Below are 56,832 nucleotides of genomic sequence, written 5' to 3'. Positions count from 1 at the left end.
CTGGCGCAACTCGCCGCGGGCGACGCACGACGCGCGCTGACTGCGCTGGAGGTCGCCGCGGAGACCGCGGGAGGAGCGGGCGGCACCGTGACCGTCGAGGTGGTGGAGCAGTCGGTGGACCGCGCTGCCGTGCGCTACGACCGCGACGGCGATCAGCATTACGACGTGGTGAGTGCCTTCATCAAATCCATCCGCGGGTCAGACGTGGATGCCGCGCTGCACTATCTGGCGCGGATGCTGATCGCGGGGGAGGACCCGCGCTTCATCGCCCGGCGACTGATGATCCTGGCCAGCGAGGACGTCGGGATGGCCGATCCCACCGCATTGCCGGTGGCGGTGGCGGCGGCCCAGACGGTCCAGCTGATCGGGATGCCGGAGGCGCAGCTGACGTTGACTCACGCCACCATTCACCTCGCAACCGCGCCCAAGTCGGGTGCGGTGCCCGCGGCGCTGGGGGCGGCGATGGGTGACATCCGCGCGGGCAAGGCCGGGCTGGTGCCGCCTCATCTGCGTGACGGCCATTACAGCGGGGCGGCCAAACTCGGCAACGCCGTCGGCTACGTGTACCCGCATAACGACCGCGACGGGGTGGTGGCACAGCAGTATCCGCCCGATGAGTTGGTCGGCACCGATTACTACCAGCCCACCGATCACGGCACCGAGCGTGACATCGGATCGCGGCTGGACAAGCTGCGCGCCATCATCCGGCGTGGGCTGAAAAGGCCCTGAGTTCTGATCGAGTGTGCGGATTCTGTCGGTTCTGGCCAGAAAACCGACACAAATCGCACACTCGGCATACTGAACGGCATGGCGTTACGTATGCGGGTGGCCGCGGGCGTACTACTGGCATCGCTCGCTGTGATGGCAGCGCCCGCCGTGGCGTGGGCAGACCCGGAACCCGAACCGGGCCCCGAGCCAATCCTCGAAGATCCAGGCCCGCCGCCACCCGCACCGGTTGATCCGTGGGTGGAGCAGTACGGCCGCGACGTGGGCGCGGGCGCCGCCGGTAATGCCGCCGAGGCAGGAGCCGGCATCCTGTTGAGCCCGTTCCTGGGACCGTTCACCGGGCTGGCAACCGCGCCGATCGGCGGAGCCGTCGACAGCTCGATCCGCGACGCTCCGTACGGCTAGAGCCGGACCGCGATTGCTGTGAGGCAAGCCGGAGCCCGTCTGTCCATGTGAAGGGACTGTTTGCGGTTAGCTCGGTGAATTGTGACGGAGCAGATACCTGGTGGCGGTCCCTGGTGACCTTGGCGTATACCGGCGGTAGGTGGACACACCGGTAGGGTGGTCCGGTCAGATTCCCCAGCTACACGCAAGGACGACATGCAGACACACGAGATCCGGAAGCGATTCCTGGACCACTTCGTGAAGGCCGGTCACACCGAGGTACCGAGCGCTTCGGTGATCCTCGACGACCCCAACCTGCTGTTCGTCAACGCCGGCATGGTCCAGTTCGTACCGTTCTTCCTGGGGCAGCGCACGCCGCCGTACAACACGGCCACCAGTGTCCAGAAGTGCATTCGCACCCCGGACATCGATGAGGTGGGCATCACCACCCGGCACAACACGTTCTTCCAGATGGCCGGGAACTTCTCCTTCGGCGACTACTTCAAGAGCGAGGCGATCCGGCTTGCCTGGACGCTGTTGACCAACCCACTGTCCGAAGGTGGTTACGGCTTCGACCCGGAGAGGCTGTGGGCCACCGTCTATCTCGACGACGACGAGGCCATCGGGCTGTGGCAGGACATCGCCGGGCTGCCGCTGGACCGGATCCAGCGCCGCGGCATGGCCGACAACTACTGGTCCATGGGCATTCCCGGCCCCTGCGGTCCGTGCTCGGAGATCTACTACGACCGCGGCCCCGAGTACGGCGTCGAAGGCGGCCCGGAGGCCAACGAGGACCGCTACATCGAGATCTGGAATCTCGTGTTCATGCAGAATGAGCGCGGCGAGGGGACCTCCAAGACCGACTTCGAGATACTCGGCCCGCTGCCGCGCCAGAACATCGACACCGGCATGGGTGTCGAGCGCATCGCGTGTCTGCTGCAGGGTGTCGACAACGTCTACGAGACCGACCTGGTGCGCCCGGTCATCGACTGTGTGGCAGCGGTTGCCCCGCGCGGCTACGGGCAGGGCAGTCATGAGGACGACGTGCGCTACCGCGTCATCGGCGACCACGCCCGCACGGCGGCGATCATCATCGGCGACGGGGTCAGCCCCGGCAATGAAGGCCGCGGCTATGTGCTGCGCCGCCTGCTGCGCCGGATCATCCGCTCCACCAAGTTGCTTGGCGTCGAAAAGCCCATGATGGGTGAGCTGATGGCCGTGGTGCGTGACGAGATGGGCCCCTCGTACCCCGAGCTGGTAACCGACTTCGAACGCATCAGCAGAATCGCCGTTGCCGAGGAGACCGCGTTCAACCGGACCCTGGCCTCCGGTTCGAAGCTGTTCGAGGAAGCCGCGGACAAGACGAAAACGGCAGGAAAAAGCACGCTTTCGGGTAGCGACGCGTTCACCCTGCACGACACCTACGGATTCCCCATCGAGCTCACCCTCGAAATGGCCGCCGAGGCCGGGCTTTCGGTGGACGAGAACGGCTTCCGTGAGCTGATGAACGAGCAGCGGCAGCGTGCCAAGGCCGATGCCGCCGCACGCAAGCATGCCCACGCGGACCTGACGGCATACCGCGAACTCGTGGACGCGGGCCCCACGGAATTCACCGGGTTCGACGAATTGGATTCGCAGGCCACGATTCTGGGCATCTTTGTCGACGGCGCCCGGGTGCCGGTCGCCTCGGCGGGCGCCGAGGCGGAAATCGTATTGGACCGCACCCCGCTCTACGCGGAATCGGGTGGCCAGATCGCCGACGTCGGATCCATTCGCGGCGACGGGACCAACGCAACATCGCAGGCGAAGGTCTCCGATGTTCAGAAGATCGCCAAAACCCTCTTCGTGCACAAGGTCACGGTGGAGTCCGGTGAGTTCGTCGAGGGTGACCAGGTGGTGGCCTCGGTGGATCCGCAGTGGCGCCACGGCGCCACTCAGGGTCACTCGGGCACGCACATGGTGCACGCCGCGCTGCGGCAAGTACTGGGGCCCAATGCCGTTCAGGCAGGCTCGCTGAACCGGCCCGGATACCTGCGTTTCGACTTCAGCTGGCAGGGAGCGCTCTCGGAGGCGCAGCGGCAAGAGGTCGAGGACGTCGCCAACAAGGCGGTCGAGGCCAACTACCCCGTCAACACCTTCATCACCGATCTGGACAAGGCCAAGGCCATGGGCGCGATGGCGCTGTTCGGTGAGAACTACGGGGACAACGTGCGCGTTGTCGACATCGGCGGCCCGTTCTCGCTCGAATTGTGCGGTGGCACGCACGTGGCCAGCTCCTCCCAGATCGGACCCGTGACGCTGCTGGGAGAGTCTTCGGTGGGCTCGGGTGTGCGCCGGGTGGAGGCCTATGTCGGCCTGGACGCGTTCCGGTACCTCTCGAAGGAACGTGCCTTGATGGCTGCGCTGTCCTCAAGCCTGAAGGTGCCCTCCGAGGAGGTTCCCGGCCGGGTCGCCACTTTGGTGGAGCGCCTGAAGGTGGCCGAAAAGGAGCTGGAGCAAACACGTTTGGCCTCGGTGAAGGCCTCCATCTCGACATTGGTGGACAACGCGGAACGCCTGAGCACTTCGGCCGGCACCGTCACCGTGGTGGCGCATCGGCTGCCCGACGGAACCGGCGCCGGTGACCTGCGCAGCCTGATCGGAGACATTCGGGGTCGGCTCGGCAGTGACCCCGCGGTGGTCGCGCTGATCGCGGCGGGCGAGGGCTCGGTGCCCTTCGTGGTGTCGGTCAACCAGGCCGCACAAGATGCGGGGCTGCGTGCCAACGACCTCGTGGGTGCCATCGGATCGGCCGTGGACGGTCGAGGCGGCGGTAAGTCCGACACGGCACAGGGTTCCGGTAAGGACCCCTCCGGCATTGACGCGGCACTGCGGTCGCTGCGTGAACAGATCCGCCAGGCCTGAACCGAGTGCCCGATAGCGAAGCTCCTGCCCCTGATCGTCCAGGCCCGGATGATCCGGGCCGAGGCCGTCGTCTCGGCGTGGATGTAGGCACCGTCAGAATCGGGGTCGCATCGTGCGACCCCGACGGAATTCTTGCCACCCCGGTCGAAACGGTCGCGCGGGATAACAAGGAAGACAGTGATTTTCGCCGAATCGTGGAATTGGTCGAGGAGCTGAGCGTGGTAGAGGTCGTTGTCGGCTTGCCACGTAACCTGCGCGAAGGTACGGGGGCCTCGGCGCTCGATGCCGCCGGGTTCGCCCGCGAGCTGAGTGAGCGAATCGCGCCCGTGCCGGTGCGCTTAGTAGACGAGCGTTTCACTACTACTACCGCCCAGCGTTCCCTGCGTGAGGCAGGAGTACGGTCTCGTCAGCAGCGCGGCATCATCGACCAGGCGGCAGCGGTGGCCATTCTGCAGGATTGGCTTGAGCAGCGTCGCCGGTGCGGCAGTGAAGGGGGCACGCGTTGAGCGACTGGCGCGATTGGGACGATCGCCAGGAGCCCGACGACGACTGGGGAGGCGGTCGCCGGGCCGTCCCGGTGGCGGTGGGTCCGCGTCCTCGCGAGACCCGTCGCGAACGGGCGCGCCGCAGGGCTGCGGCGCGGCGTCGCCGTAACGCCGGACTGGCGGGTCTCGCGCTGGTTGTCATCATCACCGTCGCCGCCGTTGTCGGCGGAGCCAAGCTGTGGGACAGCCTCTTCGGTGCCGACGCCCCCGTCACCGATTACTCGGGCTCCGGGGTCAAGGACTTCGTGTTCGAGGTGCATCGCGGCGACACCACCAAGGTCATCGGACAGCGGCTGAAGGACGAGGGAGTGGTGGCCACTCCGAGTGCGTTCACCGATGCCGCGCAAGGCAATCAGGCCATCGCCGCGATCCAGCCCGGCTTCTACAAGCTGCGCACCAAGATTCCCGGCAAGGACGCCGTCGCGCGTCTGGCCGAACAAGACAACCGCGTCGGTCTGCTCGTCATCCCGGAGGGCCGTCAGCTCGATGACGTCTCCGCGGTGGCCAATGGCGCGGTTACCGAAGGCATCTTCACCCTCATCGCGCGTGCTTCGTGTGTGGATCTGGACGGGGACAAGCATTGCGTGGCCGCTTCGGACTTGCGGCAGGCCGCCACGACGGCATCGCAGGCCGAGCTGTCGGTCCCGCAGTGGGCGTCCAACGGAGTCAACGCCGTGCGCGACGACCACCGCCGCATCGAGGGGCTGATCGCCGCCGGGCGGTGGGACTTCGACCCGATGGCCGAGCCGGAGCAGATTCTGGCCTCCCTCATCCGCGAGAGCAGCGACCAGTACCAGCAGCTGGGGTTGCTGCAGGCCGATGCGGCCGGATTGTCGCCCTACGAAGTGCTGGTGGTGGCCTCGCTGCTACAGCGGGAGGCCAAACCCCGCGACTTCGCGAAGGTGGCGCGGGTGGTCTACAACCGGCTGGCCAAGCATCAGAAGCTGGAATTCGACTCCACGGTGAACTACCCGTTGGACCGCCAGGAAGTCGCGACCACCGATGACGACCGCGAACGCAAGACACTCTGGAATACCTATGTGTCGCAGGGGCTTCCGGCTACCCCGATTTCTTCGCCGAGCCCCGAGGCGCTTCAGGCGGCCGAGCATCCGGAGCCGGGGGACTGGCTGTACTTCGTCACGATCGACGCCGAGGGCACCACGTTGTTCACCGCCGACTACAACGAGCATTTGGCCAACATCGAGCTGGCTAAGAAGAACGGCATTCTGGACAGTGCGCGATGAGCCTCCCGGGCGTAGAGCATGAGCGCGGCTGAGGTTCGCCGCGCCGCGGTGCTCGGCTCACCGATAGGGCATTCACGCTCACCCGATCTACACCTGGCCGCCTATCGCGCGCTGGGGCTCACCGGCTGGACGTACGAACGCATCGAGTGCACGGCTGAGCAGCTGCCCGATGTGGTGGGCGGTGCCGGGCCCGATTGGGTGGGTTTCTCGGTGACGATGCCCGGCAAGTTCGCCGCCTTGGAATCGGCGTCGAGCTGCACCGAACGTGCGCGGCTGATCGGTGCCGCCAACACCCTGGTGCGTACCGATGACGGTTGGCATGCCGACAACACCGACGTCGATGGCGTATCCGGAGCACTGCGCGGTGCGGGAATCGAACCCGCGGAGCGTGCGGCGGTGATCGTCGGCGCCGGCGGTACCGCGCGGCCGGCCATCGTGGCACTGGCGGCAATGGGTATCACGTCCCTGACGGTGGTGGCTCGGGATGCGACCCGGGCGCACGGAGCTCTGGAGCTGGCGCAGCGAGTGGGCCTGCCGGCCTCGGTGATTGGTTTCGGGGACGCCGCGCTGTCCTCGGTGTGCGCATCGTCCGGCGTGCTGGTGAGCACCGTGCCCGCGGAGGCGGCGGCACCCTATTCGGATTCCCTGGCGGCGGCTCCGGCGATTCTCGACGTTATCTATCACCCCTGGCCCACCGAGCTGGCGGCTAAGGCACACGATCGGGGGTCGGCGGTCGTCGGCGGTTTGGAGATGCTGCTCAACCAGGCGTTCACCCAGGTAGAGCTGTTCACCGGGCAGCCCGCACCACGTGCGGCGATGGCCTCCGCCCTGCGCTGAGCACCCGATAACCCGGCGTTGGCGGCCGCTGGCAGTCGGGCAAATTCAGCCTCACGAGTAGAGGCGACCTGCGGGAATCAAATTTATGGGACTTTTGGTCCCATCAGATGTTGCATGGGATGCCGCGTCCCAGTAAATTGGTAGGCAATTCGAGGAGGAAGCAATGCCGCTTTACACCGTCCCCGGGCCGAGCGATTTCGACGCGGAGTACCTGCAGACACTGCACACGCTGTCCGAAGGCTCGGTGCGTCTGCACTTCGATCCCTTCACGGACATCGACTGGGATGCGCCCGATTACCAGATCGACCGCAACGACCCCCGCTGGGTGCTGAACCCCGAGCTGGACACCCTCGGTGCCACCCAGTGGTACCGGGATCTGCCCCTCGACCGTCAAATCGAGATCGGCCGCTGGCGGCTGGCCAACAGCGTCAAGGTCGGACTCGCCTTCGAGAGCATCCTGATCCGCGGCATGATGCAGTACCTCATGAAGCTGCCGAACGGCTCGCCGGAGTTCCGCTACTGCCTCCACGAGATGACCGAGGAGTGCAACCACATCCAGATGTTCCAGGAACTCGTCAACCGCATCGGTGACGATGTCCCGGGCATGCGCAAGTGGTTCCGCAGACTGTCGCCGATTATCGGCGTAGCGGGCGGCTGGGCGCACGTGGTGCTCTTCATCGGCATTCTCGGCGGCGAAGAGCCCATCGACCACTACCAGAAATCGTTGATCCGCAAGGACGTCGACCTGCCGCCCGCCGTCCGGCGCACCATGGAAATCCACGTGGCCGAAGAGGCGCGGCACATCTCCTTCGCCGGTGAGTTCCTGCGCGTACATATGCCGCTGATGAGTGCGCGCAAGCGCGCACTGTGCACCCTGCTGTTCCCGGTCGTCATGAAGCTGCTGGCGAACGAGATCATGATTCCGCCACGGAGCTTCGCCGCCGAGTTCGGCATCCCGCGTGAGGTTTTCAAGCAGGCCTTCTGGCGCAGCGAGCACGCGCGTCACACGCTTGCCGAGTACTTCGGAGACATGCGCAAGCTGACTGAAGACATCGGAATGCGGCCGTGGTGGGTGCGCCCGCTGTGGAAGGTGCTGCACATCGACGGCCGTCCGTCGCGGTACCGCAGCGAGCCCGACCGCTCGCCCGCGGGCGCGCCGCTAGCGGTTGGCGCCTGACAATTCGGCGATAGCCGCCATCAGCTCGGTCTGCGGGTCCAGCGACACGCCCATCGAACGCCCGGCCCCGTCCAGCACGTACCAGACGTAGTTCGCCAGATCCTCGACGATCTCGGTGCGGCTGCGCACGGGGTCGGTTTCCCGCAACCACCGGGAGAGGGTTCCTTCGACCATCGTCACCACCGCGTAGGTGACCGATTCGAAGGGGCTGTAGTCGATTCCGAGTAACTCGGTGATCGGGATCAGGACCCCCCGGACACGCTGCTCCATGCGCACCTTGACCGTACTGACCGCATCGACGGCGGGATCCTCGTCGGTGGTGCCGGAGCCCATGAACTCATAGCGATGGGGGTAATCGGTCATCCAATCCAGCACCGCCCGAATGGTTCTGGTGGCAATGTCGTTGATGGAACCTCTGGTGACATCGAGCTGCGACGAAATTGTCGTATCGAAGTCCTCCATCAGATACGAACGAATGCGCCGATCGAGGTCCTCGCGTCCCTCGAACTGCCGGTACACCACAGACTTGGCCAGCTCGGCCCGCTTGGCGATCGACTGCACGGGAATCTCGGTGCCGGGCGGTGTTTCATCGAGCAGCGCGACGGCAGACTCCACGATGCGGGTCTGGCGGGCGGAGTTGTGCCGTTCCCAACGTGCCTCGTGCCCAGTGAGTGAGCGTTCCTTGGCATTGGTATCCGGCACCGCCTGATTCTATCGACCCACTTCCGGCTTGGATGCCACACAGAAGATTCGGCGGAATCCGAAGGGAGTCACCTCGCCGGAGCGTGGATAAGCCTGGCGCAGCAGTCCGGCGTACTCCGACTCGAACTCGGCGAATTCGTCGGCTGATAGTGCCGACACGACCGGCCGCAGCCCCGTGCCATGCACCCATCGCAGCACCGGATCCTCGCCCGCCAGCAGGTGCACGTATGTCGTTTCCCAGGCGTCCGGAACCAGACCGGCGGAAATGGCCAGGCGCGCATAACCTTCGGCTCCGTCCGTGCTCTCGGTTCCACGCAGCACACCGTCCAATCGAGATAGCCAGCGTGGCGATTCGGCCACCTGGCGCATCAGCGCATGCGAGGGTGCTCCGAAGTTGCCCGGAACCTGAAAGGCCAGATATCCACCCGGATTGAGCTGCCCAGCCCATCCGGAGATGAGCTCGCGGTGCTGTGGAAGCCATTGCAAGGCCGCATTGGTGAACAGTACGTCCACGCCGTCGGCCTGGAAGTCCGCGATATCGCCTTGCTCCAGACGCAGATTGGCGGGCAGGTCAGCGGGTGCGGTGGCCAGCAGCTCGGCGGAGGAATCCAGTCCCAGCACCGATGCGCCGGGCCACCGGCGGGCCAATTCGACGGTCAATATTCCACTGGCGCAACCCAAGTCAACGACAGTGCGCGGAGTAGAGGCCGGTATCCGGGACAGCAATTCGTAGAACGGGCGACTGCGTTCGTCTCCGAATCGGCTGTATTCCTGCGGGCTCCACGATGTCTTCGTCACTACTCCGAATCTAGCCGCGCGGCGCTACATTCCCCACATGATTTACGGGGTGGGAGCGGCGGTGCTGTGCTGGATGGCGACGCTGTCATATTTCGACATCAGGTACCGCAGGCTGCCGAACTGGCTCACGCTGCCCGCAGCCGCCGGGATCGTCACGGTGGCAATGCTCGACCGCGATCCACCGATGTTGGCCGGCGCGGTGGCGTTGACGATCGTGTATCTGGCCACACATCTGCTCTCGCCGCACGCGATGGGCGCAGGGGACGTGAAGCTCGCCTTCGGCACCGGGGGATTGTCGGGGGCGTTCGGAGTGGACACGTGGTTCCTGGCGGCAATCGGTGCGCCGCTGTTGACCGGCCTGTTCGGTGTGCTGCTCATGGCCTGCGGGCGCCGGGGAGTTTCGGTTCCACACGGACCGTCGATGTGTCTGGCTACGGCGTTAGCGACCGGGCTGACGGTCCTCGCACCGGGCATCTGACAAAGAACCATCCACTGTCCCGATCGATTTGGAAGACCGGCCTGCCCGCATGGGACAATGGTGCACGTGTTGCGCTGGATCACGGCAGGTGAATCGCATGGACGCGCGTTGGTCGCGGTCCTGGAAGGAATGGTCGCCGGTGTCGAACTGACATCGGAGGACATCGGTAGGCAGCTGGCGCGTCGCCGCCTGGGCTACGGCCGGGGTGCGCGGATGGCTTTCGAGGCCGATCAGGTCACCGTGCTTGGCGGCGTGCGCCACGGGCTGACCTTGGGCGGTCCGGTTGCCATCGAGGTCGGCAACACCGAATGGCCCAAGTGGGAGACCGTGATGTCTCCGGACCCCGTGGACCCCGCCGAGCTGGAGAACATCGCGCGTAACGCGCCGCTGACCCGGCCCCGTCCCGGGCACGCCGACTACGCAGGCATGCTCAAGTACGGATTCGATGACGCCCGCCCGGTGCTCGAGCGGGCCAGTGCGCGCGAGACCGCTGCGCGTGTGGCGGTGGGCACCCTTGCCAAGGCCTTCCTGAAGCAGGCTCTGGGAGTCGATGTCATTTCGCACGTCATCTCCATCGGCGACTCCGAGCCCTACGAAGGTCCGGTTCCGGGTGCCGCGGATCTGGCCGCCATCGACGCCAGCCCGGTGCGGGCGTTCGACGCACAAGCCGAACAGTCCATGATCACCGAGATCGAGGCCGCCAAGAAGGACGGCGACACCCTCGGCGGCGTGGTCGAGGTGGTGGTCGCCGGTCTGCCTGTCGGACTCGGCTCGTTCATCAGTGGAAACGACCGGCTGGACAGCCAACTGGCGGCGGCGATCATGGGCATCCAGGCGATCAAGGGTGTCGAGATCGGTGACGGTTTCACTACCGCGCGCCGACGCGGCAGCGCCGCACACGACGAGATTTACCCGGGTCCCGACGGCATTCTGCGCTCCACCAATCGCGCCGGCGGGCTGGAAGGTGGCATGACCAACGGTCAGCCGCTGCGAGTGCGGGCGGCGATGAAGCCCATCTCGACCGTTCCGCGGGCGTTGGCGACCGTGGACATGTCCACCGGCGACGAGGCCGTCGCAATTCACCAGCGTTCCGACGTGTGTGCGGTCCCTGCCGCGGGCGTGGTCGCCGAGGCAATGGTCGCGCTGGTAGTGGCCCGTGCCGCACTGGAAAAGTTCGGTGGAGACTCACTGTCCGAGACGAAGACCAACGTCGGTGGGTACCTGGACGCGGTGGCGCAGCGGGAGCCGCGCCGAGAATCTTCCGATGAGCAGCCTGCGCGAAGAGCGGCTAACACAGCGGGATGAGCCCCAAAGCCGTCCTTGTCGGACTGCCCGGATCGGGTAAGTCCACCATCGGCCGTCGGCTGGCAAAAGCGTTGAACGTCAACGTCTATGACACCGACATCGGCATCGAGGCACAGGCCGGCCGCACCATCGCCGACATCTTCGCCACCGACGGGGAGCCGGAATTCCGGCGTATCGAAGAATCGGTGATTCGGCAGGCGCTTGATCAGCAGGATGGGGTGGTCTCGCTCGGCGGTGGCGCCGTGCTCACTCCAGGCGTCCGGGAAGCACTCAGCGGGCACACCGTCGTGTACCTGGAAATCAGTGCCGCGGAAGGAATTCGGCGCACCGGGGGAAGTGTGGTGCGTCCGCTGCTGGCGGGGCCGGACCGCGCCGAGAAGTACCACGCCCTCATCTCGCAGCGAGTTCCGCTGTACCGAGAGGTCGCCACCATCAAGGTCAACACCGACAGGCGAAATCCCGGCGCAGTGGTCCGGACCATCGTGTCCCGGTTGGAGAACCCCGAGGCGGGCACCACAGCTTCTTCACGGCGGCGACGCCCCCGACGGCGTCCCCGATCGCGGCGCCGTACCTCCGGCACGCCCGCGGCGACCAAGAGCGATACTCCCGGAACCGACACTAAAGGAAGAGCCGACAATGACTAGCGCCGAGCCGACGACGATCACCGTCGAGGTGAACCCGCCCTACCCGGTTATCGTGGGAACGGGTCTATTGGGTGAGTTGGTGGGCGCGCTCAAAGGTTCCGACAAGGTGGCGATACTGCATCAGCCCACCCTCGCGGCCACCGCCGAGGAAATTCGGAAGACCCTGGCCGACACAGGAATCGATGCGCATCGTGTCGAGATTCCCGACGCCGAGGCAGGCAAGGATCTGGCCGTGCTCGGATTCATCTGGGAGGTACTCGGCCGCATCGGCATAGGGCGCAAAGACGCCGTCGTCAGCCTGGGGGGAGGGGCCGCTACCGATACCGCCGGTTTCGCCGCCGCCACGTGGTTGCGCGGCGTGAAGGTGGTGCACGTACCCACCACGCTGCTCGCGATGGTCGATGCCGCGGTCGGCGGTAAGACGGGCATCAACACCGAGGCGGGCAAGAACCTCGTCGGCGCATTTCACCAGCCGGGGGCGGTGCTGGTGGACCTGGCGACCCTCGACTCGTTGCCGCGCAACGAAATCGTCGCAGGTATGGCCGAAGTGGTGAAGGCAGGATTCATCGCCGATCCGGTCATCCTCGAGCTCATCGAGGCCGACCCGGAGGCTGCGATCGATCCGTCCAAACCGGTGTTGCGCGAGCTCATCGAACGCTCCATCGCGGTCAAGGCCAAGGTGGTGGCCGCCGACGAGAAAGAAGCCGAGCTACGCGAGATCCTCAACTACGGCCACACCCTCGGTCATGCGATCGAGCGGCGCGAGCGGTACCGGTGGCGCCACGGTGCCGCCGTGTCGGTCGGTCTGGTCTTCGCAGCCGAACTGGGGCGCTTGGCCGGACGTCTGGACGACGAGACCGCCGATCGCCACGCGCGAGTGCTCTCGGCACTCGGGCTGCCGACACGTTACGACGCCGACGCGCTGGGACAGCTCGTCGAATCGATGCAGGGCGATAAGAAGACCCGCTCGGGCATACTGCGATTCGTGGTGCTTGACGGGTTGGCCAAGCCGGGACGACTGGAAGGCCCCGACCCGTCACTGCTGGCCGCCGCGTACTCGGTGGTGGCAGGTCCGACCACTGGTGAGGGAGTGATGTTGTGACGATCCAGGTTCTCAACGGCCCCAATCTCGGCCGTCTGGGTAAACGGGAGGCCGCCGTCTACGGCAGCGTCACCTACGAGGAGCTGGTGTCACTCGTTGGGTCCGAAGCGGACTCGTTGGGTGTGGATGTCCAGGTGCGGCAGACCGACAGCGAAGCCGAATTGCTCGGCTGGATTCACGATGCCGCGGACGCCAAGGATCCGGTGATCCTGAATGCGGGCGCGTTCACCCACACGTCGGTTGCGCTACGGGATGCGTGTGCCGAATTGACGGCCGGATTGATCGAGGTGCACATCTCGAATGTGTATGCACGCGAGGAGTTTCGGCACAAGTCGTACCTCAGTGCGTTGGCCACTGGGGTGATTGTCGGGCTCGGCGTGCAGGGATACCTGCTGGCGCTGCGCTACTTCGTGACGTCCACTTCGTCCTGAACCGACTGGAACACGTCGGTATCCGACTGCTGTAGCGCGGCGTGCTCCTTTTCCTTGCGGTCCACTAGCAGTCGGCCCGCGAATACGCCGACCATGGCGGGTCCGAACACCAGCAGCGCCACGAATGCCGCGGTGGTGGTGAGCTCCGCCAGGACGCCCGCCGCGTAGATTCCCTCGTTGAACAGACTGATCAGCCAGATCACCAGGCCGCTGACGGCGCCGGCGAAGATGCCGCCCAGCAGCCACCACATCGCCAGATCTTCACGGCGGTCAGGATCGGGGTTGCGCCGGGCATCGCCGCGGCCGTCGGTGACCGCCCAGACCACCACCGCCGCGACGAACACCAGAACCAGCGTGATGTTGATGAGGGTGCCGTGGGTCTCCCAGACGCTGATGGCCAGACCCTGTATCACGCGGATCAGCACCATAAAGACGGCGAAGACGGCGCCACGGGTAAGCCATTGCGCGGTCATGGAACGTGTTCCAGCTTCGGGCATGGGCCCAGCGTATCGCGGTAGCGTCGACACCTATGACGACCGTCCTCAGCCATATCGATCGCCGGGAACGACTGCGCGAGGGTCTGCGCGCCGACGGACTCGATGCGCTTCTGATCACCGACCTGGTCAACATTCGCTATCTGACGGGTTTCACGGGGTCCGCCGCCGCACTATGGGTGGCCGCGAGCGACGGAGCGGATGAGAAGGCGACCGTGTTGTGCACCGATGGCCGCTACCGCACCCAGGCCGCCGCGCAGGTTCCGGATCTGCGTGCACTGATCGACCGTGGCTACGGCGCGGCGCTGATCGCGTCGGCCGCCGCCGGACGCGCAGGATTCGAAAGCCACGTGGTCACCGTCGACGGATTCGACAAATTGAGCGCGGCGGCCGGGCACGTCGAGTTGGTCCGGGCCCCGAACCGGGTGGAGAAACTCCGGGAAGTGAAGGACGAATCCGAGGTGCTCCTCCTCGAAAGAGCCTGCGCTGCAGCAGATACCGCGTTATCGGCCTTGATCGAGACGGGCGGGATCCGGCCTGGGCGCACCGAGCGTGATGTCGCCCGCGACCTGGAGAACCTCATGTGTGAACATGGAGCCGACGGCGCGTCGTTCGAGACCATCGTCGCGGCCGGCCCGCATTCGGCGATACCGCACCACCGACCCACCGACGCGGTGCTGGCCACCGGCGACTTCGTAAAGATCGACTTCGGTGCACTGGTCGCCGGCTATCACTCGGACATGACCCGGACCCTGGTGCTGGGATCGGTGTCGCCGTGGCAGCAGGAGATCTACGAACTGGTGCTGGTCGCACAGGCGGCGGGGCGGGAGGCCCTGGCGCCCGGAGCATCGCTGAAGGGTGTGGACGCCGCGGCCCGCGATGTCATCGCCGCCGCCGGATACGGACAGAACTTCGGTCACGGCCTCGGCCACGGTGTGGGGTTGCAGATCCACGAAGCACCGGGTATCGGTGCCGGCGCCACCGGTACACTGCTTGCTGGCTCGGCGGTGACAGTCGAGCCAGGGGTCTACCTGCCCGACCGGGGCGGAGTCCGGATCGAGGACACGCTCGTGGTGCGGCCCGACGGGCCGGAGCTATTGACCCGGTTCCCCAAGGAACTCACCGTCATTAATTGAGTAGTACTGAACAGTTACGCAAGGAGATAGACGACTGTGGCTTCAACCGCCGATTTCAAGAACGGCCTGGTGCTCAACATCGATGGTCAGCTGTGGCAGATCACCGAGTTCCAGCACGTGAAGCCCGGTAAGGGACCGGCGTTCGTGCGCACCAAGCTCAAGAACGTGCTGTCGGGCAAGGTCGTCGACAAGACCTTCAACGCGGGCGTGAAGGTCGAGACCGCGACCGTCGACCGGCGCGACACCACCTACCTGTACCGCGACGGCGACTCGTTCGTGTTCATGGACAGCCAGGATTACGAGCAGCATCACCTCACTCCCGAGCTGGTCGGCGACGCACACCGGTTCCTGCTGGAGAGCATGACCGTGCAGGTCGCGTTCAACGAGGGCGCGCCGCTGTACATCGAGCTGCCAGTGTCGGTCGAGCTGGTGGTGACGCACACCGAGCCGGGCCTGCAGGGTGATCGTTCCAGTGCGGGCACCAAGCCGGCGACGATGGAAACCGGCGCCGAGATCCAGGTGCCGCTGTTCATCAACACCGGTGACCGCCTCAAGGTCGACACGCGCGACGCCAGCTACCTCGGCCGCGTGAATGGCTGATAGCGGTTCGACCGGCCGCGCCTCCGCCAAGGGCGGCCGCCGCAAGGCGCGTAAGCGGGCAGTGGACCTGCTGTTCGAGGCCGAGGCGCGGGATATGACGGCAGCCGCCGTGGCCGATGAGCGTCGCGGCCTGGCGGAGGCGAAGCCCGACGTGGAGCCGCTGAACCCCTACACGGTGACGGTCGCGCACGGTGTCACCGAGCACGCCACGCACATCGACGAGCTGATCTCCTCGCATCTGCAGGGATGGACGCTGGCCAGGCTGCCCGCGGTGGACCGCGCGATCATGCGCGTCGCGGTGTGGGAGCTGCTCCATGCCGAGGACGTGCCCGAGGTGGTGGCCGTCGATGAAGCGGTCGAACTGGCCAAGCAGCTTTCCACCGATGAGTCACCGGCGTTCGTGAACGGCGTGCTGGGTCAGCTCATGCTCGTGACCCCGCACATCCGCGGTGGCTCGGCTTCCGGCTCCGCGGAATAGGTCAGTCGAGGCGTATCTCGAACACAGGGATCACCCGGTCCGTGAGGGTCTCGTACTCGGCGAATCCGGGTGCGCGCTGTTTGACGATCGCGAACACTCGATCACGCTCGGCGCGGGGGAGTTCGACGGCCGTGGCCTTTGTTTTCGGGTTGGCGCCGATCTCCACGGCGACATCGGGGTTGGCGCGCAGGTTCGCCACCCAGGCGGGGTTCTTCGGTCTTCCCGCCGACGAACCGACGATGTAGGCCTTGCCGTCGATATCGAAGTAGGCCAACGGGTTCACGCGTTCGGCGCCCGATTTGGCTCCAGTGCTCGTCAAGAGCATGAGCGGAAAACCCTCGAATTGGCCGCCAACCTTGCCGCCGTTGGCGCGGAACTCGGCGATGTTGGCCTCGTTGAATGATTGCTCGCTGCCCGATGGTTCGGTCATGGTCGCCTCGATTCTCTCGGTGATGCCGCGAGCCTATCGGCCGGTCCTGAGTGTGATCCGGACAGCAACATGGACAATAGGCGCGCGCCTCGGCTCAAGTACGTTGAGATGCGCTAGGTGGGGTGTTCTGCCACTATTAGCTGCGTGGGAGCCTGGGGTGCTGGACCGTTTGACAACGATGACGCTGCTGACTTCTTGGGCGATCTCAGGCAGGGTGACGATATCGAGCTTCAACTGGCGCGATGCCTGCGCCTGGCGAATGCTGACTACCTAGAGGCGCCGGAGGGGTCGGCGGTGGTCGCTGCCGCTGCGGTGATTGCCCTGCGATGTTCGGGCGAGGTCGATGCGGGCGCGGAGCGGTGGTCGGAAGCGGTGGCCGACATCGCCATAAAGCAAACCCAGGCATATGCGCTTGCGGTCCTGGCCCGCGGCGCGATCGCCCGGGTGCAGGCTCCGGGCAGTGAACTCGCCGATCTGTGGACCGAAGCGGATCCCGCTGAGTGGGTGGCTGAGGTGGCGGCTATCGAGCGTTCACTGCGCGGTGTCGAGGGGGATGGGTACCAGGACTGGGCCCCGTATCCGGACCTCACCAACGCCGCGACCGTCGGACTCCGGGACCCGAAGGTGGCGCTCGACGCGCTGCGAGCGGTGGTCGACATCTCGGAGGTGTCTGCATTCGTTCTGGATCGCGAACCAGCTGAGCAGTCGGAAGGTCTGTGGCAGGAGGTGGCGCTGACCGACGGCCGCAGGCTTGTGATGTGGCACGGCGAGGACAAGTCCGGACTGATCGGCTCCTCCGAGTTCACTTCATCGATCCGTGTGATTCCGCTGGGCGCGATCACCGACCGTCAGCTGAAGACGACGTATCAACAGCTTGGTACGGAGCGCTCGCTGCTCGCCGTCGAATTGTGGCTCTCGACGGTGACTCCGGAAAAGAGTCGTGCGGTCTCCATCTCGGAAACCGAGTGGGAAGTGCAGGATTTCTACTTCGCCAAGTCGATCGTGGACGGCGGTCTCGCGCAGATGGAACGGCTTCTTCAATTCGGGCGGGCGGTGGCACAACGTGTTTGACAGAGATGCCGACTGGGCGGCCATCCCTCATTTGGGTGCTGCGATTGGAGTTTTCACGCCGCATGCCTGGATGGCGATCGATCAACTACGCCGGGTGGTCGACGTAGCGCAGGTGGGCACCTTCCTGCTGAACCGAGGCTGCGAGCACGGGGCGTGGGGTGAGAAGTGGTGGTACGAGATTGCGCTGGTCGACAGTGGGCGGCTGATTCTGTGGTTCGTCAGGGAGGGGCACTGCGCGGGGCATGACGAGCGGCCCCCGCATCCCACGGTATCGGTGACCCTGCGCACCATCCCGCTGTCCGAAATCACCGATAAGTCCCTGAAGGTCGACTACGACGTCGCGCCGGACGGCGCCGTGACCATGACGACGGTTGACCTGACGCTCTACACCTCGACCACCACGCGTACCGTCAAAGCTTCGCTGGAGGAATACCGGCACAGCATCGAGCACTTCCAGTTCTCGAAGTATTCCAGTCATGGTGTGGCACAGATGAATCGACTCATCGATTTCGCGCACGCGGTGTCCCGGGAGATTCGTTGATCAAATGTCAGGTGCATTGACACGCGTCGCCGGATTCGGCATCCTGGGTCCATGACCGAGAACCTGCAAGACATGTTCGAATCCTCGTATCGGGGTGAGGCGCCCGAGCAGCTCGCCGCTCGGCCGCCGTGGAGCATCGGGCAGCCGCAGCCTGAAATCCTGACGCTCATCGAGCAGGGCAAGGTGCACGGCGACGTGTTGGATGCCGGGTGTGGGGAGGCCGCGACCGCTCTGTACCTCGCCGAGCGAGGCCATGCCGCCGTCGGCCTGGACGCCGCGCCCACGGCGATCGAGCTGGCCAAGGGTTATGCGGCCGAGCGCGGCCTGACCAATGTCACCTTTGACGTTGCCGACATCTCGAACTTCACGGGGTACGACGGACGCTTCGGGACGATCATCGACTCGACGCTGTTCCATTCGATGCCCGTCGCCTTGCGTGAGGGATATCAGCAGTCGATCGTGCGTGCCGCGGCACCGGGCGCCACGTACATCGTGCTGGTTTTCGACAAGGCGGGCTTCCCCCCGGACATCGACGGGCCCTATCCCGTCACCGAACCCGAGCTGCGCGCGATCGTCTCCAAGTTCTGGACCATCGACGACATCAGCCCGGCGCGGCTGTACGCCAACGGCGAGGGATTCAAGGACGGCGCGGCGCAGAGCTTCGCCGAAGTCCGTGAAGAGCCCAACGGCCGAGTCTCGATGGCGGGCTGGCTGCTACAGGCACACCTGGACTGACCCGGCGCTCACAGCGCGGCGTAGACGGCCTGCGCGAACTGAATGTGCAACAGCTGCAGACGCAGGGTGGATGTGCTCGCCAACGCGGCTTTGGGGTCCAGGTCGGGCATCCGCCACTGCGGCAAGAACATGAGGATCGCGTCGGCCTTCGGGTCGGCGTGCCACCATGTTCCGAACGCGCCAGGCCAGCCGAAGGTGCCGGCGCCGCCGGGGCCGAACAACGCGGCCGCATTCGGATCCAGGACGACCGACAAGCCCAGGCCGAAGCCGCGTCCGGTCCAGTACGGCAGGCCGAATGCCGGCAGTTCTCGCTGAGCGGGCGTGAGCCGGTTGGCGCGCAATGCCGCGGTGGACTCCGGGGAGAGAATGCGGACCCCGTCGGCCTCGCCGCCACCCAGCAGTGCCCGCGCAAAGGTCAGGTAGTCGCCTGCGGTACTTGCCAGCGCTCCGCCGCCACGACACAGCGCCGGGGCCGACGTGGGCATCGAGGTGAGATAGCCACGGTCGGCCGCCACGACCTGGTCGTGATCGTCGAGGCCATACAGGCGTGCCAGTCGTCCGGCCTTGTGTTCGGGAACGAAGAAGTCGGTATCCGACATGCGCAGCGGATCCAGGATTCGTTGACGCAGCAGCTCGTTGAGCGGCAGCCCGGCCGCGCGGGCGATCAGTAACCCGAGCACATCGGTCGAATGGCTGTAGTGGAAACGCTCTCCGGGCGGGTACACCAGCGGCAGCGCGGCGATGGCCGCTATCCATGCGTCGGGCTCACTGAATGTCGCCGTGTGCAGTGGCTGATAGGCCTTCGCGATAGGTCCGGTCGCGATGAAGTCGTAGGTCAGACCGCTGCGGTGGGTCAGCAGATCCTCCACCGTGATGGTGCGGGGCGCCCGGAACGTGTCATCCAACGGCCCACCCGGATCCTTGAGCACCCGCATGTCGGCGAACTCCGGCAGCCACGTGGTGATCGGGTCGTTCAAGCGGATCGTGCCGTCGTCGACGAGGGCCATGGCTGCCGCGCTGATGACCGGCTTGGTCATGGAAGCGATACGGAAAATGGTGTTCTCGGCCATGGACAGGCCCGCCTCGATATCGCGGTGTCCGGTCGCCCCCAGATGTTTGAGCTGCCCGCCCTGCCACACCAGCGTCACCGCTCCGGCCAGGATGCGGTCATTGACCGCCGCCCGGATCGGGGCAAGGGCGGCGTCGAAGGCGGAGTTGGGCTGGGGCATAACTCCATCCTGTCAGCCGAGGCCGGTGGGTGCCCGGATGCTAAGCTCCCTGGCGATAAGTGACATCCTTTAACGATCCGTCCAGTGAGGCGGAGAAGGAGGTCTCGCGTAAGCGTGGGCGCATTACCAGAGGGACGCGAACTGTTGTCCGCCGCAGATGTCGGCAGGACCATCTCGCGTATCGCGCATCAAATCATCGAGAAGACCGCTCTTTCCGATTCCAGTGACGCTCCCCGCGTCGTGCTGGTCGGTATCCCGACACGCGGCGCCACCCTGGCCAAACGATTGGCCGCCCACATCACCGAGTTCTCCGGTGTCGAGGTGCCCGCCGGATTCCTGGACATCACGCTCTACCGCGATGACTTGCGCAACAAACCCCACCGCCCGCTGGAACGCACCTCCATTCCTGAAGGCGGGGTCGATGGCGCCCTGGTGGTGCTCGTCGACGACGTGTTGTTCTCGGGACGCACGGTGCGTTCGGCGCTCGACGCGCTGCGGGATCTGGGCCGGCCGCGGGCGGTGCAACTGGCGGTGCTGGTTGATCGCGGGCACCGTGAACTGCCGTTGCGCGCCGATTACGTCGGCAAGAACGTGCCGACCGCGCGCTCCGAAGACGTCAAGGTGCTGCTGGCCGAACACGACGGATGCGACGCCGTGGTCATCAACAGTGCGCAGGGGGAGGCCTCGTGAAGCATCTGCTGTCCGCGGCCGACCTGACCCGCGACGAGGCCACCGCCATCCTCGACGACGCCGACCGGTTTCTGCAGGCCCTGGCGGGACGTGAGGTCAAAAAGCTGCCCACCCTGCGCGGGCGCACCATCATCACGATGTTCTATGAGAACTCCACGCGGACAAGGGTTTCCTTCGAAGTGGCGGGGAAGTGGATGAGTGCCGACGTTATCAACGTCAGTGCGTCCGGTTCCTCGGTGGCCAAAGGTGAATCGCTGCGCGACACCGCCCTGACCTTGCGCGCGATCGGCGCTGACGCGTTGATCGTCCGTCACCCGGCCTCCGGGGTCGCCGCGCAGCTTGCGCAGTGGACGTCAGAAGGACTGGCCGGCGGTCCCGCTGTGATCAATGCCGGCGACGGCACCCATGAACATCCGACGCAGGCACTGCTTGACGCGCTCACCATTCGGCAGCGGCTGGGCGGTCTGGAAGGTCGCCGCATCGTGATCGTCGGGGACATCCTGCACAGTCGAGTCGCTCGATCGAACGCTCTGCTGCTCAATACGTTCGGCGCCGAGGTGGTGCTGGTAGCTCCACCTACGCTGCTGCCCGTTGGCGTCGAGACGTGGCCGGTGACGGTCAGTCACGACTTGGATGCCGAGCTACCGGGTGCCGACGCGGTGCTGATGCTGCGGGTGCAGGCCGAGCGTATGACCGGTGGCTTCTTCCCCTCGGCGCGCGAGTACTCGGTGCTGTACGGATTGTCCGAGGCCCGGCAGCGGCTGCTCGCCGAACACGCGGTGGTGCTGCATCCGGGCCCGATGCTGCGCGGTATGGAAATCGCGTCCTCCGTGGCCGACTCGTCGCAATCAGCTGTTCTGCAACAGGTATCGAATGGAGTGCATATCCGCATGGCCGTGCTGTTCCACCTGCTGGTCGGGTCGTCCGACAGCTCAGAGGCGGTGCCCGCATGAGTGTCCTGATCAAGGGCGTACTGCTGTATGGGGAGGGCGAGCAGGTCGACGTCCTCATCGAAGACGGCCAGATCACCCGCATCGAGGCCGGTATCGGAGCGGGTATCGAGACGGAAGTCGACACCGCCATCGAGGCGCCGGGGCAGGTGCTGTTGCCGGGATTCGTCGACCTGCACACGCATCTGCGTGAACCGGGGCGTGAAGACACCGAGACCATCGACTCCGGCTCGGCGGCAGCGGCTTTGGGCGGGTACACCGCCGTCTTCGCGATGGCCAACACGAATCCGGTGGCAGACAGCCCCGTGGTGACCGATCACGTGTGGCAGCGCGGCCAGCAGGTCGGATTGGTCGACGTACATCCGGTAGGTGCCGTCACGGTCGGGCTGGAAGGCAAGCAGCTCACCGAGATGGCGATGATGGCACGTGGTGCGGGCCGGGTGCGGATGTTCTCCGATGACGGCAAATGCGTGCACGATCCGCTGATCATGCGGCGCGCTCTCGAATACGCCAAGGGCTTGGGTGTGCTCATCGCCCAACATGCCGAGGAACCGCGGCTCACCGTCGGATCGGTGGCGCATGAGGGGGCCACCGCGGCCAAGTTGGGCCTGACCGGGTGGCCCCGCGCCGCCGAGGAATCCATCGTCGCGCGGGATGCGATTTTGTCACGCGACAGCGGTGCTCCGGTGCACATCTGTCACGCATCCACCGCCGGCACCGTCGAGCTGCTGAAATGGGCCAAGGGGCAAGGCATTTCCATCACCGCCGAGGTGACTCCGCACCATCTGCTGCTCGATGACGGCCGGCTGGCCTCCTACGATGGTGTGTATCGGGTAAATCCGCCGCTGCGGGAGTCGACCGACGCCCAGGCATTGCGCCGGGCCCTCGCCGACGGGGTGATCGACTGTGTGGCAACCGACCACGCACCGCACGCCGATCACGAGAAATGCTGCGAGTTCGCGGCGGCCCGCCCCGGAATGCTCGGGTTGGAGACTGCGCTGTCGGTGGTCGTGGAGACCATGGTGAAAACGGGATTGCTGACCTGGCGCGATATCGCCAGGGTGATGAGTGAGCGGCCGGCGCAGATCGTCGGTCTGCCCGATCAGGGGCGTCCGTTGGCAGTCGGCGAGCCCGCCAACCTGACGATCGTTGACCCCGACGCCACCTGGACCGTCAGTGGCGACGGATTGGCCAGCAAGTCGGCCAACACCCCATTCGAATCGATGACGTTGCCTGCCACCGTGACCGCGACGCTGCTGCGCGGCCGTATCACCGCACGGGACGGCAAGGTGACCCAATGAACCACGGCGACTTCATCGGTGCCCTCATCATGGCGGGCGCCTCGCTCACCTTGACTGTGCTGCTCGCCCGCCTGATGTGGCGTGGCTGGCGCGCACGCGGCCAACGTCAGATCGACACCGTGGGGGAACTGCCCGTGGTGCCCGCCGAGCGCGGCGACATCGTTATCGAACCCGCGGATGGCCTCTACGTCGGCAGCACCATCGCGCCGGACTGGCAGGACCGAATCGCGGTGGGCGACTTGGGCTACCGCGCGAACGCCACCTTGACCAGATACACCGGCGGGATCCTGCTGGAACGCAGCGGCACCGGGGACATCTGGATTCCCGCCGACGTCATCACCGAGATCCGTACGGCCAAGGCGCTGGCGGGCAAGGTGCTTACTCACGACGGAATTCTTGCGATCCGGTGGCGGCTGCCCTCGGGCACCGAGATCGACACCGGATTTTTGGCACGACCGCGAAGCGAATATCAGGAATGGAAGCAGGCGTCATGAGTGACAAGGCGGTGCTCGTTCTCGAAGACGGGCGGGTGTTCACCGGCAAGCCGTTCGGGGCGGTGGGTGAAACTCTCGGCGAGGCGGTGTTCTGCACGGCCATGTCGGGTTACCAAGAAACCCTGACCGACCCGAGCTATCACCGGCAGATCGTGGTGGCAACAGCGCCGCAGATCGGTAACACCGGATGGAACGACGAGGACGACGAGAGTCGCGGCGGCAAGATCTGGGTTGCCGGATATGCGGTGCGCGACCCTTCGAACCGGGTCTCGAATTGGCGCGCCACAGGGTCCCTGGATGATGCCCTCAAGGGGCAGCACATTGTCGGCATCGCCGGAATCGACACCCGGGCCGTCGTCCGTCACCTGCGTACCCGTGGGTCGATGAAGGCGGGCATCTTCAGCGGGACAGTTGCCGACGCGCCCACCGACTTCCTGCTGTCGCGCGTCAACGGCCAGCCCTCGATGCTGGGTGCGGACCTGGCAGGGGAGGTGAGCACCGACGACACCTACATTGTGGAACCCGATGGCGCGCACCGGTTCACCGTGGCCGCTATAGACCTGGGGATCAAGACCAACACCCCACGCAACTTCACGCAACGCGGTATCCGCGTACAGGTGGTGCCCTCGTCCATCAGCCCGGACGAGCTGCTCGCGCTGGCGCCCGACGGTGTGTTCCTGTCCAACGGGCCGGGCGACCCGGCCACCGCGGATCACGTGGTGGCGGTGACACAGGCGGTGCTGCAACAGAAAATCCCGCTGTTCGGCATCTGCTTCGGCAATCAGCTGCTGGGCCGGGCATTGGGCAGGTCCACCTACAAGATGACCTTCGGGCATCGCGGTATCAATATCCCGGTCATCGATCATTCGACCGGCCGAGTGGCGATCACCGCGCAGAACCACGGGTTCGCGCTTGAAGGCGAGGCCGGTGAACAGTTCGACACACCGTACGGGCGCGCCGAGGTAAGCCACACCTGCGCCAACGATGGCACGGTGGAGGGAATCCGGCTGCTGGACGGATCGGCTTTCTCGGTGCAGTACCACCCGGAGGCGGCGGCCGGCCCGCACGACGCCGAGTACCTCTTTGACCAGTTCGTTACGGCACTTGAGAATCGGGGTAATCGCTGATGCCACGTCGCACAGACCTCAACCACATCCTGGTCATCGGGTCGGGACCCATCGTGATCGGCCAGGCCTGCGAGTTCGACTACTCGGGCACCCAGGCCTGCCGTGTGCTGCGGTCAGAGGGGCTCCAGGTCAGTCTCGTCAACTCGAACCCGGCGACGATCATGACCGACCCGGAGTACGCCGACAACACCTACGTCGAGCCGATCACCGCTGAGTTTGTCGAGAAAGTCCTTGCCGCACAAGCGGAGAAGGGCAACAAGATCGACGCGCTGTTGCCCACGCTGGGCGGCCAGACCGCGTTGAACACCGCGGTCGCGCTCTACGAGAACGGTGCACTCGACCGGTACAACGTGGAGCTCATCGGCGCCAACTTCGAGGCAATCCAGCGCGGCGAGGACAGGCAGCGGTTCAAGGACATCGTCGCGAAGGTCGGCGGCGAGTCGGCGAAGTCCCGCGTCTGTTTCACCATGGACGAGGTCCGCGACACCGTCGCCGACCTCGGGCTGCCGGTCGTGGTGCGCCCGTCCTTCACCATGGGTGGCTTGGGCTCCGGCATGGCCTACACCCCCGAGGATGTCGAGCGGATGGCGGGCGAGGGACTCTCGGCATCCCCGTCGGCGAATGTGCTGATCGAGGAATCCATCTACGGCTGGAAGGAATTCGAGCTCGAGCTGATGCGCGACAGCCGCGACAACGTGGTGGTCGTGTGCTCGATCGAGAACGTCGATCCGATGGGCGTGCACACCGGAGACTCGGTGACAGTGGCTCCGGCGATGACGCTGACGGACCGCGAGTATCAGAAGATGCGTGACCTCGGTATCGCGATCCTGCGCGAGGTCGGCGTGGACACCGGCGGCTGCAACATCCAGTTCGCCATCAACCCGCGCGACGGTCGCCTCATCGTCATCGAGATGAACCCACGCGTATCGCGCTCCAGCGCGTTGGCCTCCAAGGCAACCGGATTCCCCATCGCCAAGATCGCGGCCAAGCTGGCGATCGGGTACACGCTCGACGAGATCGTGAACGACATCACCAAGGAGACCCCGGCCTGTTTCGAGCCGACTCTGGACTACGTCGTCGTCAAGGCCCCGCGATTCGCCTTCGAGAAGTTCCCCGGCGCCGACGCCACCTTGACCACCACCATGAAATCGGTGGGTGAGGCAATGTCCCTGGGGCGCAACTTCGCTGAGGCACTCGGGAAGGTCATGCGCTCGCTGGAGACCTCCGCGGCGGGCTTCTGGACCGACAACGCCAGCCCCATCGAGGATCTGGATACGTTCCTGCAGGAGCTGCGGGTGCCACGTGACGGGCGGCTCTACGGTATCGAACACGCGCTGGGTGCCGGTGTCTCCGTTGAGCAGGTGGCCGAGATCACCGGTGTCGACCCGTGGTTCGTGGAAGAGATCGCGCAGATTCACCAGCTCGGTACCGAGTTGCGTGAGGCACCGATCCTTGACGAGGAACTGCTGCGCAGGGCCAAGCACTACGGGCTCTCGGATCGCCAGATCGCGGCACTGCGACCGGAATTGGCGGGGGAGGACGGGGTGCGATCGTTGCGCCACCGGATGGGAATCCGGCCGGTGTACAAGACAGTCGACACCTGCGCCGCCGAATTCGAGGCCAAGACTCCGTACCATTATTCGAGCTACGAGCTGGATCCGGCCGCGGAGTCGGAGGTGGCCCCGCAGACCGAGCGGCCCAAGGTGCTCATCCTCGGGTCGGGCCCCAACCGCATCGGCCAGGGTATCGAGTTCGACTACAGCTGCGTGCACGCGGCAACCACGTTGTCGCAGGCCGGATTCGAGACCATCATGGTCAACTGCAACCCGGAAACGGTGTCCACCGACTATGACACCGCCGACCGCCTGTACTTCGAACCGCTGACGTTCGAGGATGTGCTGGAGGTGTTCCACGCTGAAAATGAGTCCGGTCGCGGTGGACCGGGTGTTGTCGGTGTGATCGTGCAGCTCGGCGGACAGACCCCGCTGGGGCTGGCGAAGCGTTTGGCCGATGCCGGCGTGCCGGTGGTGGGCACCAGCCCGGCGGCCATCGATCGCGCCGAGGACCGGGGCGTGTTCGGGGATCTGCTGGTGTCGGCCGGTCTGCCGGCGCCTCGATTCGGCACGGCGACGACCTTCGAGCAGGCCAGGCAGATCGCCTCCGATATCGGTTACCCGGTGCTGGTGCGACCGTCCTACGTGCTGGGTGGACGGGGTATGGAGATCGTCTACGACGAGGACACCCTGCACGGCTACATCACGCGGGCCACCCAGCTCTCACCCGAGCACCCCGTGCTCGTCGACCGTTTCCTCGAGGATGCCATCGAGATCGATGTCGACGCGTTGTGCGATGGCACCGAGGTTTACCTCGGCGGCGTCATGGAGCACATCGAGGAGGCCGGTATTCACTCCGGCGACTCGGCGTGCGCGCTACCGCCGGTAACCCTGGGCCGCAGCGATATCGAAAAGGTTCGCAATGCCACCGAGGCCATCGCGCATGGAATCGGAGTCGTGGGCCTGCTCAATGTGCAGTACGCGCTCAAGGACGATGTGCTGTACGTCCTGGAGGCCAACCCACGTGCGAGCCGAACGGTTCCATTCGTGTCGAAGGCCACTGCGGTTCCGTTGGCCAAGGCGTGCTCACGGATCATGCTGGGCGCCACCATTGCCGGTCTGCGCGAGGAAGGACTGCTGCCCGCTGACGGCGACGGCGCCACCCTGCCGCCGGGCGCTCCGGTAGCGGTCAAGGAGGCGGTGCTGCCGTTCCACCGTTTCCGCAAGGCGGATGGCAGCCAGGTGGATTCCCTGCTCGGGCCGGAGATGAAGTCCACCGGCGAGGTCATGGGCATCGACGCCGACTTCGGTAGCGCGTTCGCCAAGAGCCAGACCGCCGCGTACGGGTCGTTGCCGAAGGAGGGCACGATCTTCGTCTCAGTGGCCAACCGTGACAAGCGCTCCCTGGTGTTCCCGGTGAAGCGACTGGCCGATCTCGGATTCAAGGTGCTCGCGACCGAAGGTACGGCAGAAATGCTGCGCCGTAATGGAATACCGTGCGAAGAGGTGCGCAAGCACTATCAGGGCGCCGAGGACGGATTGCCCCCGCGGTCCTCGGTCGACGTCATCAAGGCCGGTGAGGTCGCGATGGTCATCAACACCCCGTACGGGAACTCCGGCCCCCGTGTCGACGGATACGAGATCCGTTCGGCCGCGGTGTCGATGAACATTCCGTGCATCACCACGGTGCAGGGTGCGTCGGCCGCGGTGCAGGGGATCGAGGCGGGTATCCGTGGGGATATCGGCGTGCGGTCGCTGCAGGAACTCCACGCGGGCTTGCGATGAGGCCCCCGCACGCGGGAGGTACCCCCAGCTTGCGCGAAGAGCGGTGGGTCCGGTGACCTTCGGCGCACGGCTGCAGGTGGCCACCGCATCCCGTGGCCCGCTGTGTGTGGGCATCGATCCGCATCCTGAGCTGTTACGCGCCTGGGGGCTAAACGCCGACGCGTCGGGCCTGGCCCGGTTCAGCGATATCTGTGTGGAGGCCTTCGCCGACGTGGCGATCGTCAAGCCGCAGGTGGCGTTCTTCGAAACCTATGGTGCTGCAGGGTATTCGGTGCTCGAACGGACCATCGCGGGGCTCCGCGAGGCTGGTGTGCTGTTGCTGGCCGATGCCAAGCGCGGGGACATCGGCTCGACGATGGCCGCATACGCACAGGCTTGGCTGGGCGATTCACCGTTGAGCTCCGATGCGGTCACGGCCTCGCCGTATCTGGGCTTCGGATCGTTGTCTCCGCTGCTGGACCTGGCGCGTGAACGTGACCGCGGCGTCTTTGTCCTCGCCGCGACCTCCAATCCCGAGGCGCCCCCGGTGCAGCGCGCACGCGCCGGGGAGCTGACCGTCGCACAGGCGATGGTGGACCAGGTGGCCGCGTTGAACGCCAAGGGGGCCGGTCCGGGATCTGTGGGTGTCGTGGTCGGGGTCACCGTCACCGATCCGCCGGATCTGTCGTCGATCGGCGGCCCGGTACTTGTTCCGGGGCTCGGGGCACAGGGCGGTAAGCCCGAGGATCTGCGTGGCTTGGGCGGGGCTCCGGGATCGCTGTTGCTACCGGCGGTCTCGCGTGAGGTGCTGCGCGAGGGGCCCGGCGTCACGGCGCTGCGTGCGGCCGTGTCGAGGCTGCGGGACAGCGTCGCCTATCTGTGTGCCGAGTGAGCAAGCGAAAATTGGTTCTCTGAACTATTCGCGTTGCTGTGCAATGGGTTTCGGCACAGTGCACGTGCGGCCGCCAGCGGTATCAGGGACGCCACCACCACCCAGCGTCCGATGGGCGTGAACCCACCCCAGAGCGGATTGATCACATAGATCCGGGTGTAGACCAGCGTCAGTATCGCCGCGATCAACACCAGGACACCGACCGCGGTATCGCGTCCTGTGCTCATCGAGGGCACCGGACGGTCCCACCACGGCAGCGCACGACGTTCTGTGGCCCGCAGTGGGATGAAGAACACGGCCACGATGGCGCAGACGATGGCCAGCCGCAGTACGTTCCCCGGCCAGTACCAGGCGTCGCGCGGGCTCACCAATCCGATGCGAAGGGCCAGGTAAACCCCGTAGGACAGCAGGAACGTGACCACCCAGTGCCATAGATAGATCGTCATGCTGCCGCTATTACAGACCTGCAGGAACTTCCACGTCCGCGCCCCCTGCAGCCAGCGGTTGATGGCCGGGGCGAAAGCGATGACCAGCATGCATTCGAGAATGGCGCTGGCCGCAAGCAGCAGAGTCGGCGGCATGTTGGCGATCAGCCCGGATGGATAGGGCCCCAGGATGGCCAATGCGACGGTGCCACCCAATGCGACGGCCGCGGCCGCCATGGCCACCCGGCGGGGGACCAGGGCGCGCTGATAGGCGATACCCAATGCGGCGGGGACAAGCCACATGAAGATCATGTTGATCCAACCCGTCATCACCCAGGTATCGGTGACCACGCTGATGGTGTCCACCAGGGCTGTGAGCAGGCACATCGCCGCGATGAACCAGCCCAGCCGGCGTCCGGTGCGGATGCGGGCCAGCCACGGCATGAACGCAAGCGTCAGCAGATACGCGCCGACGTACCAAAGCAGCTCGATATGTCTCATCTCGAGATACAGGAGTTGTCTGGAATTGCCCATGGTGATGCGCAGCAAGGTGGTCACCAGTGCGACGAAGACGAGGAAGTAGAACACCGGGCGAAAAAGCCGTGTCGTCCGGCTCATCAGAAACTGCCCCCAGGACCTACCGGACTCCCAGGAATGGAGATTTGCTGCTGCACCTGCAAAAAAGAACAGCGGCATCAATGGGATCAGCCAGAATAGCCAATGTACGTTGTAATTCGCGGACATGGCTGGTTTGCCCTTGACGATAGTGGGGCTACCCGCGAGGACGTGATAGGCCACCACGGTGGCCAGTGACACGAGCCTCACGGCATCCAATACCCGATCACGCTCACGTGATGGGTGCGTGGAATCACCCATATGGCGCACCCTACCCAGCAACTGGTGTGCCTTGCTAAGCAACTTCCCGGGCGCCTGCTCGCCGGCATTCTCACCTGCGCCTCTTCAACTGAACGTTGACGGGTCGCGACACGCGCAACACGAGATTCACACAAGATTTTCAGTTTGCCCTCATGGCAATCACGGTTTGCTTGTCTCCGGTTCAGGTACAAGAATCGGCGGTGTTGTCAACTCCGCGTGAAACATATTGTGCAACAACATTATTCAATTGCGACCTGCAGAAATGCCGGGTCGGAACGCATGGAAGCGATGGTTGCTCGGCAGGATCGCCTGCGGCCCCTCTAGCAGGCGATTTTCACCGAGATGAGGGGGGTGGGGTTCACATATGTCGGTTGGCGTGGGTACGGTCGCTGTCGCTGGCTGGTTGTTTTCCAGCCGATCAGAAAAACCGACGAGTTTCGTATGAGACGGAGGAATCGTGGCCCTTCCACAGTTGACTGACGAGCAGCGTGCCGCCGCGTTGGCGAAGGCGGCTGCCGCCCGCCGCGCCCGGGCCGAGCTCAAGGAGAAGCTCAAGAAAGGCGGCACCAATCTCAAGCAGGTGCTCAAGGACGCCGAGACCGACGAGGTCCTCGGCAAGATGAAGGTTTCCGCTCTGCTGGAAGCCCTGCCCAAGGTCGGCAAGGTCAAGGCGCAGGAGATCATGACCGAGCTGGAGATCGCCCCGACCCGCCGTCTGCGTGGCCTCGGCGACCGTCAGCGCAAGGCGCTGCTGGAGCGGTTCGACTTCTCCTGATCTTCTCCAGATGACAGCTTCGACGAGGGGCCGGGTAGTAGTCCTATCCGGCCCCTCAGCCGTCGGTAAGTCCACCGTGGTGCATCGGTTACGCGATGACGTGGATGGTCTTTTCTTCAGCGTCTCCGCCACCACCAGGGCCCCGAGGCCCGGTGAGTTGGACGGCGTGGACTACCACTTCGTCACCACCGAGGAGTTCCAGCGGCTCATTGATACCGGTGCGCTGCTGGAATGGGCCGATATTCATGGCGGCTTGCAGCGTTCAGGAACCCCTGCGGCACCTGTTCACGAGGCGATGGAGGCCGGGCGGCCGACCCTCATCGAGGTCGATCTGGCCGGTGCCCGCGCCATCAAGGCGGTACTTCCGCAGGCTCTGACGGTCTTCCTGTCGCCACCGAGCTGGGATGCGCTGGTGCAGCGGCTTACCGGCCGGGGCACCGAATCGGAGGCCGTGATCGCCAGGCGATTGGAAACTGCCGAGGTCGAAATGGCGGCTCAAAGCGACTTTGATGTCGTCGTCGTCAATGACCAGTTGGAAAATGCCTGCGCACAGTTGGTATCGTTATTGGTCGGACGTTAATCGGCAGCGCATGAACAAAGACTGCGAATACCGCGCCCGCCATATTCAGCGCCATATACCTATCCAGGAGATTTCTTAGTGAGCACCTCCCAGACTGACGTCATCGTCGAACCGGGCACCGAAAGCTACGACGCCGCGCTCGACACGCCGCTGGGTATCACCAACCCGCCGATCGACGAGCTGCTGGCGCGGGCATCGAGCAAGTACGCGCTCGTGATCTACGCAGCCAAGCGCGCACGCCAGATCAACGACTACTACAACCAGCTGGGCGACGGCATCCTCGAGTACGTGGGGCCGCTGGTCGAGCCGGGTCTGCAGGAGAAGCCGCTGTCGATCGCGCTGCGCGAGATCCACGGCGACCTGCTTGAGCACACCGAAGGCGAGTAGAAGCTGCGATGAGCGGCTCGCGCGAAGAGCATCGGGCCTGAGGTCCGGCTGTGTCGCGGATCATCGTCGGAGTAGGCGGAGGAATCGCCGCGTACAAGGCGTGCACTGTGGTGCGCCAACTCGCGGAGGCCGGACACAGCGTCCGGGTCATACCGACCGAGTCGGCTCTGCAGTTCGTGGGTGCCGCCACCTTCGAGGCGCTCTCGGGTGAGCCGGCCCAAACCGGGGTGTTCGACGATGTTCCGCAGGTCCCGCATGTTCGGCTCGGGCAGGACGCAGACCTTGTCGTGGTCGCTCCTGCAACCGCCGACCTGTTGGCCCGCGCGGCCACTGGCCGCGCCGACGATCTGCTGACCGCAACCCTGCTGACCGCTCGTTGTCCGGTCCTGTTCGCGCCCGCAATGCACACGGAGATGTGGCAGCACCCGGCAACGCAGCAGAATGTCGCGACATTGCGAAGCCATGGCGCGGTGGTCTTAGAGCCCGCTTCAGGACGCCTTACCGGCGCCGATACCGGTCCGGGCCGGCTTCCCGAGGCCGAGGAAATCACGACGCTGGCACAGCTGCTGCTGGCGCGAGCCGATGCTCTCCCGCACGATCTGGCAGGTGTGCGCGTCCTGGTGACGGCCGGTGGCACCCGTGAGCCCCTGGATCCCGTCCGCTTCATCGGAAATCGCAGCTCCGGTAAGCAGGGATATGCGATCGCCCGGGTGGCCGCACAGCGCGGCGCCGAGGTCACGCTCATCGCGGGTCATACCGTCGGGTTGCCCGACCCGGCCGGAGTCGACGTCGTGCACATCAGCTCTGCCGCGCAATTACAGGATGCGGTGAACAAACACGCGCCGGCGGCCGAGGTGTTGATCATGGCAGCCGCCGTGGCCGATTTCCGGCCCGCGCACGTTGCGACCAGCAAGATCAAAAAGAGCCACGGCGCCGACGGTGAGAATCCCGTCGATGCGCCCATCGAGTTACTGCGTAACGCCGACGTGTTGGCGGGGGTGGTCCGTGCGCGCTCAGACGGGCAGCTGCCCAGGATGCGGGCCATCGTCGGGTTTGCGGCCGAAACCGGTGACGCCAACGGCGACGTACTGTTCCACGCCCGCGCCAAGCTGAAGCGCAAGGGCTGTGATCTGTTGGTAGTCAACGCTGTTGGCGAGGGGCGAGCCTTTGAGGTGGATAGCAACGATGGATGGCTGCTGTCCGCTCAAGGCGGTGGTGAGATCGCCGAAGTCGTGTTGGAGCACGGCACCAAAGTTCTGATGGCAAGCCGTATTGTGGATGCCGTCGCCGGACTTTGTCAGTGAACCTGACAACCCGGCATGGCCCCGATACCAAATCGTCGGCCATAATGATTAGGACACGTAACGATCTGAAAGGGGCTGCGCGGTGAGCTCAGCGGGACGGCTTTTCACCAGTGAATCGGTGACCGAAGGGCACCCGGACAAGATCTGTGATGCCATCAGCGACTCGATTCTCGACGCGCTGCTCGCACAGGACCCCAAGTCCCGGGTCGCGGTGGAGACGCTGGTGACCACCGGCCAGGTCCACGTCGCCGGTGAGGTCACCACCTCCGCCTACGCCGACATCCCCAAGATCGTGCGCGATCGCGTGCTCGAGATCGGCTACGACTCGTCGTCGAAGGGCTTCGACGGGCACTCCTGCGGTGTGAACATCGCCATCGGTGCTCAGTCTCCCGATATCGCGCAAGGCGTCGACACCGCACATGAGGCCCGTGTGGAGGGTGCCGCCGATCCCCTCGACGCCCAGGGAGCCGGAGATCAGGGCCTGATGTTCGGGTATGCCATCAACGACACCCCCGAGCTCATGCCGCTGCCCATCGCGCTGGCGCACCGCCTCGCGCGACGTCTGACCGAGGTCCGCAAGGACGGTCTGCTGCCGTATCTGCGCCCCGACGGCAAGACCCAGGTCACCATCGAGTACGACGGCCACAAGGCCGTGCGCCTAGACACTGTCGTGCTCTCCACGCAGCACGCTGCCGATATCGACCTGGAAAACCTGCTGACCCCGGATATCCGCGAGAAGGTCGTCAACACCGTCCTGGACGAGCTCGAGCAGGAATCGCTGGACATCTCCGACTACCGGCTGCTGGTGAACCCGACCGGAAAGTTCGTGCTGGGTGGTCCGATGGGTGACGCCGGCCTGACCGGCCGCAAGATCATCGTCGACACCTACGGCGGCTGGGCCCGCCACGGCGGCGGTGCGTTCTCCGGTAAGGACCCGTCAAAGGTGGACCGCTCGGCTGCGTACGCCATGCGCTGGGTCGCCAAGAACGTGGTGGCTGCCGGGCTGGCGGATCGCGTCGAGGTGCAGGTTGCCTACGCCATCGGCAAGGCAGCCCCGGTGGGCCTGTTCGTCGACACCTTCGGCACCAACACGGTCGACCAGGCCAAGATCCAGAAGGCCATCAACGAGGTCTTCGATCTGCGTCCGGGCGCGATCATCCGCGATCTGGATCTGCTACGACCGATCTACGCGCAGACTGCCGCGTACGGCCACTTCGGCCGCACCGACATCGACCTGCCGTGGGAGCGGACCGACCGGGTCGATGCGCTCAAGGCGGCCATCTAGCCTCTTCGCAAAAAAGCGCCGGGCGTGAACAGTGTTCACGCCCGGCGCTTTTTTATCGCTGCTGTACTCATATGAGGTAGGGGACCAGCGCTTTTCGCTCAACCGGATAGTCGGCGAACTTCTCCTGGTACCAGCGGTGGGTGGCCAATGCGCGTGGGATCAGATTGCCGGCCGTGATCAACAGGATGACGACGCCGGGGAGGGCCCAGGTGAGCAGGGCGAAGCCGGACCAGGCGATCAGCTCGCCCAGATATGCCGGACTGGTGACGAATCGGAAGCCACCGCCAAACGGGATGCGGTACTCGGCGCCGCCGGGGTCCTTCTTGTCACGCAGGTTTCGCACGATCGATTCCGAACTGAGCAGCAGCGCGAAGCCGCACAGATAGACGGCCAGGCCGAGCAGGAATCGTGGGTCGTGCAGCCAGGCACGGTTGTACTGCCCGAAGAAGTCGTGGCTGAAAAGGGTTCCGTTGAGGTATCCGTGCATCGAGGTGACGAGCATGCCCATGACCACCACCGAGACGTTGAACGTACTGCGCTTGCCGGGTACCTGGCGGATGGCGAGCGGGAAGTACCAGCCGCGGTTGGCGTAGTGCAGCAGCCATATTCCGGCGAGAACCAAGGACGTGGGCTCGAAACGCGCAGGTCCGGTCAGATAGCAGACGAGAAACACCGCGGTCGCCGGAATCTCCATCAGCCACCAACCGAGTTTCGGATTCAGATTGAGGCCGAGCTTCGTCGTCGAGAATCGCCCGTACGAACTCTGCGCGAAAAGACCTCCGATGATCACGAATGCCGCGAAACCGAAGGCCGCCGTCAGCACGGTGTCGTACGTGGTGTTGCCGGTGTACCAGTGCATGACCATTCCCTCGGTGAGTGGGCGGCATCGCCCTGATGTGTGCCGCAGAACTGTAACGTGTTCTACCACGGGTGCATCGCGCCCATCGCAAGCGGCCAACCGCCGGGCGTACGTGCCGGTGTTGTGCAGATTGGCGCGCGCGCCGGGCGAGGTGCGCATAGAGTCTGCCAATGACGGTGATCAGAGCCGCACTGACGCAAGCGACTTGGACTGGCGACAAGGAATCGATGCTGGCCAAGCATGAGCGTTTTGTCGCCGAAGCGGCATCCGGTGGCGCCCAGGTGATCTGCTTCCAGGAGCTCTTCTACGGCCCCTATTTCGGGATCGTGCAGGACAAGAAGTACTACGAATACGCCGAGTCGGTGCCCGGTCCGGTCACCGAGCGGTTCGCGGCGCTCGCCAGGGAACACCGCATGGTCATGGTGCTCCCGGTGTACGAGGAGGAGCGTCCGGGAGTTCTCTACAACACCGCGGCGGTCATCGACGCCGACGGCACCTACCTGGGAAAATACCGTAAGCATCACATTCCTCACCTTGATCGATTTTGGGAGAAGTTCTACTTTCGGCCCGGAAATCTCGGGTACCCGGTGTTCGACACCGCGGTGGGAAAGATCGGTGTCTACATCTGTTACGACCGACATTTCCCAGAGGGCTGGCGTAATTACGGGCTCGCGGGAGCCGAGCTGGTCTTCAACCCTTCGGCCACCAAACCTGGACTGTCCAATAGGCTTTGGGAACTGGAGCAGCCCGCCGCGGCGGCAGCCAACCAATACTTCGTCGGTGCCAACAACCGGATAGGAACCGAGAACGGCGAATTCGGGGATCAGGCCGTGACTTTCTACGGCAGTTCCTACTTCGTGGACCCGCGCGGCAACTATGTCGGTGAGATCGCTTCAGAGAGTGCCGAAGAGATCGTGATCCGGGATCTGGACCTGTCCGTGGTCCGTGAGGTGCGGGGGGACTGGCAGTTCTATCGGGATCGCAGGCCGGACACCTACGACCCGATCGTCGCTCCGTAGGAGGCCCGCGATGGCTACGATCCTTATTCGGGGCGGCACCGTGGTAACCGCGACAGGCCGTGGCGCCGCAGATGTTCTGGTTGATGGTGAGAAGATCGCGGCGGTCCTGTTGCCCGGCAGCACGCTGCTCGGGGTGGATCTGGCCAGCGCCGTGGACACCGTGGTCGAGGCCGCCGGTAAGTACGTGATTCCCGGTGGCATCGACGCGCACACCCATATGTCGATGCCCTTCGGCGGTACCACGGCATCCGATGATTTCGAGACCGGGACGCGCGCCGCGGCCTGGGGCGGCACCACCACCATCATCGATTTCGCCGTGCAGAAGTATGGTGAGCGGCTTGAAGATTCGCTGCAAACCTGGCACGAGATGGCGGCGGGCCAGTGTGCGGTGGACTATTCCTTTCATCAGATTGTGGGCGATGTCAACGATGCCTCGCTGACGGCGCTGCACCGATTGGCTGACGAGGGCATTACCAGCTACAAGATGTTCATGGCGTATCCGGGGGTCTTTTACAGTGACGATGCGCAGATACTGCGTGCCATGCAGGTGGGTGCAGACACCGGGCTGATGACCATGATGCATGCCGAGAATGGCCCTGCCATAGATGTTTTGGTGGCTCAACTACTTGCGGCCGGTAAGACGGATCCGTACTACCACGGCATCGCCCGGGCCTGGCAGCTGGAGGAGGAAGCCACCCACCGCGCCATCATGCTGTCCAATCTGACCGGTGCGCCCCTGTACGTCGTACACGTCTCGGCCAAACAGGCCGTCGCGCAGTTGGCCGCCGCACGTGATGCCGGCCAAAACGTGTACGGGGAGACCTGCCCGCAGTACTTGTACCTGTCTCTGGAGGACAACCTGGGTGCGCCGGGGTTTGAGGGAGCCAAGTGGGTTTGTTCGACCCCGCTGCGGTCGAAGCACGAACACCACCAGGACGAGATGTGGCGCGCGCTGCGCACCAACGACATCCAGATGGTCTCCACGGACCATTGTCCGTTCTGCATGAAGGGGCAGAAGGACATGGGCGTGGGTGACTTCTCGAAGATTCCCAACGGGATCGGCTCGATTGAGCACCGGATGGATCTGCTGTACCAGGGCGTCGTAGACGGCCGTATCACTCTGGAGCGGTGGGTCGAGATCACCTCGACGACTCCGGCACGAATGTTCGGGCTGTATGGCCGCAAGGGAGTGATCGCGCCGGGCGCCGACGCGGACATCGTTGTCTACGATCCCCGCGGACACACCTCGATCGGATTGGGCAAGACCCATCACATGAACATGGACCACTCGGCGTGGGAGGGATATGAGATCGACGGGCATGTCGACACCGTGCTCTCCCGCGGGAAGGTGATCGTCGACGGCGACGAGTATCTGGGCAGTAAGGGAGACGGCGCTTTCGTGCGCCGCGACCTGTGTCAATACCTCATCTGAGGTCGGTCGATAGAGAGGGCCTGCGATGGACTTCGGGGTGGTCTTGCAATGTGATCCACCGGCGGCGCGGACCGTACAGCTGGCGAAACGTTCAGAGGCGCATGGCTTCACCCATGTGTGGACCTTCGATTCGCATCTGTTGTGGCAGGAGCCCTACGTGCTCTACAGCCAGATCCTGCATGAGACCACGCGGATTGTGGTGGGCCCCATGGTCACCAACCCGGCGACGCGGGACTGGACCGTCACCGCGTCGCTGTACGCCACCTTGAACGACATGTATGGGAACCGCACGATATGCGGAATCGGTCGTGGCGATTCGGCGGTGCGGGTGACCGGTGGCGCGCCCACGACGCTAACCACACTGCGTGAATCAATCCACGTCATCAGGGAGCTCGCGAACTCGCGGCCCGTCGAATACCACGGTGCCACCATGCAATTCCCGTGGAGTCGAGGATCTGAACTTCAGGTGTGGGTCGCGGCATACGGCCCAAAAGCGCTCGCCCTGACCGGTGAGGTAGCCGACGGGTTCATCCTGCAACTGGCCGATATCGACATCGCACGGTGGATGATCGGGGCGGTGCGTGACGCCGCCGCGGCGGCCGGACGCGATCCGGCGGACGTGCGGATCTGCGTGGCCGCACCCATGTATGTGGGATCGGACTGGACGCATATGCGCGACCAATGCCGATGGTTCGGTGGAATGGTGGGCAATCACGTCGCCGACATCGTGGCCAGATACGGATCCAACGGTCAAGTGCCACAGTCTCTTACCGACTACGTCAGTGGACGTCAGGGATACGACTACAACCAGCATGGCCGGGCCGGGAACACTCACGCGGAGTTCGTGGCCGATGACATCGTCGATCGCTTCTGTGTGCTCGGCACAGCGGCGGATCACATCGCAAAGTTGTTGGAGCTCAAGGCGCTGGGCGTGGACCAATTCGCCGGATATCTGCAGCACGACAACAAGGAGGAGACACTGCGGGTGTACGGAGAGACGATTATTCCCGCTCTGTCGCAACACATCACGGCGAAGAGCTGATGACCACAACAGAGGGAGAGCTCACGCCGGTTTTGGCGCCCGGCAGGCTGAGTAACGAAGACCTGGCGCCCACGACTGCCGGGCAGGCCACCTGGCGGACCTGGGACATCTTCTGCCTCTGGATGACTTCGGCGCACAGTCTCGGCAGCTACGGATTCGCCGTGGGCATGCTCGCGTTGGGGCTGACGGGCTGGCAGACCATGCTCGCGCTGTTCACCGGGGTACTGGTGCTCTGGGGCGGAAGTAACCTGATCGGAATCGCCGGCCAGCGGCTGGGGGTGCCCTTCCCGGTTTTCGCGCGCGCCACCTTCGGGGTCTTCGGCGCCAACGTGCCGGCACTGTTGCGGGGACTGGTGGCCATCTTCTGGTACGGAATCCAGACCTATCTGGCATCCACGGCGGTCATCGTGCTGCTGTTGCGCCTGGATCCGGGGCTACGGTCCTGGACCGAGCCGACGTTCCTGGGTTTGCACGCACTGGGATGGGCCGCTTTCCTGACGCTCTGGACCGTGCAGCTGCTGATTCTCAACTACGGCATGGAGATCGTTCGGAAGGCATCCGATGTGGCGGGTCCGGTCGTCTGGATCGGCATGATCGCGCTGGCGATATGGATGCTGGCCAGTGTGGGCTGGAGCATCGACTTCGGTGCGCGCGTGGGCCCGCCGCTGGCACCAGGGCCCACGATGCTGGCATTCACCGGTGTCGCATTCCTGATGGTCGCATTCATGGCAGGCCCCCTGGTCAACTACGCGGACTTCGCACGTTTTGCCCCGAGCAGGCGGGCGATCCTGCGGGGGAACGCACTGGGGATCCCGCTCAATGAGACCGCCTTCGTGGTGATCTCGATCGTCATATCGCTTGCCGCGCTGAAGAAGTACGGCAGCGCGATGACCGACCCCGTGGAGTTGGTCGCCGATATCGACTCCGATGCCATAGTGGTGGTCGCGGCGATTCTCTTCGCCATCGCCACCGTCGGCATCAACGTGGTACTCAACTTCGTGTCCCCGTCCTACGACATCTCCAATGTCGCACCGAAATACATCTCGTTTCGTACCGGGGGCATCATCACGGCGGTCCTATCGGTCGCGGTGCTTCCCTGGAAGATCTGGGGCAACGAAGCCGCGATCGTGTACTTCCTCGGCGGGGTCGGCGCGCTCATGGGTCCGGTGTTCGGAATCCTGGTGGTGGACTACTACCTGCTGCGCCGGCAGCGCACCAACACCGCCGACCTGTACTCCGAGTCCACCGAGGGCGCCTACTACTACGCCCGCGGGTTCAACCCCGCGGCGCTGATCGCACTGGGTGTTTCCGGTGCGGCGGCGATCGCCATCGCGCTCGCGCCCTCGGCGCAGAGCCTGACGGCACTTTCATGGCCGGCCGGAGCGCTCTGAGGGGGCGCGCTGATGTATGTGTTGAGCCGGAGATCGGGCCGAGCTAGCCGTGCAACGCCTTCTTGAGGGCGGCCAGTGATCGGTCGCGCTCTTCGGTGGCGGCGGGCACGATATCGGCGTAGCCCAGGTAGCCGTGGATAAGGGTGGGGGCGTTGTGCAGTTCCACCGGCACGCCGGCCCCGCTGAGCAACTCGGCGTACGTGGCGCCGTCGTCGCGCAGCGGATCGAATTGCGCGGTCCCGATGAACGCCGGCGCCAGCCCCTCGAAGCTCTCCGCACGTGCCGGGACCAGCGTCGGACCCGCGGTGGCCGGATTGGTGTCCCCGAGATACCACTTGCTCAGCCCCGCGACGGCCTTTGTGTCCAGGACGGGTGCCTCGGCATTCTCGATCATCGATGGCAGCGTCACGTCGAAGGTGGTGGCCGGGTACCACAGCACCTGGAAGGCCAGCGGAATGCCGTTATCGCGGGCCAGCTGAGCCAGCACCGCGGACAGGTTTCCGCCGGCGGAATCGCCACCCACGGCGAGACGATCCGGATCGCCGCCGATCTCCGCGGCGTGTTGATGCACCCATTGCAGCGCGGCCCAGCAGTCTTCGACCGCCGCGGGGTAGGGATGCTCCGGTGCCAGTCGGTAGTCCACCGACACCACCACGGCGTCGGCCTGCACGGCCGCGGCGCGGCCGACCGCGTCGTGGGTATCGAGGTCGCCGATCACCCAGCCGCCCCCATGGATCAGCACAAACACCGGGTGCACTCCGTCCTCGGACGGAGAGTAGATACGTACCGGTATCTCACCCGCGGGGCCCGGGATGGTGCGGTCCTCTACCTTGGCCACCTCGATCCACGGCGGGCGCGCGGTGGCGATCGCGCGATACGCGTCCCGGGAAGCCTGCGGCCCGTCCGGCGAAACGAGCTGAATCGGAACAGCTTCCAGGATCTTGAGGATGATCGGGTCGATGCCGGTTTCGGTGGCGGTCATGCCGTCACTGTAACGGGTGCTGACCTGCGAGTCGGGGGCGTCTGCTAGAACCACCAGGTGACTGCGACGCGGGTGGTGGCCGAGCATGAGCCGGTTGCCCGGGTGCTGCCGCTGCTCACCGTGCCGCATCTCGATCGTGAGTTCGACTATTTGGTGTCCGCGGAGCAATCCGACGACGCCCAGCCCGGAGTACGGGTGCGGGTGCGCTTCCATGGCCGGCTCGTCGACGCGATCCTGCTGGAACGCCGTTCCGAAAGCGATCACGCGGGCAAGCTCGGGTGGCTGGATCGCGTGGTGTCACCCACGCGGGTGCTGACGCCGGACGTGCGCAGGCTCGTTGACGCGGTGGCGGCCCGATACGCGGGAACCCGCGCCGACGTGTTGCGACTCGCGCTGCCGCCACGCCATGCGCGGGCCGAGAAGGAAACTCGCCCGGCGGCAGCCGATGACTTCGAGCTGCCAGCGGTCGACGGATCGGGCTGGGCTCGTTACCAGCGCGGCGAGCGTTTTCTCGAGGCACTGTCGCAGGGCAGGGCAGCACGCGCGGCGTGGCAGGCGCTGCCCGGCGAGGCCTGGTGCACTCGCCTCGCCGAGGCGGCGGTGGCCGCATCCGGCACCGGCAGGGGAGTGCTGGCAGTCGTTCCCGATCAGCGCGATATCGATGCGTTGTCCGCCGAGTGTGTGAAACATATTGGGGCACAGCGCGTTATCGCACTTTCGGCGGAACTCGGGCCCGCCGAGCGGTATCGGCGCTGGCTGGCGGTACTGCGTGGAGATGCGACCGTGGTGATCGGTACCAGGGCCGCGGTGTTCGCCCCGGTGGCCAATTTGGGTCTGGTGATGGTGTGGGACGACGGCGACGACAATCTCGCCGAACCCCGTTCGCCCTACCCGCACGCCCGCGAGGTGGCCATGCTGCGCGCACATCAGCTGCGATGCGCGGCGGTGATCGGTGGGTACGCGCGCACCGCCGAATCGCAGGCGCTCGTGGAGAGCCGATGGGCACACGACCTTGTGGCGGCCCGGCCTGTGGTGCGCAGGGCCTGCGCGCGGATCAGTGCTCTCGACGACAGCGGGTACGCGCAGGAACGCGACCCGGCGGCACGTTCGGCGCGGCTTCCCATGGTGGCGCTGAAGGCTGCTCGCGATGCGTTGAAGCGCGGCCACTCGGTGCTCGTACAGGTGCCGCGACGTGGATACGTTCCGGCGTTGGCCTGTACCCGGTGCCGCACTGTCGCGCGGTGCCGTCACTGCACCGGCCCACTGGCTTTGGAAGGGCCCGGCGGGCCGTCCAACAATGTCAGCCCCAGCTGCCGCTGGTGCGGACGCGTGGATGCTGACCTGCATTGCGTCCGCTGTGGCTCCAGTGCGGTCCGCGCCGTGGTGGTGGGTGCCCGCAGAACGGCCGAGGAACTGGGCAGGGCACTGCCCGGGGTCCCCGTGGTGACATCCGGTGGCGGCGAGGTGCACACCATGGTCACCGGGCCGCCGAGCCTGGTGGTGTGCACGCCGGGGGCAGAGCCCTTGACACCCAACGGTTATGGTGCGGCGCTGCTCTTGGACGCATGGGCGCTGCTGGGCCGCCAAGACCTACGCGCCGCGGAAGACACGTTGCGGAAGTGGATGGCAGCCGCGGCGTTGGTGCGCGGACATGAAGAAGGTGGCGCCGTGGTGGTGGTCGCGGACTCCACACTGCCCACCGTGCAGGCACTCATCCGGTGGGATCCGGTGGGGCATGCCGCCGGCGAATTGGCCGCGCGCGCAGAGGTTGGATTGCCGCCGCAGGTGCACATCGCGGCCATCGACGGGCCTGCCGCAGCGGTGGCTGCCCTGGTCGACACCGCGGAGCTGCCCGAGGGCGCCGAACTGTTGGGGCCGGTCGATCTTCCGGCGGGAGCGCGCCGGCCGGCCGGGATATCCGATGGTGCCGAAGTGGTGCGCATGCTCGTACGCGTACCGCGCACAGCCGGACTGGAGATGGCCGCGGCTTTGCGCCGTGGAGTGGCAACGTTGAGTGCCCGGCGCGACGCGGAACCCGTCAGAGTGCAGATCGACCCGCTGCATGTGGGCTGATCGGGCGAACCTCAGGTGTTGGCGGCGACGAGCGCGGGACCGGCGCTGATGCCCTGGGCGAAGGTCTCGACGATATAGCCGATGAGATCGTCCCGGCTAAGAGTCCGCGAGGCGCTCCACCAGTTGATCGTCATGAGCACACCGCCAACCGCCAGCCGCGACCAGATCGGCGCCAGCCGTTGCATGTGATTGCCGGGGAACTCGGCCTGCAAATGTTCCTCGGTGACCTGCGCGATGAGGTCGAACACCCCGTGATCGAGCCGTTCCTGCGCGGTGAGGTCGCGATCTAGCGCGATGTACAGCTCCGGTTCCGCGGTGATCCAGTCGATGACGATGTCGGCAAATGCCCGTGTCTGGTCGCGTATATCGCCGACCATGCTGTCTCGCCACGAACCGGAGATCAGCCGATCGGCGTGGCGGCGGCTCAACGCCCGCAGCAGGTCCGCCTTGGTGGGAAAGATTGCATAGCAGGCGGACCGGGCGAATCCGGCCTCCCTGGCAACCTCGGCGATGGAGACGGTGCCTCCCGTGTTGCGAATCGCGCGCTCCGCGGCGTCAAGTAGTTCTTCTGCTCGCAGTTTGCGGTCATACGGAGCGCCACTCGGCCGGCCTCGTCCTCTGGTAGCCATCGAAATCATGGTATCGGATGTATCCAGACTTAGTGCCGCTCTGCTCGGCGAACCATGTGTACGGCTCCAGGGTTGGCCGTCGCGCCTGGGATTCGATGTGGACGGTGCATCCTTCCTAGACTGACGCGGTGCGCATAGTGTTCGCCGGTACTCCGGCCCCGGCGTTGCCGTCTCTGCGAAGGCTGCTGGCCTCCCGTCACGAGGTTGTCGCGGTACTGACGCGGCCCGACGCTCGCGCGGGCAGGGGACGGGCTGCGGCGGCGTCGCCGGTGGCCGAGCTGGCCCGCGAGCACGGGCTGCCTGTGCTCACACCGGCGCGGCCCAACGACGCGGAATTCGTCAGTGAGCTCACCGAACTCGCTCCAGACTGCTGCGCGGTGGTCGCCTACGGCGCCCTGCTGAAACCAGAACTGCTCGCCGTGCCCACTCACGGCTGGGTGAACTTGCATTTCTCGCTGTTGCCCGCGTGGCGCGGTGCGGCCCCCGTACAGGCATCCATCGCGGCCGGGGACCAGATAACAGGTGCCACGACATTTCTCATCGAGCCCGCGCTGGACAGCGGGCCCGTCTATGGCGTGGTCACCGAACGAATCACCGCCAGTGACACCGCCGGTGCGCTGCTGGGGCGGCTTGCCGAATCCGGTGCGGGGCTTCTTGAATCGACAATGGACGGGATCGAAGACGGGGCACTGGTGGCCGTGCCGCAGCCGGCCGACGGAGTGAGCGTCGCACCGAAGATCACGGTGGAACAGGCACGCATCCGATGGGAGCTTCCTGCCCACGCGATAGATCGCCATATCCGCGCCATGACGCCCGAACCCGGTGCTTGGACCACTATCGGGGACATTCGTATCAAGGTTGGACCGGTGAGAACAGATGTGGATGTGCCCGCCGAGGAACTACCACCCGGAGCCTTCGCGGTCCGCAAGCGTGACGTGCTGGTGGGCACCGGCACCACACCGATCGCGCTCGACGAGGTACAACCCCAAGGTAAGAAGCTGATGAACGCTGTCGATTGGGCGCGCGGCGCCCGGCTGGACGCGGAGGTGCGCGCACTGTGACTACCCGACCACCACGCCGACGGCCCAACCAGGATGCGCGCCCGAAGGAGCGTGCACGCCACAAGCTCGACCCGGCACGTCAGGCCGCGCTCGACGTACTGCGCGCGGTATCGCGCCAGGATGCGTATGCCAATCTGGCCCTGCCCGCACTGCTGCGTGAACGCGGTATCACCGGGCGCGACGCCGCTTTCGCTACCGAACTCACCTATGGAACGTCCAGGGCTCGTGGTCTTCTCGATGCGGTCATCGCGTCGGCGGCGGGCCGCACTATCGACCAGGTTGACGAGGGGTTGCGTGATCCCTTGCGACTGGGGGCCTACCAACTACTGCGCACCCGCGTGGAACCGCACGCTGCACTGTCCACCACGGTAGATGCCGTGGCCGTCGAATTCGACCAGGGCAGAGCCGGTTTCGTAAATGCGGTGCTGCGGACGATCTCGCGCCGCAGTGAGCAGGAATGGGTCGATGAGCTGGCCCCGCCGGAATCCGACAGGATAGGCCGACTCGCCTTCGCGACCGCCCATCCACGATGGATCGCGCAGGCGTTCTCCGATGCACTTGGCCCCGCGGCAGGTGAGCTCGCCGACGTGCTCGCCAGCGATGATGAGCGTCCCGTGGTGCACCTCGCCGCGCGTCCTGGGCATATCGACGCGGTCACGCTGGCCGACGAGGTGGGCGGCACCGTCGGCCGTTACTCGCCCTATGCCGTGTACCTGCCCGGCGGAAATCCGGGTCGGGTCGACTCAGTCCGCGATGGCCTGGCACAGGTGCAGGACGAAGGCAGCCAGCTGGTCGCGCGCGCGACCGCACTGGCTTCGCTGGACGGAACCGACGAGCAATGGCTTGACCTGTGCGCAGGGCCTGGCGGCAAGACCGCGCTACTGGGCGCACTGGCGGCCGAGCGTGGAGCGCACGTCACGGCGATCGAGGTCGCTGCCCATCGCGCCGAACTGGTGGCCGCCGCCACGAAATCCCTGCCGGTGACGGTGCTCACGACGGACGGGCGCGAAAGCGGCTTGGTGCCCGGGTCCTTCGACCGCGTGCTGGTCGATGCCCCGTGCACGGGGCTGGGCGCATTGCGCCGCCGCCCGGAGGCCCGCTGGCGCCGTCAACCGGGCGATATTCCGGCGCTGGTCAAGTTGCAACGCGAATTGCTTTCCAGCGCCATCGAATTGACCCGGCCGGGCGGCATCGTCGTGTACAGCACCTGTTCGCCGCACCTGGCCGAAACGGTGGGTGTGGTCTCCGATGCAGTGCGCCGTCATCCGGTGGCAGCCGAGGACGCCCGCGCGATGTTCCCCGGAGTGGACAGGCTCGGCGATACCGATGCGGTGCAGTTGTGGCCGCACCGGCACGGCACCGATGCCATGTTCACCGCCCTCCTGCGTAAACACGCATGATCCGGCACATAAGCTGAACGGCATGTCCCACCGCGCTCCCATGATCGCCCCGTCGATCCTGTCCGCCGATTTCGCACGTCTCGCCGATGAGATGGCGGCAGTGGAAGGAGCAGACTGGCTGCATGTGGACGTCATGGATGGGCACTTTGTACCCAATCTGACACTGGGTCTCCCCGTCGTCGACAGCCTGCTGGCCGCAACCGATATTCCAATCGACTGCCATCTGATGATCGACAATCCTGACCGGTGGGCGCCCGGATACGCCGAGGCGGGGGCGCACAATGTGACCTTCCACGCCGAGGCCACGGACAATCCCATCGCCGTCGCCCGTGACATTCGGGCCGCGGGTGCCAAGGCTGGTCTCAGCATCAAGCCGGGCACGCCTCTGGATCCATATCTGGAGGTGCTCAAGGACTTTGACACGCTGCTGGTGATGTCGGTGGAACCGGGATTCGGCGGACAATCCTTCATCGCGGGCGTGCTCGACAAGGTGCGCACGGTGCGTAAACTCGTCGACTCCGGTGAACTGACGGTGCTCGTGGAGATCGACGGCGGCATCAATGCCGACACCATCGAGCAGGCCGCTGAGGCCGGTGTCGACTGTTTCGTGGCTGGTTCGGCCGTGTACGGGGCGCAAGACCCCCAAGCGGCGGTGCGGGCTTTGCGTGAGCAAGCTGCCAGGGCGGCAGCACATTTGGCCCGCTGATATGACCAACCCGATTGGCCTCGACGCCGCCATGGATCTGGCGATCCGGGCCGCCGAGGAAGTCAAGGGCAGTACCTATCCGAACCCGCCCGTCGGGGCGGTGATCCTGGATGCGGCGGGAGTGGTTGCCGGGGTCGGCGGCACCCGTCCGCCCGGACAGGAACACGCAGAGGTGGTGGCGCTGCGCCAGGCCGGTGATGCCACGGCAGGCGGCACCGCTGTCGTGACACTGGAGCCGTGCAATCACCAGGGAAGAACCGGCCCCTGCGTGGATGCGCTTGCAGCTGCCGGTATTTCACGTGTTGTCTACGCCGTCGCCGATCCAAATCCACAGGCGGCCGGGGGAGCGGAGCGCTTGCGTGCGCTGGGTATCGACGTCATCGATGGTGTGGGCACAGAGCTGGTCTCGGCAGGAACGCTGCGCGAATGGTTGTACAAACAACGTACCGGTCGTCCCCATGTCACCTGGAAGTACGGCGCCAGTGTCGACGGGCGCAGCGCCGCCAATGACGGCACCAGTCAGTGGATCACCAGTGAGCAGTCCCGCGCCGACGTGCACCGGCGCCGCGCGTTCGCCGATGCCGTTCTCGTGGGTACTGGCACGGTCTTCGCCGACGATCCGCAGCTCACTGCGCGCACGCCCGAGAACGTGTTGTTTCCCCACCAGCCGCTGCGCGTCGTCATCGGTATGCGCGAGGTCTCCTCGGATGCAAAGGTATTGAACGACGACTCGCACACCATGGTGATCCGCACCCACGACCCGGCCGAGGTGCTTGCGGCGCTGGCGGACCGAACCGACATCTTCCTGGAGGGTGGACCGACGTTGGCCGGGGCCTTCCTGCGTGCCGGTCTGGTAGACCGAATCCTGGCCTACCTCGCCCCAATGCTGTTGGGTGGCAACGTCCCCGCCGTGGAGGACGTGGGCGTCACCACCCTGTCACGCGCGCTGCACTGGGAGTACGACCAGATCGAACGCATGGGACCCGACGTGCTACTGAGCCTCGTTCCCCGCCTTGCGGTGTGAACCGATGAACAGCGCTATCACCGCGCCGATCACGCAGACGATTGCCGTGATCGCGAACATCTCGCTGTACATCTCGCTGTAGGCGGTGATGCTGCGGTTCAGGAGCCGCATTTGTAGCTCCATGAAATTCGGCTTTCCGGTCGGCTTGGGTTCCTTGGCGGCCAGCGCATCGAAGTTCTGGTAGAAGCGGTGAATACCCCAACCGCCGAGGGCAGCCATGCCGATGAGCATGCCCGTCATTCGAGCCACCACCACGAGGGCCGAGGCGATGCCATGCTGAGCGGCGGGCACAACGCGGAGAGCCGCGGATGACAGCGGTCCGATCACCAGGCCCAGACCTACACCGGCGACCACTAGGTCGGTGTCGAGCCGGGGCAGCGTGAAGAGCCCGAAGTTGTGCACGGCATCCAACACATCTACCGGCCAACCGGAGATCAGGTAGTACCCGAACGCGGCGATGAGCAGGCCGACGACGGCGATGATCCGATCGCCGAATCGGGTCGCGAGCCAGCCACCGATCACCGCCCCGATCGGCAGTGCGACAAGGAAGCGGGACAGCAGGAAGACCGCGTCGGCCTTGTTCATCTGCAGCACTCCCTGCCCGAGCAGCTCGATGTTGACCAGTGTCACCATCAACGCCGCACCGGCGGCCAGGGACGCGGCCAACGCCGCGAAGAACGGGCCGAACCGCACGCCTTCTGGCTTGATCAGCCGGGTTTTGGCCCGCGATTCCCAGAGGATGAACGCCAGGAATGCGACCCCAGATCCGATCAGAACCGGCAGGGCCCACTCGGGTAGTGCCGAGACTTTCGGATCGGGGCTGTACAAGCCCACCACCAGCAGCGCCAATGCAGCGGCCAGCAGTGCGCCCCCGACGACGTCCACCTTCGGCCGATTCGGGTCGTGCTGGTGCGCGGGCACGCTGAACTGGACCAACACAATGGCGATGATCGCCAACGGCACGTTGACCCAGAAGATGGCGGTCCAGTGGCCGAACAGCCATACGCACAGCACGCCGTACAGGGGGCCGAGCACGCTGCCCAGTTCCTGGGCGGCACCGATACCGCCGAGAACGGTCGCGCGATTGCGTTGCGCCCACAGATCGGCGCCCAGAGCCAGCGTGACCGGAAGCAGCGCGCCGCTGGCCACACCCTGAATGATGCGACCCGTGACCAGCATCGTCAGATCGGTAGACAGCGCCGTGACGATCGAACCGATCGCGAAGCCCGCCAGCGCGAGCTGCAGGATGAGACGACGGCCGAATCGGTCGGAGGCCTGTCCCAGCAGCGGCATCGCGGCGATATATCCGAGTAGGTATCCCGTGACGATCGGAGTGACCTGCTGGATGTTGTTCAGCGCGATGCCGACGGTAGCCATGATGTCGGTGAAGACACTGACTACGACGTAGGTGTCCAGGGCGCCCAGGAGCACCGCCAGGCTTCCGGCGCCGATGGCGATGCTGCGATGCCGCAGGGGTAGGGAGGTACCGGGCTCCTCCGTGGCTGTGTGCGTCACAGGGCGGGCTTGTCGACCGTGACCGGCTTGCCCCAGTCGGACAACGACATCTCGATGGTGTTACCCGGCGAGGTGTCGACGCTGATCTTGGTCAGCAGGTGCTTGTCGTCCTTCTGGATCCACGCCTTGGCCGGAATGTCGGCGGTGAGCGTGGTGCCGCCGGTGAAGGTGTTCAAGGCGTCCTTCTTCATCGTTCCGGTCACGAGAACCGAATCGACACCGTCGACGGTCTCGACCTTTTGAGACTTGGCATCGGTGATGTTGGCCAGCAGGTTGGCCAACCCCTTGTTGGGGTCGAGAATCAGCCCGATGTCGTAGATGTCCTTGACCGGTCCCATGCTGGAGTACGCGCTGCCGAGCTGCGCGAACAGCTCGCCGTCGACCACGACGAACGGCAGTTCCAGCCCCCCGGTCTTGGCGGTGCCCTTGGCGGCCACGGCGGGTGTGGTGGTCAGATCGCCGGTCAGGTCCGACAGCTTGAGGGTCGGTTTGTCGCCGGTGACCTTGAGCACGATGTGCGTGCTGGTCTGGGTCTTGGTGGTGGCCGCCGATTCGCTGAGCAGCGTGGCGGCCTCGGGCAGGCTGGGGTCGGCCTTCTCGGTCTTGGAGCAGCCGGCCAGGGCGATGGCGGCGACGGCTACGGGGATAAGGGCGAGTCGGATGCGGTTGCGCATGGGACCGATCGTAGAGGCTGACCGCGACCACTGGGAGGCTCGCGACACGACGACGTTGCTGGCGATGAAATTGACACCCCAGCAATCCGACGCCATGCTCATTTGCAGGGCGGGATTGTCAACCGAGGGCTGGTTGTGGTGAAAAACGTGAGCAGAGCACTGGCATGTGGCATGTCCACGGTCGCCGCTGCCGCCGGCATTCTCGTTGCTTCACCTGCGCTTTCATTCGCCGATCCAGCCTCGGAAACTCCGCCCAAGATTGTCGCTTTCCCGGGCATGTCGATTGTCCAGGGGGATAGCCGTTGCACGCTCGGCTACGTCGATCCGATATCGCGAATCGGTCTGACGGCGGGACATTGCAACGCCACCGGAGCGGTCACCGATCTGGGAGGGAACCGTGTCGGCGAGGTGCTGCTGATGAGCCGGAACCTGCCAACAGGCGGAGCGATCGGCCCCGGCGACGTCGTCTCGGACTATGAGGGCATCACGTTCGCGCCCGGGGTCGAGCTGAGCAGCAACCTGCCCAACGGGGTTGCGCTGCGCATGACCCAGAACGCGGGCCCCGAACCCGGGCTCCCGGTGTGCCTGATGGGCTCGGTGTCGGGCGAGACGTGCGGCAAGGTCGATGCGATCAACAACGGCTGGTTCACCATGACGGATGTCGGTGGGCAACACGGTGATTCGGGTGGTCCGGTGTACACCATCACTCAGCCCGGCCAGGCATTGCTGGTCGGCATCTACTCGCTGCGGTGGGGTGGAAAGCCCGCAGCCATGTCCTGGTCGGCGATATCCGCACAGATGCAGTCGCAGTTGGTGGCGCAGATCCCGGCTGCCGGGCCGGGTAACGGCGGTCCACCGCTGCCTGCCATGCCCACCCCGCCGCCGGTCGACGCGGTGCCCGCCGCGGCCTAGGCTTCGCCGGCTCATTTCGCGTTCGTACAGGGCGCATTGCGTTTTCTATTCTGGTACTGTGGCGCCGTTCTGGGGCCATTATTAAATTTGCTGAGCCTTCAGAAATTCCACAATGTCAACCATTGTGATCACACTGAATTTTGGAAGGTAGACATGAAGCGCATTGCCATTGCTCTCGCAGCCGTCGCGATAGCCATGGGGACTGTAGGGTGCTCCGCGAGCGACGATCGTGGGGGAAACATCGTGCGTATCGGCACCACAGAGGCGGGTAAAGACTCGTGGGACGTCTTTGTGGAGGAAGCGGGGAAGTCGGGAATCAAACTCGTCACCACCAACTTCACCGACTACAGCCAGCCCAATGTGGCACTCACTCAAAAACAGATCGATGTGAATCTATTCCAGCACCTTCGTTTCCTGGGTGAATACAACGTCGCCGATAACGCGAATCTTGCGCCGGTCGGTGCCACCTATATCGTGCCGCTCGGACTCTATTCGCAGAAGCACAAGCTGATTGCGGACATTCCACAAGGCGGACAGATCGCGATTCCCAACGACCCGCCCAACCAGGCGCGCGCGCTGTTCGTGTTGAAGGCGGCCGGGCTCATCGCGCTCAAGGGCGGCCGTACGACACCGAGTGTGGCCGATATAGACAAGGGGGCCTCCAGGGTCACCGTGACGCTGGTGGACGCGGCGCAGACCGCGTTGTCTCTCAAGTCGACCGACGGCGCCGTCATCAACAACACCTATCTGGCGCAGTCGAATATCGACCCCAAGAGCGCGCTCTACGCCGATGACCCGGCCAGTCCGGGCGCCGAGCCGTACATCAACGTCCTCGTTGCGCGCGATGAGGAGAAGGACAATCCGACCTATCAGAAACTCGTCGATGTCTTTCATTCCCCGGCCGTCACCGAGGCATACGCCAAGGAGAGCAAGGGAACTCAATTGACCGTGACAAAGAGTGGCCAGGACTGCGCGTCGATTCTGGCGAGGATCGAGCAGCAGATCCGCGCCGAGAAATGACGGGAGCGGCGCCGCTCATCCGGTTCGAGAACGTCAGCAAGACGTTTCGGGTGGGCAAGAAGACCGTCACCGCCGTCGATGACGTGTCGCTGGACATCGACGCGGGCGACGTGTTCGCCATGATCGGTTACTCGGGGGCGGGGAAGAGCACCCTGGTGCGTCTCATCAACGGACTGGAGCGACCCAGCTCTGGTCGGGTCGTGGTGGACGGAGCCGAGGTCAGCGCCCTCGGAGAGCGCGAATTGCGCAGTCTGCGCACCGATGTGGGCATGATCTTTCAGCAGTTCAATCTCTTTCGGTCCCGGACCGTGGCGGGAAACATCGCCTACCCGCTGCGGGTGGCCGGGTGGACGGCCGAGAAGCGCACCGCGCGGGTCGCCGAGCTGCTGGAGTTCGTCGGCTTGGGTGAGAAGGCCAAGAGCTATCCGGATCAGCTTTCCGGTGGGCAGAAACAACGTGTCGGGATTGCGCGCGCACTCGCGACATCGCCGTCGATCCTGTTGGCCGACGAGGCCACCAGCGCTTTGGATCCCGAGACCACCGGCGATGTGCTGCAACTGTTGCGCACGGTGAACGATGAGTTCGGGGTCACCATCGTGGTGATCACCCATGAGATGGACGTGGTGCGTACGGTGGCCGATCGTGTCGCGGTTCTCGCCGATGGCAGGGTCGTCGAGTCCGGCACCGTTTTCGACGTTTTCTCGACTCCGCAGAGTGAGGCGGGTAAACGCTTCGTCGGCACGGTTCTGCAGAACACGCCGAGCGCCGCGGATGTCACCCGAATAGCTCAGCGGCACAAGGGAAGCATCGTCTCAGTGGAGATCAGCGAGGGCGTCCAGATAGGACCGGCGCTGGCGCGAGCCACCGAGCTCGGGGTGCGTTTCGAGGTGGTCTACGGAGGTATCACCACTCTTCAGTCGCGCTCCTTCGGCAATCTCACACTCGAGCTTGAGGGGCCTGATAGTCAAGTGGCACAGATTATTTCGGACTTATCCGCAGTGACGACCATCCAGCAGGTGAGGCGATGACGACGAATTGGGAGCGGTTGCGCCCGCAATTGTTCGAAGCCTTTGGCGACACCCTGTACATGGTGTCGATCACCCTCGTGGTGGGCGGGGTCATCGGTCTGGGCTTGGGAATGCTGCTGTACACCACCAGATCCGGTGGGCTGTTGCAGAACCGGTTGCTGCATACGCTGCTCAACGTAGTGGTGAACATCGTCCGGCCCATACCGTTCGTGGTGCTGATCGCCGCACTCGGACCGATCACACTTGGCGTGGTGGGGACGACCATCGGCACCACGGCGGTGGTGTTCGTGATGATCGTCGCGGCGTCTTTCGCGATTGCGCGCATTGTCGAACAGAACCTGGTGACCATCGACCCCGGGGTCATCGAGGCGGCGCGCGCAGTCGGTGCCGGGCCGTTGCGGATCATCCTGACGCTGCTGGTGCCGGAAGCGCTCGGGCCGTTGATACTCGGCTACACCTTTGTGCTCATCGGGATTGTGGACATGTCCGCGATGGCAGGTTTGGTGGGAGGTGGCGGTTTGGGCGATTTCGCGATCGTGCAGGGATATCAGCGTTTCAACTGGCAGGTGACAATCGTATCGACCGTCATCATCATCGCGCTGGTCCAGGCGGCGCAGTTCTTTGGAAACTATCTGGCCCGCAAGGCGCTTCGGCGATAGTTACGCGGGAGGCGTAGGCGCGGCAGGTGCTGGCGCGGCGGCAGGTGCCGGCGGTGCCCCCGGCGCGGGAGCAGCGCCTTCGGGCGCCTCGGGCGGGGTCCAGTGCCACTGCTCGGGTGCGGGGCCTTGCGAGTCGTCACCCAAACCGGGAATGCGTGTTCCGGGAGGCGGGGCGGTGCCGGGTAGCGGCTGGTTGAGCGATTCCTTGGTTCCACGGCCCACGATGCCGCCTCGCCACTGGCCGTCCTGAACGCCCCGAACGAGCCTGCCCAGATAGTCACCGCCGGAGATATCGGCCTTCTCTTCGCCGGGGTTCACCCCGTAGATCTCGCCCTTGCCGGGCTCTGCGGGTTTGAGGTTCTGTGGCAACAGGTACTCGTTGTTCAGCGCCCTCGTGTTCGGGGTGACGACGGGAGTCTCGACACCCGGTGCCGCGGGTGCTGCCGGTGCCGGATTCTGGCCGATCAGATTGGGATTGCCCACGATCGCCAGGTTGGTGGGTATGCCACCGGGGCCCTGCTCGGTGCCGGACAGGGCGAGCGGATTGCCGATCTGCGACGGCGGTGGCGGCTCCGGAGGTCCGGGAGGCGCCGCAGGGGCGGGCGCCGGAGCCGGGTCGGGTTCCCCGGGATCGGCTCCGGCGGTTGCCGCGGAGGAGAACAGCGCACTGGCGGCAAGAGCCGCAGCCACCCCGATCTTCACGATGGACGGACGATCGGGGTTTTTCATGGCTGCGTCTCCTCTGCGCTGGACTTGATAGGACGGTCTGAACTAGACGGTCTTCGTGACGCCGTAGTAGGCGACGATATCGTCGTTGTCCTTTGACGAGCTGGTCAGCACGGCGTACGAACGCAGGAACGACTGGCCGATGCAACCGTCGATCTTGATGTGCACGTCCTTGAGGGTGATGCGCACTTCGCTGCCCTTGTACTTCTTCTTGTCGACCGAGACGTTGATGACCTCACCGGGCTGGGGGTGCACCTCGATCTGGCCCTGAATGGGCAGGCCGAGGCTGCCGATGCCGCCGGTGGTCAGACCGACGTTCAGACCGATGGAGCCATTCAGCTTGACGGTGTTCAGGCTGATGCCGCAGCCGATCTGGTAGCCGGCTTCCAGCGTGCCGCCGGACAGCTTGGTGCTGCCGCCACCCTTGGCCGACCCGGTGAACGTGCCACCGGCGAGGTATTCGCGCGACGAGGTGGCGGTGGTCAGCGGCGGGATGGGCAGCTGGGTCTCGTCCTTGGCACCGACGGTCAGGGTCCAGCCGTCGGGGGTCTTGACGATGCCCGGATCTTCCGAGCCGACGACGCCGTTGTCCGGCGGGGGGGCCGTCGGCGGGCGGCGGCGGGGCGTCGGCGACGGGCTGCACGGGTGGTGGGTCATCGGACGGGTCCGCCAGGGCGAACGGCGCCGATGCCGCGAGCGCGCACACGGCAGTCAGGGTGACGAGACTCTTGAGCATGGGAATGGGGCCTCTCGTGGTCTTTTGTGGTGGGGCGGCTGAGTGAGTTTCGGTCATCAACGTCAGACGGCCTTGGTGACACCCATGTAGGTGACCACGTCATCGGTGTTTTCGGTTGAGCTGGTGAAGGTTGCGTACGACCGGATGAAGGACTGTCCGACGCAGCCGTCGATCTTGATACGGAAGCCTGTAATGGTGGTGCGTGAGGTGGTGCCCTCGAAGGACTTCTTGTTTACCGGGACGATGGTCACCGTGCCGGGCCTGAGGCCGACCTTGATCTGGCCGACGACACCGGCGCTGGCTGAGGGGACACCCGCCATGCTGATAGAGGGCTGGAGGCTGACACCACCCATCAGCTCCACCGGGCCACCGGTGATACCGCAACCGATCTGGTATCCGGCCTCCAACGTTCCACCGGCCAGCTTGGTCTTGCCGGAGCCCTTGACGCCACCGATGAAGGTGCCGCCCACCAGGTACTCGCGGGAGGACAGCGCCGTCGTGAGGGGCGCTACTGGCAGGATGGTTTCATCCTTGGCGGCGACGGCCAGGATCCAGCCGTCTGGGGTGGATAGGGTGCCCGGCTCTGCCGACTGCATGAAGCCATCGTCGACGGGCGGGGGAGGTGGTGCATCGGCCACCGGCTGCACGGGCGCCGGATCATCACCGGGTTCGGCCAGGGCGAGGGGCGCCGTCGCGGCGAGCGCGCATACAGCAGTCAGAGTGACAAGACTTTTCAGCATGGTGCGGTGGCGCCTCTCATTGTGTGGTGATGTCCATGACTTCTGTGAGGAAGCTGTCCCGACGAATGTTCAGGGTGCCGGATTGCTAAACGGTTAATGGACGGACAACAGTTATCGCCCAATGTCTATCCATTTCGTACGTCGGTACACACCATTCCAACCGCGATGATTTGAAACGCGAAAAGCCTTCTGCCTCGGCGATTGTGACGAAAACCACTGGTGTCGTTACCGTTTCGCGGCGGCCGTTTGGGACTACCCCGTAGGGGTATCCAGCACACTTTTCAACGGTCAGTCGAATTTCGCGCCGTATAACCGTTGTTCAACTTTCGTTCACACTTGTGACAATTCCGCAACTCACCATCGAATATCGGTGCCGCCCTAACGCGACGTCTTATGGAATTCCCGGTACGGTCACGGCACCAGAGAATCTGGAGAGGAATCGATGAGGTCACTACATCTGTGTCGCAAGGCGGTTGTGCCCACGCTGGTTGCGCTCGGCATGGGGCTGACGGTTATGCCGTCGGCGTATGCGGAGCCCGATCAGCCGGATCCGTCGGAACAACCCGCGCAGCAGACCGTGGTAGCGCCCGGACCCGCCATGGCGTCCGCGCCCGCGCCTACCTCCGATACCGCCACTCCGGCGGCGATCGAGGCGTGTGCCAAATTCGCGACGGCACTTGATTACGCCGCCACCAACTACTCCGATTTTGCCGACAACCTGGCCGGTATGGAGGGCAATTACAGCGACGTGTACGTCTCGTCCAGCAACGGCACGGGACGGGCCGCGCTCCGTGAAGCCGCCTCTTTCGC

The 56,832-nt window shown here is 65.2% G+C and carries 56 protein-coding genes and 2 pseudogenes (2 of these 58 only partly in view); 44 read left to right on the top strand and 14 right to left on the bottom strand.

Annotation, left to right across the window (positions count from 1 at the left end; all coding sequences use genetic code 11):
• The 7 genes from AOT83_RS10085 to AOT83_RS10055 form a co-directional block, all read left to right on the top strand.
• Window positions 1-729, top strand: partial view of a replication-associated recombination protein A gene (locus tag AOT83_RS10085; protein WP_044103938.1) — the 3' portion only. It extends 627 nt beyond the left edge of the window; 729 of the gene's 1,356 nt are visible here — the last part of the coding sequence; its start codon lies off the left edge, out of view; it ends in the stop codon at window positions 727-729.
• Between the two features lie 78 nt (window positions 730-807).
• Entirely contained in the window at window positions 808-1,131 is a 324-nt protein-coding gene (locus AOT83_RS10080; protein WP_057965974.1) for a hypothetical protein, read from the top strand.
• Window positions 1,132-1,326: 195 nt separating this feature from the next.
• Window positions 1,327-4,014: an alanine--tRNA ligase gene (gene alaS, locus AOT83_RS10075; protein ID WP_057965973.1), complete on the top strand. Its 2,688-nt coding sequence runs from the start codon at window positions 1,327-1,329 to the stop codon at window positions 4,012-4,014.
• A 5-nt stretch (window positions 4,015-4,019) separates the two neighbouring features.
• Window positions 4,020-4,520 (top strand): Holliday junction resolvase RuvX, encoded by a 501-nt coding sequence (gene ruvX / locus AOT83_RS10070; protein ID WP_057965972.1) that lies wholly within the window; start codon window positions 4,020-4,022, stop codon window positions 4,518-4,520.
• Window positions 4,517-5,803, top strand: a complete 1,287-nt coding sequence (mltG, locus tag AOT83_RS10065; RefSeq protein ID WP_057965971.1) for an endolytic transglycosylase MltG — start codon at window positions 4,517-4,519, stop codon at window positions 5,801-5,803. The genes ruvX and mltG overlap by 4 nt, the downstream gene beginning before the upstream one ends.
• Window positions 5,804-5,821: 18 nt before the next feature.
• Window positions 5,822-6,640, top strand: a complete 819-nt coding sequence (locus AOT83_RS10060; protein WP_075908515.1) for a shikimate dehydrogenase — start codon at window positions 5,822-5,824, stop codon at window positions 6,638-6,640.
• 163 nt (window positions 6,641-6,803) lie between these two features.
• Complete coding sequence (locus AOT83_RS10055; RefSeq protein WP_057965970.1) at window positions 6,804-7,817, top strand: diiron oxygenase; 1,014 nt, start codon at window positions 6,804-6,806, stop codon at window positions 7,815-7,817.
• On the opposite strand, the gene AOT83_RS10050 is transcribed toward AOT83_RS10055, so the two are convergent.
• Together AOT83_RS10050 and AOT83_RS10045 are read right to left on the bottom strand one after the other, a co-directional pair.
• Entirely contained in the window at window positions 7,800-8,519 is a 720-nt protein-coding gene (locus AOT83_RS10050; protein WP_030093568.1) for a TetR/AcrR family transcriptional regulator, read from the bottom strand. The two genes, AOT83_RS10055 and AOT83_RS10050, sit on opposite strands and share 18 nt — an antisense overlap.
• A 9-nt stretch (window positions 8,520-8,528) precedes the next feature.
• Complete coding sequence (locus AOT83_RS10045; protein ID WP_057965969.1) at window positions 8,529-9,317, bottom strand: methyltransferase domain-containing protein; 789 nt, start codon at window positions 9,315-9,317, stop codon at window positions 8,529-8,531.
• Window positions 9,318-9,354: 37 nt separating this feature from the next.
• Between AOT83_RS10045 and AOT83_RS10040 the strand changes: the two genes are divergently transcribed.
• From AOT83_RS10040 to aroQ, 5 genes are all read left to right on the top strand, one after another.
• Window positions 9,355-9,795, top strand: a complete 441-nt coding sequence (locus AOT83_RS10040; RefSeq protein ID WP_057965968.1) for an A24 family peptidase — start codon at window positions 9,355-9,357, stop codon at window positions 9,793-9,795.
• A gap of 66 nt (window positions 9,796-9,861) precedes the next feature.
• The gene (aroC, locus tag AOT83_RS10035; protein ID WP_057966041.1) at window positions 9,862-11,100 is read left to right on the top strand and encodes a chorismate synthase; all 1,239 of its coding nucleotides are present in this window, start codon (window positions 9,862-9,864) and stop codon (window positions 11,098-11,100) included.
• A complete protein-coding gene (locus tag AOT83_RS10030; protein WP_030093564.1) occupies window positions 11,097-11,744 on the top strand; it encodes a shikimate kinase in 648 nt (215 codons plus the stop codon). Before aroC ends, AOT83_RS10030 begins: the two co-directional genes overlap by 4 nt.
• Window positions 11,737-12,846 (top strand): 3-dehydroquinate synthase, encoded by a 1,110-nt coding sequence (gene aroB / locus AOT83_RS10025; RefSeq protein WP_030093563.1) that lies wholly within the window; start codon window positions 11,737-11,739, stop codon window positions 12,844-12,846. Before AOT83_RS10030 ends, aroB begins: the two co-directional genes overlap by 8 nt.
• A complete protein-coding gene (gene aroQ, locus AOT83_RS10020; RefSeq protein WP_030093562.1) occupies window positions 12,843-13,277 on the top strand; it encodes a type II 3-dehydroquinate dehydratase in 435 nt (144 codons plus the stop codon). The genes aroB and aroQ overlap by 4 nt, the downstream gene beginning before the upstream one ends.
• Here aroQ and AOT83_RS10015 read toward each other — a convergent pair.
• Window positions 13,250-13,774, bottom strand: coding sequence for a B-4DMT family transporter (locus AOT83_RS10015; protein WP_198530415.1), 525 nt, complete (start codon window positions 13,772-13,774; stop codon window positions 13,250-13,252). The two genes, aroQ and AOT83_RS10015, sit on opposite strands and share 28 nt — an antisense overlap.
• A gap of 32 nt (window positions 13,775-13,806) precedes the next feature.
• On the opposite strand from AOT83_RS10015, the gene AOT83_RS10010 reads away from it, so the two are divergent.
• Genes AOT83_RS10010 through nusB form a run of 3 tightly spaced genes read left to right on the top strand, consistent with a single transcriptional unit; the run spans window position 13,807 to window position 15,985 of the window.
• Window positions 13,807-14,907: a Xaa-Pro peptidase family protein gene (locus AOT83_RS10010; protein WP_057965967.1), complete on the top strand. Its 1,101-nt coding sequence runs from the start codon at window positions 13,807-13,809 to the stop codon at window positions 14,905-14,907.
• Between the two features lie 36 nt (window positions 14,908-14,943).
• Window positions 14,944-15,507: an elongation factor P gene (gene efp / locus AOT83_RS10005; protein ID WP_030093559.1), complete on the top strand. Its 564-nt coding sequence runs from the start codon at window positions 14,944-14,946 to the stop codon at window positions 15,505-15,507.
• Window positions 15,500-15,985, top strand: a complete 486-nt coding sequence (gene nusB / locus AOT83_RS10000) for a transcription antitermination factor NusB (protein ID WP_044103937.1) — start codon at window positions 15,500-15,502, stop codon at window positions 15,983-15,985. The genes efp and nusB overlap by 8 nt, the downstream gene beginning before the upstream one ends.
• Window position 15,986: 1 nt before the next feature.
• On the opposite strand, the gene AOT83_RS09995 is transcribed toward nusB, so the two are convergent.
• Window positions 15,987-16,415, bottom strand: coding sequence for a nitroreductase family deazaflavin-dependent oxidoreductase (locus tag AOT83_RS09995; RefSeq protein ID WP_057965966.1), 429 nt, complete (start codon window positions 16,413-16,415; stop codon window positions 15,987-15,989).
• Between the two features lie 144 nt (window positions 16,416-16,559).
• Between AOT83_RS09995 and AOT83_RS09990 the strand changes: the two genes are divergently transcribed.
• From AOT83_RS09990 to AOT83_RS09980, 3 genes are read left to right on the top strand one after another with little or no spacing between them, the layout of a single operon-like run.
• On the top strand, window positions 16,560-17,486 hold the full coding sequence (locus AOT83_RS09990; RefSeq protein ID WP_057965965.1) for a DUF4259 domain-containing protein: 927 nt from the start codon (window positions 16,560-16,562) through the stop codon (window positions 17,484-17,486).
• Complete coding sequence (locus AOT83_RS09985; protein WP_057979799.1) at window positions 17,479-18,027, top strand: hypothetical protein; 549 nt, start codon at window positions 17,479-17,481, stop codon at window positions 18,025-18,027. Before AOT83_RS09990 ends, AOT83_RS09985 begins: the two co-directional genes overlap by 8 nt.
• Before the next feature lie 51 nt (window positions 18,028-18,078).
• Window positions 18,079-18,762: a class I SAM-dependent methyltransferase gene (locus AOT83_RS09980; RefSeq protein WP_057965963.1), complete on the top strand. Its 684-nt coding sequence runs from the start codon at window positions 18,079-18,081 to the stop codon at window positions 18,760-18,762.
• Between the two features lie 8 nt (window positions 18,763-18,770).
• Here the strand turns inward: AOT83_RS09980 and AOT83_RS09975 are convergent, their stop codons facing one another.
• On the bottom strand, window positions 18,771-19,991 hold the full coding sequence (locus AOT83_RS09975) for a serine hydrolase domain-containing protein (RefSeq protein ID WP_057965962.1): 1,221 nt from the start codon (window positions 19,989-19,991) through the stop codon (window positions 18,771-18,773).
• A 141-nt stretch (window positions 19,992-20,132) separates the two neighbouring features.
• On the opposite strand from AOT83_RS09975, the gene pyrR reads away from it, so the two are divergent.
• From pyrR to pyrF, 7 genes are read left to right on the top strand one after another with little or no spacing between them, the layout of a single operon-like run.
• Window positions 20,133-20,681: a bifunctional pyr operon transcriptional regulator/uracil phosphoribosyltransferase PyrR gene (gene pyrR / locus AOT83_RS09970; protein ID WP_030093552.1), complete on the top strand. Its 549-nt coding sequence runs from the start codon at window positions 20,133-20,135 to the stop codon at window positions 20,679-20,681.
• Window positions 20,636-21,634, top strand: coding sequence for an aspartate carbamoyltransferase catalytic subunit (locus AOT83_RS09965; protein WP_196325571.1), 999 nt, complete (start codon window positions 20,636-20,638; stop codon window positions 21,632-21,634). Before pyrR ends, AOT83_RS09965 begins: the two co-directional genes overlap by 46 nt.
• Complete coding sequence (locus AOT83_RS09960) at window positions 21,631-22,932, top strand: dihydroorotase (RefSeq protein ID WP_057965960.1); 1,302 nt, start codon at window positions 21,631-21,633, stop codon at window positions 22,930-22,932. The genes AOT83_RS09965 and AOT83_RS09960 overlap by 4 nt, the downstream gene beginning before the upstream one ends.
• Entirely contained in the window at window positions 22,929-23,426 is a 498-nt protein-coding gene (locus AOT83_RS09955; protein WP_057965959.1) for a hypothetical protein, read from the top strand. The genes AOT83_RS09960 and AOT83_RS09955 overlap by 4 nt, the downstream gene beginning before the upstream one ends.
• Entirely contained in the window at window positions 23,423-24,553 is a 1,131-nt protein-coding gene (gene carA / locus AOT83_RS09950; protein WP_057965958.1) for a glutamine-hydrolyzing carbamoyl-phosphate synthase small subunit, read from the top strand. The genes AOT83_RS09955 and carA overlap by 4 nt, the downstream gene beginning before the upstream one ends.
• The gene (gene carB, locus AOT83_RS09945; protein ID WP_057965957.1) at window positions 24,553-27,891 is read left to right on the top strand and encodes a carbamoyl-phosphate synthase large subunit; all 3,339 of its coding nucleotides are present in this window, start codon (window positions 24,553-24,555) and stop codon (window positions 27,889-27,891) included. Before carA ends, carB begins: the two co-directional genes overlap by 1 nt.
• A 43-nt stretch (window positions 27,892-27,934) precedes the next feature.
• Complete coding sequence (gene pyrF, locus AOT83_RS09940) at window positions 27,935-28,762, top strand: orotidine-5'-phosphate decarboxylase (RefSeq protein ID WP_057965956.1); 828 nt, start codon at window positions 27,935-27,937, stop codon at window positions 28,760-28,762.
• Here pyrF and AOT83_RS09935 read toward each other — a convergent pair.
• On the bottom strand, window positions 28,744-30,063 hold the full coding sequence (locus tag AOT83_RS09935) for an acyltransferase (protein ID WP_057965955.1): 1,320 nt from the start codon (window positions 30,061-30,063) through the stop codon (window positions 28,744-28,746). The genes pyrF and AOT83_RS09935 overlap by 19 nt on opposite strands.
• A gap of 457 nt (window positions 30,064-30,520) precedes the next feature.
• Here AOT83_RS09935 and mihF point away from each other — a divergent pair, with 457 nt between their 5' ends.
• From mihF to metK, 5 genes are all read left to right on the top strand, one after another.
• Complete coding sequence (gene mihF, locus AOT83_RS09930) at window positions 30,521-30,838, top strand: integration host factor, actinobacterial type (RefSeq protein WP_030093544.1); 318 nt, start codon at window positions 30,521-30,523, stop codon at window positions 30,836-30,838.
• Window positions 30,839-30,848: 10 nt separating this feature from the next.
• Window positions 30,849-31,418 carry a guanylate kinase gene (gene gmk / locus AOT83_RS09925; RefSeq protein WP_057965954.1) on the top strand — a complete coding sequence of 190 codons (570 nt, stop codon included), beginning with the start codon at window positions 30,849-30,851 and terminating at the stop codon, window positions 31,416-31,418.
• 102 nt (window positions 31,419-31,520) lie between these two features.
• Entirely contained in the window at window positions 31,521-31,805 is a 285-nt protein-coding gene (gene rpoZ, locus AOT83_RS09920; protein ID WP_225422047.1) for a DNA-directed RNA polymerase subunit omega, read from the top strand.
• A gap of 50 nt (window positions 31,806-31,855) precedes the next feature.
• A complete protein-coding gene (coaBC, locus tag AOT83_RS09915; protein WP_030093541.1) occupies window positions 31,856-33,109 on the top strand; it encodes a bifunctional phosphopantothenoylcysteine decarboxylase/phosphopantothenate--cysteine ligase CoaBC in 1,254 nt (417 codons plus the stop codon).
• An 82-nt stretch (window positions 33,110-33,191) separates the two neighbouring features.
• Complete coding sequence (gene metK / locus AOT83_RS09910) at window positions 33,192-34,394, top strand: methionine adenosyltransferase (RefSeq protein WP_030093540.1); 1,203 nt, start codon at window positions 33,192-33,194, stop codon at window positions 34,392-34,394.
• Between the two features lie 67 nt (window positions 34,395-34,461).
• Here metK and AOT83_RS09905 read toward each other — a convergent pair whose 3' ends face one another.
• The gene (locus tag AOT83_RS09905; RefSeq protein WP_030093539.1) at window positions 34,462-35,253 is read right to left on the bottom strand and encodes a 3-oxo-5-alpha-steroid 4-dehydrogenase; all 792 of its coding nucleotides are present in this window, start codon (window positions 35,251-35,253) and stop codon (window positions 34,462-34,464) included.
• Window positions 35,254-35,423: 170 nt separating this feature from the next.
• Between AOT83_RS09905 and AOT83_RS09900 the strand changes: the two genes are divergently transcribed.
• The 4 genes and pseudogenes from AOT83_RS09900 to AOT83_RS09885 all read left to right on the top strand — a co-directional run bounded on the left by AOT83_RS09900 (window position 35,424) and on the right by AOT83_RS09885 (window position 40,203).
• Window positions 35,424-36,272: a nitrilase-related carbon-nitrogen hydrolase gene (locus tag AOT83_RS09900; RefSeq protein ID WP_030093538.1), complete on the top strand. Its 849-nt coding sequence runs from the start codon at window positions 35,424-35,426 to the stop codon at window positions 36,270-36,272.
• Between the two features lie 10 nt (window positions 36,273-36,282).
• On the top strand, window positions 36,283-37,704 hold the full coding sequence (gene hydA / locus AOT83_RS09895) for a dihydropyrimidinase (RefSeq protein WP_030093537.1): 1,422 nt from the start codon (window positions 36,283-36,285) through the stop codon (window positions 37,702-37,704).
• A 25-nt stretch (window positions 37,705-37,729) separates the two neighbouring features.
• Window positions 37,730-38,746, top strand: a complete 1,017-nt coding sequence (locus tag AOT83_RS09890) for a TIGR03842 family LLM class F420-dependent oxidoreductase (protein ID WP_057965953.1) — start codon at window positions 37,730-37,732, stop codon at window positions 38,744-38,746.
• A pseudogene (locus AOT83_RS09885) lies at window positions 38,746-40,203 on the top strand (NCS1 family nucleobase:cation symporter-1). Before AOT83_RS09890 ends, AOT83_RS09885 begins: the two are co-directional and overlap by 1 nt.
• On the opposite strand, the gene AOT83_RS09880 reads toward AOT83_RS09885, so the two are convergent.
• The gene (locus tag AOT83_RS09880) at window positions 40,181-41,119 is read right to left on the bottom strand and encodes an alpha/beta hydrolase (protein WP_057966039.1); all 939 of its coding nucleotides are present in this window, start codon (window positions 41,117-41,119) and stop codon (window positions 40,181-40,183) included. The pseudogene AOT83_RS09885 and the gene AOT83_RS09880 sit on opposite strands and share 23 nt — an antisense overlap.
• A 57-nt stretch (window positions 41,120-41,176) precedes the next feature.
• On the opposite strand from AOT83_RS09880, the gene AOT83_RS09875 reads away from it, so the two are divergent.
• Complete coding sequence (locus tag AOT83_RS09875; RefSeq protein ID WP_057965952.1) at window positions 41,177-43,192, top strand: primosomal protein N'; 2,016 nt, start codon at window positions 41,177-41,179, stop codon at window positions 43,190-43,192.
• Window positions 43,193-43,203: 11 nt separating this feature from the next.
• Here the strand turns inward: AOT83_RS09875 and AOT83_RS09870 are convergent, their stop codons facing one another.
• On the bottom strand, window positions 43,204-43,770 hold the full coding sequence (locus tag AOT83_RS09870; RefSeq protein ID WP_057966038.1) for a TetR/AcrR family transcriptional regulator: 567 nt from the start codon (window positions 43,768-43,770) through the stop codon (window positions 43,204-43,206).
• Window positions 43,771-43,949: 179 nt separating this feature from the next.
• Between AOT83_RS09870 and fmt the strand changes: the two genes are divergently transcribed.
• From fmt to ribD, 4 genes are read left to right on the top strand one after another with little or no spacing between them, the layout of a single operon-like run.
• Complete coding sequence (fmt, locus tag AOT83_RS09865; protein ID WP_070943102.1) at window positions 43,950-44,882, top strand: methionyl-tRNA formyltransferase; 933 nt, start codon at window positions 43,950-43,952, stop codon at window positions 44,880-44,882.
• Window positions 44,879-46,282 (top strand): transcription antitermination factor NusB, encoded by a 1,404-nt coding sequence (locus tag AOT83_RS09860; protein WP_057965950.1) that lies wholly within the window; start codon window positions 44,879-44,881, stop codon window positions 46,280-46,282. The genes fmt and AOT83_RS09860 overlap by 4 nt, the downstream gene beginning before the upstream one ends.
• Window positions 46,283-46,322: 40 nt before the next feature.
• Window positions 46,323-46,988 (top strand): ribulose-phosphate 3-epimerase, encoded by a 666-nt coding sequence (gene rpe / locus AOT83_RS09855; RefSeq protein WP_030093529.1) that lies wholly within the window; start codon window positions 46,323-46,325, stop codon window positions 46,986-46,988.
• A gap of 1 nt (window position 46,989) precedes the next feature.
• On the top strand, window positions 46,990-48,012 hold the full coding sequence (ribD, locus tag AOT83_RS09850; protein ID WP_057965949.1) for a bifunctional diaminohydroxyphosphoribosylaminopyrimidine deaminase/5-amino-6-(5-phosphoribosylamino)uracil reductase RibD: 1,023 nt from the start codon (window positions 46,990-46,992) through the stop codon (window positions 48,010-48,012).
• Here the strand turns inward: ribD and AOT83_RS09845 are convergent.
• Both AOT83_RS09845 and AOT83_RS09840 read right to left on the bottom strand, forming a co-directional pair.
• Window positions 47,980-49,527 carry an MFS transporter gene (locus AOT83_RS09845; protein ID WP_030093527.1) on the bottom strand — a complete coding sequence of 516 codons (1,548 nt, stop codon included), beginning with the start codon at window positions 49,525-49,527 and terminating at the stop codon, window positions 47,980-47,982. The two genes, ribD and AOT83_RS09845, sit on opposite strands and share 33 nt — an antisense overlap.
• Entirely contained in the window at window positions 49,524-50,201 is a 678-nt protein-coding gene (locus AOT83_RS09840) for an LppX_LprAFG lipoprotein (protein ID WP_057966037.1), read from the bottom strand. Before AOT83_RS09840 ends, AOT83_RS09845 begins: the two co-directional genes overlap by 4 nt.
• Before the next feature lie 171 nt (window positions 50,202-50,372).
• Between AOT83_RS09840 and AOT83_RS09835 the strand changes: the two genes are divergently transcribed.
• The 4 genes from AOT83_RS09835 (at window position 50,373) to AOT83_RS09820 (ending at window position 53,820) form a co-directional block, all read left to right on the top strand.
• Window positions 50,373-51,113: a hypothetical protein gene (locus AOT83_RS09835; protein WP_030093525.1), complete on the top strand. Its 741-nt coding sequence runs from the start codon at window positions 50,373-50,375 to the stop codon at window positions 51,111-51,113.
• A 153-nt stretch (window positions 51,114-51,266) separates the two neighbouring features.
• Window positions 51,267-52,133, top strand: a complete 867-nt coding sequence (locus AOT83_RS09830) for a MetQ/NlpA family ABC transporter substrate-binding protein (RefSeq protein ID WP_057965948.1) — start codon at window positions 51,267-51,269, stop codon at window positions 52,131-52,133.
• Window positions 52,130-53,161, top strand: coding sequence for a methionine ABC transporter ATP-binding protein (locus AOT83_RS09825; RefSeq protein ID WP_030093523.1), 1,032 nt, complete (start codon window positions 52,130-52,132; stop codon window positions 53,159-53,161). Before AOT83_RS09830 ends, AOT83_RS09825 begins: the two co-directional genes overlap by 4 nt.
• A complete protein-coding gene (locus AOT83_RS09820; protein WP_030093522.1) occupies window positions 53,158-53,820 on the top strand; it encodes a methionine ABC transporter permease in 663 nt (220 codons plus the stop codon). The genes AOT83_RS09825 and AOT83_RS09820 overlap by 4 nt, the downstream gene beginning before the upstream one ends.
• Here AOT83_RS09820 and AOT83_RS27835 read toward each other — a convergent pair whose 3' ends face one another.
• The 3 genes and pseudogenes from AOT83_RS27835 to AOT83_RS09805 all read right to left on the bottom strand — a co-directional run bounded on the left by AOT83_RS27835 (window position 53,821) and on the right by AOT83_RS09805 (window position 56,022).
• Window positions 53,821-54,549 carry a hypothetical protein gene (locus AOT83_RS27835; RefSeq protein ID WP_044103932.1) on the bottom strand — a complete coding sequence of 243 codons (729 nt, stop codon included), beginning with the start codon at window positions 54,547-54,549 and terminating at the stop codon, window positions 53,821-53,823.
• A 42-nt stretch (window positions 54,550-54,591) separates the two neighbouring features.
• Window positions 54,592-55,282: pseudogene (locus AOT83_RS09810) on the bottom strand (MspA family porin).
• A gap of 62 nt (window positions 55,283-55,344) precedes the next feature.
• Window positions 55,345-56,022, bottom strand: a complete 678-nt coding sequence (locus AOT83_RS09805) for an MspA family porin (protein WP_057965947.1) — start codon at window positions 56,020-56,022, stop codon at window positions 55,345-55,347.
• A 442-nt stretch (window positions 56,023-56,464) separates the two neighbouring features.
• On the opposite strand from AOT83_RS09805, the gene AOT83_RS09800 reads away from it, so the two are divergent.
• A protein-coding gene (locus AOT83_RS09800; RefSeq protein ID WP_030093518.1) for a hypothetical protein crosses the window boundary here: on the top strand, window positions 56,465-56,832 show its 5' portion. The gene runs 199 nt beyond the window's last position; 368 of the gene's 567 nt are visible here — the first part of the coding sequence; the start codon lies at window positions 56,465-56,467; the stop codon falls past the right edge of the window.

This window comes from Mycobacteroides sp. H001, from assembly GCF_001440005.1.
In the GTDB taxonomy this organism is placed as follows: domain Bacteria; phylum Actinomycetota; class Actinomycetes; order Mycobacteriales; family Mycobacteriaceae; genus Mycobacterium; species Mycobacterium gwanakae.
This window is presented reverse-complemented; position numbering and strand designations above follow the sequence as displayed.

What these genes read in the sequence shown, in the direction of transcription:
- AOT83_RS09960 (WP_057965960.1), top strand. Translation starts at nt 21,631, where the DNA reads ATGAGTGTCCTGATCAAGGGCGTACTGCTGTATGGGGAGGGCGAGCAG.
- AOT83_RS09890 (WP_057965953.1), top strand. Translation starts at nt 37,730, where the DNA reads ATGGACTTCGGGGTGGTCTTGCAATGTGATCCACCGGCGGCGCGGACC.
- AOT83_RS09820 (WP_030093522.1), top strand. Translation starts at nt 53,158, where the DNA reads ATGACGACGAATTGGGAGCGGTTGCGCCCGCAATTGTTCGAAGCCTTT.
- carA (WP_057965958.1), top strand. Translation starts at nt 23,423, where the DNA reads ATGAGTGACAAGGCGGTGCTCGTTCTCGAAGACGGGCGGGTGTTCACC.
- AOT83_RS09935 (WP_057965955.1), bottom strand. Translation starts at nt 30,063, where the DNA reads ATGGGTGATTCCACGCACCCATCACGTGAGCGTGATCGGGTATTGGAT.
- rpe (WP_030093529.1), top strand. Translation starts at nt 46,323, where the DNA reads ATGATCGCCCCGTCGATCCTGTCCGCCGATTTCGCACGTCTCGCCGAT.
- AOT83_RS27835 (WP_044103932.1), bottom strand. Translation starts at nt 54,549, where the DNA reads ATGAAAAACCCCGATCGTCCGTCCATCGTGAAGATCGGGGTGGCTGCG.
- gmk (WP_057965954.1), top strand. Translation starts at nt 30,849, where the DNA reads ATGACAGCTTCGACGAGGGGCCGGGTAGTAGTCCTATCCGGCCCCTCA.
- hydA (WP_030093537.1), top strand. Translation starts at nt 36,283, where the DNA reads ATGGCTACGATCCTTATTCGGGGCGGCACCGTGGTAACCGCGACAGGC.
- AOT83_RS10030 (WP_030093564.1), top strand. Translation starts at nt 11,097, where the DNA reads ATGAGCCCCAAAGCCGTCCTTGTCGGACTGCCCGGATCGGGTAAGTCC.
- AOT83_RS09900 (WP_030093538.1), top strand. Translation starts at nt 35,424, where the DNA reads ATGACGGTGATCAGAGCCGCACTGACGCAAGCGACTTGGACTGGCGAC.
- AOT83_RS09980 (WP_057965963.1), top strand. Translation starts at nt 18,079, where the DNA reads ATGACCGAGAACCTGCAAGACATGTTCGAATCCTCGTATCGGGGTGAG.
- AOT83_RS10060 (WP_075908515.1), top strand. Translation starts at nt 5,822, where the DNA reads ATGAGCGCGGCTGAGGTTCGCCGCGCCGCGGTGCTCGGCTCACCGATA.
- AOT83_RS10010 (WP_057965967.1), top strand. Translation starts at nt 13,807, where the DNA reads ATGACGACCGTCCTCAGCCATATCGATCGCCGGGAACGACTGCGCGAG.
- AOT83_RS09835 (WP_030093525.1), top strand. Translation starts at nt 50,373, where the DNA reads ATGTCCACGGTCGCCGCTGCCGCCGGCATTCTCGTTGCTTCACCTGCG.
- AOT83_RS09840 (WP_057966037.1), bottom strand. Translation starts at nt 50,201, where the DNA reads ATGCGCAACCGCATCCGACTCGCCCTTATCCCCGTAGCCGTCGCCGCC.
- AOT83_RS10015 (WP_198530415.1), bottom strand. Translation starts at nt 13,774, where the DNA reads ATGCCCGAAGCTGGAACACGTTCCATGACCGCGCAATGGCTTACCCGT.
- AOT83_RS09825 (WP_030093523.1), top strand. Translation starts at nt 52,130, where the DNA reads ATGACGGGAGCGGCGCCGCTCATCCGGTTCGAGAACGTCAGCAAGACG.
- AOT83_RS09965 (WP_196325571.1), top strand. Translation starts at nt 20,636, where the DNA reads ATGCGACGCCGTGGTCATCAACAGTGCGCAGGGGGAGGCCTCGTGAAG.
- aroB (WP_030093563.1), top strand. Translation starts at nt 11,737, where the DNA reads ATGACTAGCGCCGAGCCGACGACGATCACCGTCGAGGTGAACCCGCCC.
- AOT83_RS09975 (WP_057965962.1), bottom strand. Translation starts at nt 19,991, where the DNA reads ATGCCCCAGCCCAACTCCGCCTTCGACGCCGCCCTTGCCCCGATCCGG.
- nusB (WP_044103937.1), top strand. Translation starts at nt 15,500, where the DNA reads ATGGCTGATAGCGGTTCGACCGGCCGCGCCTCCGCCAAGGGCGGCCGC.
- AOT83_RS10055 (WP_057965970.1), top strand. Translation starts at nt 6,804, where the DNA reads ATGCCGCTTTACACCGTCCCCGGGCCGAGCGATTTCGACGCGGAGTAC.
- AOT83_RS09995 (WP_057965966.1), bottom strand. Translation starts at nt 16,415, where the DNA reads ATGACCGAACCATCGGGCAGCGAGCAATCATTCAACGAGGCCAACATC.
- AOT83_RS10080 (WP_057965974.1), top strand. Translation starts at nt 808, where the DNA reads ATGGCGTTACGTATGCGGGTGGCCGCGGGCGTACTACTGGCATCGCTC.
- AOT83_RS09905 (WP_030093539.1), bottom strand. Translation starts at nt 35,253, where the DNA reads ATGCACTGGTACACCGGCAACACCACGTACGACACCGTGCTGACGGCG.
- alaS (WP_057965973.1), top strand. Translation starts at nt 1,327, where the DNA reads ATGCAGACACACGAGATCCGGAAGCGATTCCTGGACCACTTCGTGAAG.
- AOT83_RS09805 (WP_057965947.1), bottom strand. Translation starts at nt 56,022, where the DNA reads ATGCTGAAAAGTCTTGTCACTCTGACTGCTGTATGCGCGCTCGCCGCG.
- AOT83_RS09830 (WP_057965948.1), top strand. Translation starts at nt 51,267, where the DNA reads ATGAAGCGCATTGCCATTGCTCTCGCAGCCGTCGCGATAGCCATGGGG.
- AOT83_RS09880 (WP_057966039.1), bottom strand. Translation starts at nt 41,119, where the DNA reads ATGACCGCCACCGAAACCGGCATCGACCCGATCATCCTCAAGATCCTG.
- AOT83_RS10040 (WP_057965968.1), top strand. Translation starts at nt 9,355, where the DNA reads ATGATTTACGGGGTGGGAGCGGCGGTGCTGTGCTGGATGGCGACGCTG.
- AOT83_RS09955 (WP_057965959.1), top strand. Translation starts at nt 22,929, where the DNA reads ATGAACCACGGCGACTTCATCGGTGCCCTCATCATGGCGGGCGCCTCG.
- ribD (WP_057965949.1), top strand. Translation starts at nt 46,990, where the DNA reads ATGACCAACCCGATTGGCCTCGACGCCGCCATGGATCTGGCGATCCGG.
- carB (WP_057965957.1), top strand. Translation starts at nt 24,553, where the DNA reads ATGCCACGTCGCACAGACCTCAACCACATCCTGGTCATCGGGTCGGGA.